This window comes from Nostoc sp., assembly GCF_036917975.1.
In the GTDB taxonomy this organism is placed as follows: domain Bacteria; phylum Cyanobacteriota; class Cyanobacteriia; order Cyanobacteriales; family Nostocaceae; genus Nostoc.
This window is the reverse complement of sequence record NZ_JBALEJ010000089.1, coordinates 1-57,671: the sequence shown is the minus strand read 5'-3', so window position 1 is coordinate 57,671 and position 57,671 is coordinate 1. Positions and strand designations below refer to the sequence as shown.

At 41.7% G+C, this 57,671-nt stretch carries 58 protein-coding genes and 1 pseudogene (1 of these 59 running past the window's edge); 38 read left to right on the top strand and 21 right to left on the bottom strand.

What is annotated here, in order from left to right:
* The 5 genes and pseudogenes from V7K76_RS29140 to V7K76_RS29120 form a co-directional block, all read right to left on the bottom strand.
* A protein-coding gene (locus V7K76_RS29140; protein ID WP_334777637.1) for a hypothetical protein crosses the window boundary here: on the bottom strand, positions 1 to 370 show its 5' portion. It extends 110 nt beyond the left edge of the window; 370 of the gene's 480 nt are visible here — the first part of the coding sequence; it begins with the start codon at positions 368 to 370; its stop codon lies beyond the left edge, outside the window.
* Between the two features lie 45 nt (positions 371 to 415).
* A pseudogene (locus V7K76_RS29135) lies at positions 416 to 733 on the bottom strand (IS4 family transposase); the annotation flags it as partial.
* A 34-nt stretch (positions 734 to 767) separates the two neighbouring features.
* Positions 768 to 2,381, bottom strand: coding sequence for an FAD-dependent monooxygenase (locus V7K76_RS29130; protein ID WP_334954120.1), 1,614 nt, complete (start codon positions 2,379 to 2,381; stop codon positions 768 to 770).
* Positions 2,382 to 2,408: 27 nt separating this feature from the next.
* Entirely contained in the window at positions 2,409 to 2,993 is a 585-nt protein-coding gene (locus V7K76_RS29125; protein WP_334777639.1) for a TetR/AcrR family transcriptional regulator, read from the bottom strand.
* Between the two features lie 99 nt (positions 2,994 to 3,092).
* On the bottom strand, positions 3,093 to 3,593 hold the full coding sequence (locus tag V7K76_RS29120) for a VOC family protein (protein ID WP_334777641.1): 501 nt from the start codon (positions 3,591 to 3,593) through the stop codon (positions 3,093 to 3,095).
* Positions 3,594 to 3,956: 363 nt separating this feature from the next.
* Between V7K76_RS29120 and V7K76_RS29115 the strand changes: the two genes are divergently transcribed.
* Positions 3,957 to 4,946 carry an adenosine kinase gene (locus tag V7K76_RS29115; RefSeq protein WP_334777642.1) on the top strand — a complete coding sequence of 330 codons (990 nt, stop codon included), beginning with the start codon at positions 3,957 to 3,959 and terminating at the stop codon, positions 4,944 to 4,946.
* A gap of 335 nt (positions 4,947 to 5,281) precedes the next feature.
* Positions 5,282 to 5,482 carry a hypothetical protein gene (locus V7K76_RS29110; protein ID WP_334777643.1) on the top strand — a complete coding sequence of 67 codons (201 nt, stop codon included), beginning with the start codon at positions 5,282 to 5,284 and terminating at the stop codon, positions 5,480 to 5,482.
* A 121-nt stretch (positions 5,483 to 5,603) separates the two neighbouring features.
* Here the strand turns inward: V7K76_RS29110 and V7K76_RS29105 are convergent, their stop codons facing one another.
* A complete protein-coding gene (locus V7K76_RS29105) occupies positions 5,604 to 7,916 on the bottom strand; it encodes an MBL fold metallo-hydrolase (RefSeq protein ID WP_335030330.1) in 2,313 nt (770 codons plus the stop codon).
* 322 nt (positions 7,917 to 8,238) lie between these two features.
* Between V7K76_RS29105 and V7K76_RS29100 the strand changes: the two genes are divergently transcribed.
* Positions 8,239 to 8,511, top strand: a complete 273-nt coding sequence (locus tag V7K76_RS29100; protein WP_334777632.1) for a hypothetical protein — start codon at positions 8,239 to 8,241, stop codon at positions 8,509 to 8,511.
* Between the two features lie 242 nt (positions 8,512 to 8,753).
* Here the strand turns inward: V7K76_RS29100 and V7K76_RS29095 are convergent, their stop codons facing one another.
* Complete coding sequence (locus V7K76_RS29095; protein ID WP_334777631.1) at positions 8,754 to 10,562, bottom strand: beta strand repeat-containing protein; 1,809 nt, start codon at positions 10,560 to 10,562, stop codon at positions 8,754 to 8,756.
* Positions 10,563 to 11,047: 485 nt separating this feature from the next.
* Between V7K76_RS29095 and V7K76_RS29090 the strand changes: the two genes are divergently transcribed.
* The 7 genes from V7K76_RS29090 to V7K76_RS29060 all read left to right on the top strand — a co-directional run bounded on the left by V7K76_RS29090 (position 11,048) and on the right by V7K76_RS29060 (position 21,182).
* Entirely contained in the window at positions 11,048 to 11,287 is a 240-nt protein-coding gene (locus V7K76_RS29090; protein ID WP_334777630.1) for a DNA-binding domain-containing protein, read from the top strand.
* A gap of 23 nt (positions 11,288 to 11,310) precedes the next feature.
* Positions 11,311 to 11,700 carry a Pepco domain-containing protein gene (locus tag V7K76_RS29085; protein ID WP_334777629.1) on the top strand — a complete coding sequence of 130 codons (390 nt, stop codon included), beginning with the start codon at positions 11,311 to 11,313 and terminating at the stop codon, positions 11,698 to 11,700.
* An 11-nt stretch (positions 11,701 to 11,711) separates the two neighbouring features.
* A complete protein-coding gene (locus V7K76_RS29080) occupies positions 11,712 to 13,580 on the top strand; it encodes an SUMF1/EgtB/PvdO family nonheme iron enzyme (protein WP_334777628.1) in 1,869 nt (622 codons plus the stop codon).
* A gap of 54 nt (positions 13,581 to 13,634) precedes the next feature.
* Positions 13,635 to 15,710 (top strand): pentapeptide repeat-containing protein, encoded by a 2,076-nt coding sequence (locus V7K76_RS29075; protein WP_334954037.1) that lies wholly within the window; start codon positions 13,635 to 13,637, stop codon positions 15,708 to 15,710.
* 71 nt (positions 15,711 to 15,781) lie between these two features.
* Positions 15,782 to 17,251: a pentapeptide repeat-containing protein gene (locus tag V7K76_RS29070; protein ID WP_334778242.1), complete on the top strand. Its 1,470-nt coding sequence runs from the start codon at positions 15,782 to 15,784 to the stop codon at positions 17,249 to 17,251.
* Between the two features lie 18 nt (positions 17,252 to 17,269).
* Complete coding sequence (locus tag V7K76_RS29065; RefSeq protein ID WP_334778241.1) at positions 17,270 to 18,670, top strand: AAA-like domain-containing protein; 1,401 nt, start codon at positions 17,270 to 17,272, stop codon at positions 18,668 to 18,670.
* A gap of 7 nt (positions 18,671 to 18,677) precedes the next feature.
* Entirely contained in the window at positions 18,678 to 21,182 is a 2,505-nt protein-coding gene (locus V7K76_RS29060) for an AAA-like domain-containing protein (RefSeq protein WP_334778240.1), read from the top strand.
* A gap of 129 nt (positions 21,183 to 21,311) precedes the next feature.
* Here V7K76_RS29060 and V7K76_RS29055 read toward each other — a convergent pair whose 3' ends face one another.
* Positions 21,312 to 22,085, bottom strand: coding sequence for a transposase (locus tag V7K76_RS29055; protein WP_334778239.1), 774 nt, complete (start codon positions 22,083 to 22,085; stop codon positions 21,312 to 21,314).
* Positions 22,086 to 22,233: 148 nt separating this feature from the next.
* Here V7K76_RS29055 and V7K76_RS29050 point away from each other — a divergent pair, with 148 nt between their 5' ends.
* Complete coding sequence (locus tag V7K76_RS29050) at positions 22,234 to 22,461, top strand: hypothetical protein (protein WP_334778238.1); 228 nt, start codon at positions 22,234 to 22,236, stop codon at positions 22,459 to 22,461.
* Here V7K76_RS29050 and V7K76_RS29045 read toward each other — a convergent pair.
* Positions 22,450 to 23,028, bottom strand: a complete 579-nt coding sequence (locus V7K76_RS29045) for a TetR/AcrR family transcriptional regulator (protein WP_334778237.1) — start codon at positions 23,026 to 23,028, stop codon at positions 22,450 to 22,452. The two genes, V7K76_RS29050 and V7K76_RS29045, sit on opposite strands and share 12 nt — an antisense overlap.
* A gap of 133 nt (positions 23,029 to 23,161) precedes the next feature.
* Between V7K76_RS29045 and V7K76_RS29040 the strand changes: the two genes are divergently transcribed.
* The 3 genes from V7K76_RS29040 to V7K76_RS29030 all read left to right on the top strand — a co-directional run bounded on the left by V7K76_RS29040 (position 23,162) and on the right by V7K76_RS29030 (position 26,927).
* The gene (locus V7K76_RS29040) at positions 23,162 to 24,502 is read left to right on the top strand and encodes a cytochrome P450 (RefSeq protein WP_334778236.1); all 1,341 of its coding nucleotides are present in this window, start codon (positions 23,162 to 23,164) and stop codon (positions 24,500 to 24,502) included.
* Between the two features lie 181 nt (positions 24,503 to 24,683).
* Positions 24,684 to 25,523 carry a GNAT family N-acetyltransferase gene (locus V7K76_RS29035; RefSeq protein ID WP_334778235.1) on the top strand — a complete coding sequence of 280 codons (840 nt, stop codon included), beginning with the start codon at positions 24,684 to 24,686 and terminating at the stop codon, positions 25,521 to 25,523.
* Positions 25,524 to 26,585: 1,062 nt separating this feature from the next.
* Positions 26,586 to 26,927: a hypothetical protein gene (locus tag V7K76_RS29030; RefSeq protein ID WP_334778234.1), complete on the top strand. Its 342-nt coding sequence runs from the start codon at positions 26,586 to 26,588 to the stop codon at positions 26,925 to 26,927.
* Positions 26,928 to 26,930: 3 nt separating this feature from the next.
* Here V7K76_RS29030 and V7K76_RS29025 read toward each other — a convergent pair whose 3' ends face one another.
* The 3 genes from V7K76_RS29025 to V7K76_RS29015 form a co-directional block, all read right to left on the bottom strand.
* On the bottom strand, positions 26,931 to 27,368 hold the full coding sequence (locus V7K76_RS29025) for a hypothetical protein (protein WP_335030328.1): 438 nt from the start codon (positions 27,366 to 27,368) through the stop codon (positions 26,931 to 26,933).
* A gap of 77 nt (positions 27,369 to 27,445) precedes the next feature.
* Positions 27,446 to 28,012 (bottom strand): hypothetical protein, encoded by a 567-nt coding sequence (locus tag V7K76_RS29020; RefSeq protein ID WP_335030327.1) that lies wholly within the window; start codon positions 28,010 to 28,012, stop codon positions 27,446 to 27,448.
* Between the two features lie 153 nt (positions 28,013 to 28,165).
* Positions 28,166 to 28,345: a hypothetical protein gene (locus V7K76_RS29015; protein WP_335030326.1), complete on the bottom strand. Its 180-nt coding sequence runs from the start codon at positions 28,343 to 28,345 to the stop codon at positions 28,166 to 28,168.
* A gap of 273 nt (positions 28,346 to 28,618) precedes the next feature.
* On the opposite strand from V7K76_RS29015, the gene V7K76_RS29010 reads away from it, so the two are divergent.
* Genes V7K76_RS29010 through V7K76_RS28995 form a run of 4 tightly spaced genes read left to right on the top strand, consistent with a single transcriptional unit; the run spans position 28,619 to position 36,367 of the window.
* Positions 28,619 to 30,775 (top strand): pentapeptide repeat-containing protein, encoded by a 2,157-nt coding sequence (locus V7K76_RS29010; protein WP_334778232.1) that lies wholly within the window; start codon positions 28,619 to 28,621, stop codon positions 30,773 to 30,775.
* Between the two features lie 35 nt (positions 30,776 to 30,810).
* Positions 30,811 to 32,049, top strand: a complete 1,239-nt coding sequence (locus V7K76_RS29005) for a pentapeptide repeat-containing protein (RefSeq protein WP_334778231.1) — start codon at positions 30,811 to 30,813, stop codon at positions 32,047 to 32,049.
* Complete coding sequence (locus tag V7K76_RS29000) at positions 32,021 to 33,475, top strand: AAA-like domain-containing protein (protein WP_335030325.1); 1,455 nt, start codon at positions 32,021 to 32,023, stop codon at positions 33,473 to 33,475. Before V7K76_RS29005 ends, V7K76_RS29000 begins: the two co-directional genes overlap by 29 nt.
* Positions 33,476 to 33,478: 3 nt before the next feature.
* Complete coding sequence (locus tag V7K76_RS28995; protein WP_335030324.1) at positions 33,479 to 36,367, top strand: AAA-like domain-containing protein; 2,889 nt, start codon at positions 33,479 to 33,481, stop codon at positions 36,365 to 36,367.
* A gap of 162 nt (positions 36,368 to 36,529) precedes the next feature.
* On the opposite strand, the gene V7K76_RS28990 is transcribed toward V7K76_RS28995, so the two are convergent.
* The 6 genes from V7K76_RS28990 to V7K76_RS28965 form a co-directional block, all read right to left on the bottom strand.
* A complete protein-coding gene (locus V7K76_RS28990) occupies positions 36,530 to 36,883 on the bottom strand; it encodes a four helix bundle protein (RefSeq protein WP_335030322.1) in 354 nt (117 codons plus the stop codon).
* Positions 36,876 to 37,274 (bottom strand): transposase, encoded by a 399-nt coding sequence (locus tag V7K76_RS28985; RefSeq protein ID WP_335030321.1) that lies wholly within the window; start codon positions 37,272 to 37,274, stop codon positions 36,876 to 36,878. The genes V7K76_RS28990 and V7K76_RS28985 overlap by 8 nt, the downstream gene beginning before the upstream one ends.
* Before the next feature lie 59 nt (positions 37,275 to 37,333).
* A complete protein-coding gene (locus tag V7K76_RS28980) occupies positions 37,334 to 38,563 on the bottom strand; it encodes a hypothetical protein (RefSeq protein WP_335030320.1) in 1,230 nt (409 codons plus the stop codon).
* 103 nt (positions 38,564 to 38,666) lie between these two features.
* Positions 38,667 to 40,265: a hypothetical protein gene (locus V7K76_RS28975; protein WP_335030319.1), complete on the bottom strand. Its 1,599-nt coding sequence runs from the start codon at positions 40,263 to 40,265 to the stop codon at positions 38,667 to 38,669.
* Between the two features lie 315 nt (positions 40,266 to 40,580).
* Positions 40,581 to 40,835 carry a helix-turn-helix domain-containing protein gene (locus V7K76_RS28970; protein WP_104902052.1) on the bottom strand — a complete coding sequence of 85 codons (255 nt, stop codon included), beginning with the start codon at positions 40,833 to 40,835 and terminating at the stop codon, positions 40,581 to 40,583.
* Positions 40,836 to 40,944: 109 nt separating this feature from the next.
* Positions 40,945 to 41,286: a hypothetical protein gene (locus tag V7K76_RS28965; RefSeq protein ID WP_335030318.1), complete on the bottom strand. Its 342-nt coding sequence runs from the start codon at positions 41,284 to 41,286 to the stop codon at positions 40,945 to 40,947.
* Here V7K76_RS28965 and V7K76_RS28960 point away from each other — a divergent pair.
* The 9 genes from V7K76_RS28960 (at position 41,275) to V7K76_RS28920 (ending at position 45,357) form a co-directional block, all read left to right on the top strand.
* On the top strand, positions 41,275 to 41,940 hold the full coding sequence (locus V7K76_RS28960; RefSeq protein ID WP_335030317.1) for a hypothetical protein: 666 nt from the start codon (positions 41,275 to 41,277) through the stop codon (positions 41,938 to 41,940). The genes V7K76_RS28965 and V7K76_RS28960 overlap by 12 nt on opposite strands.
* A 284-nt stretch (positions 41,941 to 42,224) precedes the next feature.
* Positions 42,225 to 42,644 carry a hypothetical protein gene (locus V7K76_RS28955; protein ID WP_335030316.1) on the top strand — a complete coding sequence of 140 codons (420 nt, stop codon included), beginning with the start codon at positions 42,225 to 42,227 and terminating at the stop codon, positions 42,642 to 42,644.
* Between the two features lie 68 nt (positions 42,645 to 42,712).
* Complete coding sequence (locus V7K76_RS28950; RefSeq protein WP_335030315.1) at positions 42,713 to 42,955, top strand: hypothetical protein; 243 nt, start codon at positions 42,713 to 42,715, stop codon at positions 42,953 to 42,955.
* On the top strand, positions 42,955 to 43,182 hold the full coding sequence (locus tag V7K76_RS28945) for a hypothetical protein (RefSeq protein ID WP_335030314.1): 228 nt from the start codon (positions 42,955 to 42,957) through the stop codon (positions 43,180 to 43,182). The genes V7K76_RS28950 and V7K76_RS28945 overlap by 1 nt, the downstream gene beginning before the upstream one ends.
* Positions 43,183 to 43,210: 28 nt before the next feature.
* Positions 43,211 to 43,471: a hypothetical protein gene (locus tag V7K76_RS28940; protein ID WP_335030312.1), complete on the top strand. Its 261-nt coding sequence runs from the start codon at positions 43,211 to 43,213 to the stop codon at positions 43,469 to 43,471.
* Between the two features lie 15 nt (positions 43,472 to 43,486).
* Positions 43,487 to 44,260 (top strand): ERF family protein, encoded by a 774-nt coding sequence (locus V7K76_RS28935; protein WP_335030311.1) that lies wholly within the window; start codon positions 43,487 to 43,489, stop codon positions 44,258 to 44,260.
* A gap of 240 nt (positions 44,261 to 44,500) precedes the next feature.
* Positions 44,501 to 44,824: a hypothetical protein gene (locus tag V7K76_RS28930; RefSeq protein WP_335030309.1), complete on the top strand. Its 324-nt coding sequence runs from the start codon at positions 44,501 to 44,503 to the stop codon at positions 44,822 to 44,824.
* Positions 44,825 to 44,835: 11 nt separating this feature from the next.
* Positions 44,836 to 45,048: a hypothetical protein gene (locus V7K76_RS28925; RefSeq protein WP_335030308.1), complete on the top strand. Its 213-nt coding sequence runs from the start codon at positions 44,836 to 44,838 to the stop codon at positions 45,046 to 45,048.
* A 33-nt stretch (positions 45,049 to 45,081) separates the two neighbouring features.
* Positions 45,082 to 45,357, top strand: a complete 276-nt coding sequence (locus V7K76_RS28920; RefSeq protein WP_335030307.1) for a hypothetical protein — start codon at positions 45,082 to 45,084, stop codon at positions 45,355 to 45,357.
* Positions 45,358 to 45,436: 79 nt separating this feature from the next.
* On the opposite strand, the gene V7K76_RS28915 is transcribed toward V7K76_RS28920, so the two are convergent.
* A complete protein-coding gene (locus V7K76_RS28915; RefSeq protein ID WP_335030305.1) occupies positions 45,437 to 45,652 on the bottom strand; it encodes a hypothetical protein in 216 nt (71 codons plus the stop codon).
* Between the two features lie 334 nt (positions 45,653 to 45,986).
* Between V7K76_RS28915 and V7K76_RS28910 the strand changes: the two genes are divergently transcribed.
* The 11 genes from V7K76_RS28910 (at position 45,987) to V7K76_RS28860 (ending at position 54,772) form a co-directional block, all read left to right on the top strand.
* The gene (locus V7K76_RS28910; RefSeq protein ID WP_069071863.1) at positions 45,987 to 46,229 is read left to right on the top strand and encodes a hypothetical protein; all 243 of its coding nucleotides are present in this window, start codon (positions 45,987 to 45,989) and stop codon (positions 46,227 to 46,229) included.
* Between the two features lie 165 nt (positions 46,230 to 46,394).
* Positions 46,395 to 46,874, top strand: a complete 480-nt coding sequence (locus V7K76_RS28905; RefSeq protein WP_335030304.1) for a hypothetical protein — start codon at positions 46,395 to 46,397, stop codon at positions 46,872 to 46,874.
* 111 nt (positions 46,875 to 46,985) lie between these two features.
* Positions 46,986 to 47,360 carry a hypothetical protein gene (locus V7K76_RS28900; RefSeq protein ID WP_335030303.1) on the top strand — a complete coding sequence of 125 codons (375 nt, stop codon included), beginning with the start codon at positions 46,986 to 46,988 and terminating at the stop codon, positions 47,358 to 47,360.
* Positions 47,360 to 48,001: a hypothetical protein gene (locus tag V7K76_RS28895; protein ID WP_335030302.1), complete on the top strand. Its 642-nt coding sequence runs from the start codon at positions 47,360 to 47,362 to the stop codon at positions 47,999 to 48,001. The genes V7K76_RS28900 and V7K76_RS28895 overlap by 1 nt, the downstream gene beginning before the upstream one ends.
* Positions 47,998 to 48,486 (top strand): hypothetical protein, encoded by a 489-nt coding sequence (locus V7K76_RS28890; protein ID WP_335030301.1) that lies wholly within the window; start codon positions 47,998 to 48,000, stop codon positions 48,484 to 48,486. Before V7K76_RS28895 ends, V7K76_RS28890 begins: the two co-directional genes overlap by 4 nt.
* Positions 48,486 to 49,157 carry a hypothetical protein gene (locus tag V7K76_RS28885; RefSeq protein WP_335030300.1) on the top strand — a complete coding sequence of 224 codons (672 nt, stop codon included), beginning with the start codon at positions 48,486 to 48,488 and terminating at the stop codon, positions 49,155 to 49,157. The genes V7K76_RS28890 and V7K76_RS28885 overlap by 1 nt, the downstream gene beginning before the upstream one ends.
* Before the next feature lie 111 nt (positions 49,158 to 49,268).
* Positions 49,269 to 50,735, top strand: coding sequence for a hypothetical protein (locus tag V7K76_RS28880; RefSeq protein WP_335030299.1), 1,467 nt, complete (start codon positions 49,269 to 49,271; stop codon positions 50,733 to 50,735).
* 253 nt (positions 50,736 to 50,988) lie between these two features.
* On the top strand, positions 50,989 to 51,390 hold the full coding sequence (locus V7K76_RS28875) for a hypothetical protein (protein WP_334733114.1): 402 nt from the start codon (positions 50,989 to 50,991) through the stop codon (positions 51,388 to 51,390).
* A gap of 23 nt (positions 51,391 to 51,413) precedes the next feature.
* A complete protein-coding gene (locus tag V7K76_RS28870) occupies positions 51,414 to 52,046 on the top strand; it encodes a BRO-N domain-containing protein (RefSeq protein WP_334775317.1) in 633 nt (210 codons plus the stop codon).
* A gap of 164 nt (positions 52,047 to 52,210) precedes the next feature.
* Complete coding sequence (locus V7K76_RS28865) at positions 52,211 to 52,465, top strand: hypothetical protein (RefSeq protein WP_334775316.1); 255 nt, start codon at positions 52,211 to 52,213, stop codon at positions 52,463 to 52,465.
* Between the two features lie 300 nt (positions 52,466 to 52,765).
* A complete protein-coding gene (locus V7K76_RS28860) occupies positions 52,766 to 54,772 on the top strand; it encodes a DEAD/DEAH box helicase (RefSeq protein ID WP_335030296.1) in 2,007 nt (668 codons plus the stop codon).
* Between the two features lie 57 nt (positions 54,773 to 54,829).
* Here V7K76_RS28860 and V7K76_RS28855 read toward each other — a convergent pair whose 3' ends face one another.
* Positions 54,830 to 56,041 (bottom strand): aminotransferase class I/II-fold pyridoxal phosphate-dependent enzyme, encoded by a 1,212-nt coding sequence (locus V7K76_RS28855; RefSeq protein ID WP_335030295.1) that lies wholly within the window; start codon positions 56,039 to 56,041, stop codon positions 54,830 to 54,832.
* Between the two features lie 292 nt (positions 56,042 to 56,333).
* On the bottom strand, positions 56,334 to 57,596 hold the full coding sequence (locus tag V7K76_RS28850; RefSeq protein WP_335030294.1) for an AIPR family protein: 1,263 nt from the start codon (positions 57,594 to 57,596) through the stop codon (positions 56,334 to 56,336).
* Positions 57,597 to 57,671: the final 75 nt, after the last annotated feature.

Sequence of the window (57,671 nt, the reverse complement as noted above, 5' to 3'; positions counted from 1 at the left end):
CAGTACCTTCATGAAAGATTGTCGGCTCAACACCACAATCCTGATTTTCAGCCAATAACGAAGTTGAAAGGCTATGTTGGGTTTGTTCTTCCAAGTCAGTTAAATTCTGTGCGACGGGCGCGGCGGCACAAGCACCTCCATGACAGTCCTTCGGCTCAAAACCACAATTCTGGTTTTCAGCTAACGGAGAAGTAGATTGACTCGATGCAGCATCCACAAGCGCCAGCGTCGTGCAGTCCATTACCGCAGGTAAGTCTTTCTCCAACTCTGACACGCCTTGAACAAACTGAGGCGACGCGACCACCAAGGGAGCGATCGCCGCCTCACAAGAGTGCGAAATAACGGGTTGCGTGTCAGAGTTACACCTCACAAACTCTTTTGTAGAGTTTCTGAGCTTACGGGGGGACAAAAAGGGCTAGGATGCAGATATAATAAGCCTCATAGCCCTCTCTCCTTGTTGGTAGTACTTCCGTTTATTAGGATTTAATCTCAATAATTCAGTCAGTAACTCATCGCAACTTTCTGTGAAATTGACCCAATTGTGTCCATATAGCCCAATATAAAAACTACAATGTCGTCGAACAGTCCTTAAGGATTCTTTAATTCGTCCAACATATTTTTGAACACCCATGCGTTTAATTTTTTGACGAGATATAGTTGCAGCAGTATAGGCAAGCGAGATTAATAATATTAGGGAAATTAGCCGTTGACCTGATACATTAGTATCTTCAATGAGCGATCGCTAAATAGATTGTATTCTCATAGCTCTAAACAGACAGAGTTTTGGGCTTCTTTTCAATTGTGATAAACTCATCCATATAAGCTTTGAGATCCTCCAAGGATAATTCTGTAGAGATCAGTCCGATGTAGTTATCTGGTCTTAGTAAAACTTTGAAAGGCTGATTAGTGCCGAAGATTTCCACGACGCGTGGGTAAAGCGGAACAACGTTGAAATCGATAAAATCGCCGTATTTGTTTGCGAGTTCCGCTTGCAAATCTTCATAGCCGTGTTCCCCATTGGAGAACATAAGTAGATGGAATTTCGGAGCGCTGAGGTGATCGTAAACGTTTGTGCCGTCCGCCAGAAAATAGGGCATTCGGTCTCCAGCTTTGACCTCAAAGGATCGTTGGTGCAGCCTCTCGGCACGAGAATCGCTTTGATGCAGACTTAAAGAACTGTTGCGGTAGTTTATCCCGATTTGAGAAACTAGCTGAAAGATAAACTCTTTTGCTACGCTAAATCGTGTTACAACACTAGCGAGGCTTGGCAAAATGTTGTCACGGAAAAACTGTAGATACCACCGGTTGCCCGCCGCGACATCAAAAAACTTGTCAGTTGTCTGCAAGAGCCGTTTCGCATTGGCAAGACGTTCCTCATTGTAAGTTTCCAGAATTGAATCCTTGGCATAGCCTTTCAAAACAAACCCGATTTTCCATGCCAGGTTATAAGCGTCCTGGATACCCGTATTCATTCCCTGACCCCCCGCAGGTGTGTGAACATGCGCCGCATCGCCAGCCAGAAAACATCTACCTTTGGAAAACTTCTCGGCGTGACGAGTATGTACTTTGTAACTGGAAAACCAGCGCACGTTTGTAATCTCCAATGGTCGCTGCACCAATTGCTTGACCTTGTTTTCTACTTCATTGTAGGTTACTTCGCGATCGCCTTGCTCATCATATTCAGGCAGGTTGCCGATTAATCTCCAGTGCTTCTCGCCTTGCATGGGAACGATCAACACGAAGGAGTTCTCTGCCAGAGTGACGTAAAACGTTGCCTTGTCTGCTGGGAACTCCATATCCACATCCGCGACATAAAACAGGCGTGGGTAAGTCGAACCTTCAAAATGGAAGTCGAGGAGATGGCGCGTTGGACTACCTGCACCGTCACAACCCACTAGATACTGGGCTTCAATGGTTTGTGTTTCGCCGGTTGCATTTTTTAGAACTGCTTTCACGCCGTTTGCATCTTGGGTTAGGCTTTCCATTTCTTTCTGCCATTGAACTTCTTTGCCATTGTGCTGAAGATGCTCGTAAAGCAGACGCTCGTTTTTGTTTTGTTCAAAAACGAGCATAAAAGGAAAAGGGCTGAGTTGTCCGCCGAAGTTGGAAAAATCGATTTGGGCGCTAATTTTGCCGTCATGCATCAGGTTGACTTTCTGCACGATCTCGCCGTCTGCAACAGCTTGTTGAGCTAGACCTACTTGGTCGTAAATCTCCAGGGTACGGGCGTGAACAACCAGAGCCTTTGACAAATCGGTGATACCTTGTTTTTTGTCAAAGATTACAAAGTTGATGCCGTAACGTATCAATTGTACGGCGAGTGAAAGCCCGGTGGGGCCTGCTCCGACGATAATAACGTCCGTTTTCATTGTTGTCTCCATGTGTTTAACCTCCAATGAAAGTTAATCTCAGTCTGGGTGAGAATTAATGCCGTCTAGCAGTTGAGCAACTATTTCCGCCCACGGGCGAGTCGGCAGCCGCGCTAAGTGCGTGGTCAAAACTGTTCCAAGTAGCATTCTGGCGGTCAAAGTTCCATCGTGGGGACGCAGTTCCCCAACCCGAACGCGTGTTTCCAGATAAGCCCCCAACGCCGTGATGCTTTCTTCCATGATCGCGTGCAGACAGTCTGCAACTTCGGGGTTATTCTGGCTTTCACGCACCATGAGACGAAACAACGCCTCTTTGCCATCGAGCATGGACGAAAACCTCTCTACCACCTCTTGCAGAACGTGTGCCGCCACCTCGCCATGTTCAACCAAAAGCAACCCGTGTAACTCTGGCAAAAAACTGTGCCGTTCCCAAACAGCCCTCATCACCTCGCTCTTACTTGGAAAGTAGTGATATAGCAGTCCCACTGCTACACCCGCCCTTACTGCAATCTGCTTGATGCTCGTTGCATCATAACCTTGCTCGGAAAACAGCGCTAATGCTGTATCTACTAGGTGTTCACGTCGCACGACAGCTTGTTGCTGTCGTGAACTTTTTCCTTGCATATCTCGTTGATTGAACGTTCATTCAATAAAACGCTAACATAATATTTTGGGAAGAGCAAGGGCGGTATAAAATAAACTGTTGAAAAATTTCGATTTAGATCATTCCACAATCAGCAAGACTGCGTGTCCGTCAGGGTCTTTAACTAAACAACCCTGCCTGTAAGGAAAAGAGCGATCGCTAAACTGTACAATCCGCAACGATACAAACTGAACTCCGTTACGCCATAGCTTATCCACTAACTGCTCAAGATTATTTACAACTAGCTCAATTTGGATATGTGCAATATCGCAACTTTTCCAGTCACTCGGCATTGGGCGGCCTTTTCCAGGCACAATATACTCTAACAGTTCAATTCCCACACCATCTTGAACAGGTCGCAATGCTGTAATTTTGACTTCGGCTCCTGGTAAATTATCCAAGCGAGATTGGGTTGCACGCCAGTTAAGACTGCGGCTATCAATTTGCATTCCCAGGAGGTCGCGGTAAAAGTGTAGACTCTGCTCGGTATTGGAAATTGCGATTGCACTATGATCGATTCCCAAAAACAAGCTATGGCTATTTTGATGCCATTTATCTTGTCCTTTATCAGGCCCAAACAAAATTAACTCTAAATCATGACCATCAGGGTCTTTAGAGGGTGTTTGAAAAGTCGGTTAGGTTGTAAAAAAGCTCTCTCGGTATACACTGTGAATAGATAATAAACAGCACCGAGAGAGGGACATGAGTAAAGCTTACCCCAGCAACCTAACCCTGGCACAATATGAATTTATCAGAGTCCTGCTTGAAAATAAACAACCCGCTTTCGGAGATAATTTTCTTTGCACAGATCAAACTGCTGTAGCCCAAAGACCATGAAAAAATGCGGGTCTACGAAATTATCGACAAGCAACTCTTAGAGAGTTGTCTATCTGTTATTATCAGTTTTGTTCGAGTCAGACAGAAATTATTCTTGGAGATAAAAAATGGGCAAGAAATATGATGTTTATGGTGTCGGTAATGCTTTAGTAGATATAGAATACGAAGTATCAAGAGAGTTACTACAAGAGTTAAAGATTGATAAAGGTGTAATGACACTCCTAGATGAAGATAGTCAAAATCATATTTTGGAAAATCTCAAAAATCTTCATTGCCATAAGAGTTGTGGAGGGTCAGCCGCTAACACAATGGTGGCAATTAGTCAACTAGGAGGAAAAGCTTTTTATTCCTGTAAAGTGGCTAATGATGAATTTGGAGACTTTTACATCGAAGATTTACTCAAGTCTCAGGTAGATACCAACTTAAAAGATGGCGACCGCCAATCAGGAATTACAGGTAAATGTTTGGTGTTAGTAACTCCCGATGCCGATCGCACCATGAATACATTTTTGGGAATTACTGGAGAATTTTCTACACAAGAATTAGTATCATCAGCGATTGCTGATTCAGAATATGTATATATCGAAGGATATTTAGTGACTTCTACCACAGCAAAAGAAGCAGCTATAAAGGCTAGAGAAATAGCTGAAAAAGCGGGAGTAAAAACCACCATGTCCCTATCTGATTATAACATGGTGAAGTTTTTTAAAGATGGTCTGTTAGACATCATTGGGTCTGGTTTAGACTTGATTTTTGCTAATGAAAGTGAAGCATTAGAACTAGCAGATACACAAGATTTTCAAGTAGCTGTAGACAAACTAAAAACTCTGAGTAAGAAATTTGCCATTACTCGCGGTGCCAAGGGTTCAGTAGTATTTGATGGTCAGAAATTAATCGAAATCGCTGCACCTCAAGTCAAAGCTGTAGATACAGTAGGAGCCGGAGATATGTATGCAGGAGCTTTCCTCTATGGAATTACCCAAGGTATGAGCTATGAAGAAGCCGGAAAATTAGCATCGGCCGCAGCTTCTAAGATTGTTACATCCTATGGTCCAAGATTAAAAACTGAGGAATTAAGGGCATTAGTTACTGCTTAGAGGGTGTTTGAAAAGTTTTTAGGGGTCAAATTTTCTGCCAGCAGTATAAGCCTTCGTAACCAGCTAGAGAGTTGCACTTACTCGATCTAAAACTTGGGTAAGTTTGAGCGGCGTGAATGAATATCCAATGTGCGAAGAGATGCGACAAGCGATTAAAAATGGTAACACTTTCACTTTCAATTATAAAAAACCTCTTGGACGAGTTATAGGCGAGGAAATATTGACATAGTGTTCGTTTATAGGCGATCGCTACTTGTCCCCACATCAACACTTCCCACGCTAAATGCTAAATGCTAAATTTTATTTAGCCACCCAGCAGGAGTTTTCTTTTTCTTATGTGGTTCTGGTCTGCCGATTCAGTAGAACAAGAATTATTTGATTTGTATGCCCCAGCACTGCGAACGGCCGGCGTAAATTTCAGTGACGAGCAACTCCAAGAAACTCTAGAAGCAGCAAGCTTAGGTTTAGAAGATGCTTTCAGGAGCGGGATCGTTGCCATTAGGAGCCGACAGTTGAATCATCAAAGAATTACGTGAATACTTAACTGCATCGGTGGGGGGATAATCCGCCGACACTGCAATTAACGCAATTTTTATATCCTCGAAATAAATCACAGCCCCAATACGTCCTTCAACGTGGAAAGCTCCATGAAATAAATTATATGACTGTATTATTGTTGATTACAAAATTCGGGCATACACCATTTGGATCGACTGACAATTGGTACATTGGGCTATCTTCGTGATTGCAGAAACCTGCCTTTAAAAATTGACACTTAGCACAACAGTCAGTTAATCCGGCTTTCGCTTTTTCAAGTGCGATCGTCTTTGCAGTGACTGGCATCAACATCAGCCCATTATTGTGCCATTTAGCCCGAACAGCCCCCATTTGTCCAAGTGTCTGCCACCGGGGGTCTTCTTCTACTACGTTTTGGGGAACTCGAATCCAAGCGCCATCATGTTCTGAAATAATCTCCAGTTGAATTTCCTTTTCGTGACTGAGTGCGATTTGAGTTGAGTTGGTCAGAAATTTGGGAAAAACACCATATTCTATAATCTCTCCCACACTCGGAATGTGGACAATATAATGTTTTTGCAAATCACTTCGAGCAAGGTCGTGCAGCGCATCTTTGCTCCCGTGAATCAGAACTAAATGCCGTGGTTTCACTTTTGCAATTACCGAACCAATTCCGGCACGATCCGTGTGGGCTGAGAGATTAAATTTCTTGACTGTAGCTTTAACTGTGTAATCTTTCTCGTCAATTGTAACCACCTCACCAGTTTTCATTTCTTGCAGCAAGCGTCCTGGGGATTCTTCATCCGTATAGCCGCTAAAGAAGATCGCCGCGTTCTCTCGCTCTAGAAGCCCTTGGGCATAATAGACTGATGGTCCGCCGGTGAGCATTCCACTTGATGCAATAATTACACTGGGTTTTGCCATCGCCAGGGGTCGTTCTTTAGGATCGCTAATGGGGATCACTTTGATATTGTCAGCAAACGGCTCTGTGCGACTAGCGTTGGCGAGGTTTTGTACTGACCTGGGCAGGAATTGAAGATTATCAGCGAACACATCTGTTACAGCCCGGACTAACCCATCAATGTAAATAGGTATGTTATCGGGAAATGTAGAGCTAGTTTTCAGGGCGAGGATTATCTCTTGGGCGCGACCAAGGGCGAAAGCTGGGATTAAAACACTACCACCACGTTGTACAACTTGAGTTATATTTGCAACAAGTTCTGACTCCTGTTCGTTCCGTTTGGAGTGGACGCTGGCTCCATAGGTAGCCTCTGTGATTAACATATCCACCTGGGGTAAGTCTGTGAGTTTTAATCCTTCAGTTGTGCGGCTGTTGGCTAAGTTGTAATCCCCAGTGTACAGCAAGCTTTTATTACCTAATTGCAGATGGATGCAGGCGGCTCCCACAATATGTCCGGCATTAATAAACCGAACTTTCAGTCCCGGCAATGGTTCAAATTCTGCGCCAATCGGTTGCGTGTCTAACTGGAGTAGGGTTTGTTGGAGTTCAGTTTCATCAAATAACGGTTCATAATCCTCATTATTTTGTTGCACTTTCAAACAATCCGACAACATGACCCGTGCAATTTCCCGTGTGCCAGGAGTGCAGATCATTCCGGCTGTGGGAAACATTGAATGCAGCACTGGCAGTGCGCCGATATGATCTTGGTGAGCGTGAGTAATCAGGATTAGGTTCGGGTTTTCTAGATACTCAAATGCAGGTAATGGATTGCTACCTTTGGGTCTGGTTCCGGCATCCAGAACTATCTCATAATTGCCAATCTCTACTCTCAAACAAGATGCACCAATTGAACGGGCTGCACCAAGGGGAGTTACTCGTAAGATATCTGGATGCGTTTCTACAAGACAATTGATTTTTGGAGTGAACTCATGGAAGGTTAATGCTGTTGAGCCAGATTCTCCCTGTACTCTAATTTTGCGATTATCAACCATCCCTTCCCACTCAACAATTCCCTTTCTCAGAATAGCTGCTTTGAGTTGAATTCCAGGGTAATGTTCATAAATCTGTGGCTCTAATCTTGCTGCCCAATTTTGATCCAGGCTTTTGCGATTATTTGGTTGTTGAAATGCAAGAAGTTCTGGTGCTAGTTCGATTATATTTTCACTCTGTTCAGATATTATATGTAAGCCGCCGTCTCTAAATTCAAGCTCAAACCTATAAATAATTCCAGTCTGCAACCGCCGCGAACTGTGCAATGTCACTTTGCAACGCTCAGAAACTTTTATTAGAGCAGTGCCGTGTTTACTGAATTGGGCTACTCTACCGATGCAAATCGACGCTTGAATTTCCTCTATTCTAAAAACATCGGATGCGCCCATCACGACACCATTTGAGTCTGTAACGGGGATAAATTGCCAGATTCCATCCCCGGATTCCGAATTCCCCTTTACCTTAATCTTTGTATCATTACTGCATAAGTACCCATCTTTCACACTTCCCACAAGACAGCAAAATATTGACGTTTGCATCACTTATTTTTTAGTATTTTTTTGAGCGACTATACTTCCAATTTGCTCTGATTCTCTGTTGCCAAAGAAGATCCCAACTCGATATATCGCCTCATTCAAATAGTCTTTAATTATTTTAAGTCAGGAAAGTAATATTCTGGATTTTTCCCCTTTAACCGAGTATCTCTTGCCTACTTACGCCATACTATTTTACTACTACGGTTTTTTACTTGCCAAAAAATGAACCTTTTGTGAAGGAAAGCAGTCTAAGACTATAGATTTCTGCTTCAATCAAAGGTATATACTTATGAACATGAAAGGAATTCTCTCATCTTGCTTGTTAGGCATTTTGCTAACTTCGAGTGTTTTAGCAGAGCGTGCATCTGCTCAAGTCGAAGTATTTTTTGGAAACAATGACCGACATGAGTGGCGGGAACAAGAACAAGCGAGGTTAGCATTTATACGTAGAGAACGTGAAGAACGTGAGCGTAGTGAATGGCAGCGTCGAGAACATGAGAGACGTGAATGGCGTGAGAGACATGAGAGACATGAGAGACATGACGAGGATCGGGATCGCTAAGTTAGTTCAGAAGGCAGCTCTGCTGGAGGCAGGAGACTCAGTTGCCAGAAGCGACAATCCAAACGGGATTGTCGCAAACTACTGTTCAGACCAAATCATCGCCAAAATCTGAAACAAAAACTGTTAGTCTCAAAGCTATTAGCAAGAGGTTTTGGCGACATTTATGAACGAATTATCACCAAGCTATTGATTGGCTTGGTGATAATTTTTGATCGCTTTGTAAAAAATATTAAAGTAAATATTTAAACTCTCACGACTGAACCAATGTTTATGAATTTACCTACGAGATTATCAAGCTTGATAAACTTATTTGAATCCTCTTCGGGTGTGTCAAAGTTAGAAGCAATAGTGCTGTAGTCTAATGTGTCCGTGGCATAGCCAGAGTTAGAGTTGTAAATCCCGCCACCCTTGCCAGACTCGAATTTACCAGAACTGAGTTCGATCCCGAAAGCTTTATTGAGCCTGATAATGCTGTTGCCCACCGTTAGGGTGCCATCATTGTAGATCCCACCGCCTAAGTGTGCCTGATTGCCAGTTATACTGCTATGGCTCACGGTAACGATGCCTAATTGCTCGTATGTAACAGTGTGAGAATAGTCACCACCATCATCGGCATTATTGTAGATCCCACCGCCGGCTGTGCCTGCTGTATTGCCAGTTATAGTGCTATAACTCACGGTGACAACGCCTAATTTATTGTTGCTGCCATTCCCGTTAGAGCTAGAGTTATAGATGCCGCCGCCATCGTCGCTAGCATAGTTATTACTGATAGTACTGTTAGTAACCGATAGGATACCATTATTGTAGATCCCACCTCCAGTGGTTGCATGATTGTCTTTGATAGTGCTAGTGGTTATCCTTAGGCTGCCATAGTCGGCAGAGTAACCAAAGTTGTAGATCCCACCACCTTCGGTTGCTGTGTTGCCACTGATGGTGCTGTGACTCACCGAAAGGATGTTTTTTAAGTCATTTAAATAACCAATGCCACCACCTTCGGTTGCTGTGTTGCCACTGATAATGCTGTAATTCACCGAGAGGCTGCCTTGGGTGCTGATCCCACCGCCAAAATATGCCTGATTACCACTGATGGTGCTGTGATTCACCGAGAGAGTGCCGGAGTTATCGATCCCACCGCCGAAGCCGAAATCTGTCCGTGCCGAATTGGCACTGATGGTACTGTTATTTACTGAGAGAGTACCGGAGGACTCGATCCCAGCGCCTCCGATTGCCGTGTTAACACTAATAGTGCTGTTATTCACAGTCGCAGTGGCCAAGTTGTAGATCCCACCCCCAAGCTGAGATGCTGTGTTGTTATTGATGCTGCTGTTGCTCACCGTGAGGCTACCAGTATTATAAATGCCACCGCCAAAATCTATCGAGTTGTTGCTGCTAATGTTACTCCCCTTCACTGTGAGGATGCCAGTGTTATAAATGCCGCCTCCTAATGCACCTATATCGCGGTAACTATCACCTGTCGCCGAGTTCCCAGTGATGTTACTGTAGTTGACTGTGAGGGTGCCAGTGTTGTAGATCCCACCGCCGTTACCTTCAAAATTCGACGAATCAAAGCTTTTGTTATCAGTGATGTTACTGTAGTTAACTGTGAGGGTGCCAGTGTTATAAATGCCACCGCCGTTAACTTTGGATGAAAGTCCATTATCCTCTGGATTGACTGTGTTGCCAGTGATGATGCTGTTGCTCAGTGTAAGGACGCCCCCGTTGTAGATCGCACCACCTCCTGCTGCGCCATCGTATGTATTGGTAATAGTCAGCCCGTTGATTGCAGATGTTACACCACTATTGATGTCAAAAACACGAGAAGCACTATCATCCTTAATAGTTAGTTTGCTCGGATTTGTACCTTCAATGGTTAGGTTATCTGTGATACTCAGACCACTACCAGTCAGATTGATGGTATGAGCCACCCCATCTGTAAACAGTCCCCCAAAATTGATAATGTCGTTTCCTGTCAAAGCATTGGCATTTAGAACTGCCTGCCGCAGTGAACCTGCACCACTGTTGTTCGTATTAGTGACGGTAAATGTAGACATTCCGATTACTCCTATTTTTTCGGTGTATAAAAATTGATACTAATAATCATGCGGATACTACTACGAATCTCCAAGCATTTTTTCTACGGGTTTGACACTATTCTCATTCTCAACAAATTAAATTTAATGACAATAAATCACGAGAGAATAGGGATTTTGAATAGAGTGATCCTAAGCCTTCGCTCCGTCAACGAGATCACGGGAAAAGTCAGATTTCTGATTCACTCCACTGTGCTGTACGGACTTCCTGTAAATAGTACCACTGTTCAACTACGTAATGCTATCTGATGGATCAAGCAAACAAGGAAACTTTACCAAAGCTTTTTGCAGCAGAAGTAAATATAAATTTGTTGTGTAGTTGGGGCAGATTAATTTCTCTCACACTTCAAAAATGAGCGAACAACAGTCAATTCGGCGGAATTAAGAGTTTTGCGAGTCACATTGCTATTTTACGTAATCATACTGAATAATAGTAATGCAGAGTCATGCAGTTAATCAAAAAGTTGTCTGCAATGGTCAAACCTCAAATTGTAGTTAGATTGTCCCCAGAACTGCTGGAGAAACTGAATAAGTATGCCGAACAAACAGGTGCATCCAAAACGGATGTAGTAGTTGGTGCGTTGTCTCATTATTTGGGATGCGCTGAAGCATTGCCACTAAAACAAAAGGTAGCAGACCTGGAAGTGAGATTGACAACGGTAAAAGAATTGCTAAAAACCAGTTAAACCGAGAGGAATAGAGAAATCTTATGTCAGCAGAAATCCCCACTCCGAAAATGATGTGGATTATTACAGAAGAAACCGAAGCTGCAACTAGCCATGAAGCAGTTACAAGAGGATCAAGAGGTAGTTTTGATATCGGAGGAAGGCTTGGCGCAGAAATCACAGAAACAACGGAATTAGTAATTACCAGACGAAAAGCGGTAGAAGTAGGGAAGCTCAAACAGGAAATGAAAGGGTTTCTGCAAGCAATGAGAGAAATACTTGAGGAAGCTGAGGAACCGGATTCTAAGATACAGCTTGATGAAGTAGAGTTATCAGTAGAAATAACTGGAGAAGGACAAATCAGCTTGCTTGGCATTGGTGGGGGAAAAGCTGGTGCTAAAGGAGCAATGACTTTCAAATTCAAGCGGAAATAATCAATAGAGACATGGGTAAAAATTGGGCAATTGTAGTCGGAATCAACAATTACGATAATCTTCAGCCACTCAATTATGCCAAGCGAGATGCTGAGGCGATGAAGACTTGGTTTGAAGATGAAGCGAACTTTGACCAAGTTTTTTTGTTTACAGAAGATTCTCCGGCGATAAAAACAAATCCACCAATACAAACTCAGCCGACACAAGGTAGATTCAAACGATTTTTGAATGCACAGTTTGAAGAACCATTATTGAAACCAGAAGATAATTTGTGGTTCTTCTTTGCAGGTCATGGTAACCGCTTTATAGACCAAGACTACCTGATGTTTTTGGATAGTGACCCAATAGATCAGACAACAGCGATCTCTGTGGATTATGTAACCCAAAGGCTACGGCGGTGTGGGGCAGACAATGTAGTTTTGTTAATAGACGCTTGTCGAGATGAAGGCGATCGCTCTGGGTTAGGGGTAGGAACGCAGGAACATAAGGGAGTCATCACCTTTTACTCATGTGCGCCAAACCAAAAGTCTTGGGAGATAGATGAATTACAACACGGTTCGTTTACCTATAGCTTGTTAGAAGGTCTGCGAATCCAGGGGGAGGCTAATTGTGCCACAGTAGAACGTTTAGAACAACATTTACGTTACAGAGTACCCCAATTAAACGCTAATTATAAAAAATCTGAACAAAATCCTTATTTGAAAGCGGAGCCACCCTACAAGATGTACTACATCTTAGTAGAACAAGCAGCCAGAATAAAAGATGCAGAGTCGTTGAAATATCAAGCGTCTATTGCTGAGAATGAGGGAGATTTATTAGTAGCAGAACAACTGTGGATTAGAGTATTGGCAGTATCTCGTGCAGATAGAGACGCAATTCGAGCAATTCAAAGGATAGCTCAACGCCAAGTACAGCCCGTCAATTCTATTTCCGAGATTTTATCAATTACTCAACCCGTTGCTTCACCTGGAGGAGACAGAGCAGTAGCTTTAGAGCCGACCTCTATCCGCAAAGATGAGCGACCAGTTTTTGAATTTGAAGTGGTAACGGTAAATGCCCAAGGAAAAGAAATCAAACGTGAACAGCGTCAAGCCGAGTATATTACCGAAGATTTAGGAAATGGTGTCAGCTTAGAAATGGTGTCCATTCCCGGTGGTAAATTCATGATGGGTTCACCAAAAGATGAAGCCCAACGTTACGACGATGAAAGCCTCCATGAAGTCACAGTTGCACCCTTCTTTATAGGCAAGTACCCCATCACTCAAACACAATGGCGGGCTGTCGCAGCTTTAAAACAAATAAACCGGGAACTTAAACCCGACCCATCGAATTTTAAAGGAGATAATTTACCAGTAGAGCAAATTTCTTGGTATGAAGCAGTAGAGTTTTGTGATAGATTGTCTAAACAGACTAATAGATATTACCGACTGCCCAGTGAAGCTGAATGGGAGTACGCTTGTAGATCAGGCACGACAACTCCGTTCCACTTTGGCGAAACGATTATATCAGATTTAGCAAATTACAGTGCTGAGAATACTTACGGTGATGCTCCTAAAGGTAAGTCTGTAAATCAAACAACACAAGTAGGCAAGTTTAAGGTTGCCAATGCTTTTGGGTTGTGTGATCTGCACGGTAATGTTTGGGAGTGGTGCTATGACCACTGGCACACTGATTACAAAGGCGCTCCCACGGACGGCAGCGCTTGGATAGATATAGACCGCCGCGAGAATAATAATCAATTCCGCATGTTGCGCGGTGGTTCCTGGCACTACAATCCGAGGTATTGCCGTTCTGCGTCTTGTAGCAGGGACATACCGGGCAATAGGTTCTACGACATCGGTTTTCGGGTTGTAACAGAAATCTTGTGTTACAGTTCGTAAAAGCCCATAGTTAAGCTGTATGTAAGATAAACCCTCGCCTTTACAAGCCTAGCCATGCCCCAAGACTTCTCTCACCAGAATCTCAGAGGTCGTTCATTCAAAGGTCAAGACTTGACTGAGACTAACTTTAGCTATGCAGATATTCAAGGGGCTGACTTTAGTGAGGCTAATTTGAGAGGGGCTAATTTTCATCAGGCAAAAGCTGGGCTGAAAAGCTACGGAATATTTATTTTCTCACTATTCTTGTTTCTTATAGCAGGACTATCAGGATTCACAGCAGGTATTGCTATTACTTTTGCAACATATTTTTTCCTTTCTCTCAAACCGCGTATATTTACTATTTTCTTAGCTTCATTTTTCTTTATTTGCTTCATCCGTACAATTCTAAATGTTACTTGTGGGCCGATAGCTGTAAATGTGCAATTAGTCGCAGCCGTCGCCATTGTTTTAGCTGTGGTAGCTGTTGGCGCACCAGCAGCAGCAGTGGATGAACCCGAAGCGAAGATTGGGGCTATGGTTGTATCTGGCGTAATGTCTATGCTTTTCGTTTTAGCAGTGGCCTTGAATTCTTCTGTAACAGGGAATGAAACATTTTCTACGAGATTAATTGGAGATGGAATACTTGGAAGGCTAGTTAGAGGTGGGGCATGGTTTGGAGGGATCGTTGGAGGACTTGTTGGAGCAGTTTTGGGTTCTTATGTTGGTCAGTTGGCTTTAAATGAGGATAAACGTTTTCGCTGGATTTGGAAGATTACCATTGCTTTTGCCAGTACAGAAGGCACAAGTTTTCGTGGTGCTGACTTAACCAATGCTAATTTTACCCTAGCAATACTTAAAAGCAGTGATTTGAGAAATGCTGTTCTGACTCATACCTGTTGGTATCAGGCTAAAAAACTTGACTGTATACGTTCAGGAACAACTTATCTAGGGAATGTACAACTACAGCAATGGTTGATACACAAACAAGGACAGCACAAGAATTTTAATCGTCAAGACTTGCGAGGTGTGAATTTACAAGGAGTTAACTTAGCCGATGCCAGTTTTATTGGTACAGACTTGAGTGAAGCCAACTTACAAAACGCAGATTTATCTAGAGCCAAGCTCATACAAACCCAACTCGACGGCACTGACTTTACAGGCGCAACTCTCACCGGAGCCATCATTGAGGACTGGGGTATTACCAAAGATACGAAATTCGACGTAGTGAGATGTGAGTACGTTTATATGCGCTTGCCCACAAGAGAGAATCCTGACCCACTCCGCAAACCTGATAACAACAAAGAAGTTTTTGCTCCGGGAGAGTTTGGGGATTTCATCAAACCAATCTTTGACACCCTCGACCTTTACCACAGCCAAGGAATTGACCCAAGAGCGATCGCTATTTCCTTTAAGCAGCTAGCCGAAAATCACCCAGAAGCAGATTTGCGGATTGTGGGAATGGAAGTGCGAGGCGAAGATAAGTTCTTGCTTCGTGCAAAAACAGCAGCTATGGCTGATAAGTCTGAACTGAGCGCAGAATATTTTGACACTTATAATCAGATAAAAGGTTTGCCGGAGCGAGAGATTAAATTACTGCTAGCAGAAAAAGATAATCAAATCCGCAGATTAGAAAATATGGTGATGACGGCATTAGAGCGTCCTAGCTTTTATTCAAACGTTGAGCAGGTAGGTTTTATGACTAACAATCCCGGTGGCTTTTCAGTTGGTGGTTCAGTTGATGGCGATATTAATAATGTTCAGGGTGAAAATAACCAACAAAGGGTAAGTAATAAAAGTTCTAGTTTTAACTTACAAGGCGCTCAATTCGCTGGTGGTCTAGTCAACGCAGACACAGTAACCGCAAATCAAATCGGCGGCAACATCACCAACTACTCCACTGAACAAAAGCAGAATCTCACAGAAGCCGCAGCAGAGATTCAGCAGCTTCTCAATCAATTGGGGCAGACATACCCCACTACAACTACTTCTGAGAAAATGATCGCTGTGGCTAAGGCTGTAGACGAGATTGAAAATAACCCAACATTGAAAGCGCGAGTAATTGGTGCATTGAAGGCTGGGGGAACTGAAGCATTTAAAGAACTAATCGACCATCCTTTAGTGAATATACTGCTGGCTTCAATTGAAGGGTAGCAAGATGCCATATAACACTCGTTATTGTTAATAATGACGCATAAAATAATGAAGTTAGAGGAATTGTATGGATGGCAGATAAAAAACATTTTGCAATACTCAAAAAAGGGGTAGAGGTTTGGAATAAGTGGAGAGAAAACAACCCAACTTTAGTTCCTGATCTTAGCGAGATAGTTTTTCGTACCAAAGACCTTACAGGAGCTAACCTTGCTGAAACAAAATTAAGTGGAGCAGACCTCCAATGGACTCGGCTCATGTGGGCAAACCTCGGTGGAGCAGACCTCAGTAATGCAAATCTTGGTAAAGCACATCTTAAAGAAGCTGACCTTAATAAGGCAAATCTTAGCAAAGCAAACTTAAATGAAGCTGACCTTAGTAACGCAATACTCAGTGAAGCAAACCTTAGTGGAGCAAATTTTGGCAAAGCAAATCTCAATGAGGCAGACCTTAGTGAGGCTAACCTAAATAGATCAGCACTTAGTAAAGCAAACCTCACTGGAGCAAGCCTGAGTGGAGCAAGCCTAAGTGGGGCGAAACTTGTTGGAGCTAACCTTACTGGGGCAGACCTTAGCCAGTCAACACCTAAGGAAGCAAACCTCAGTGGAGTGATACTTAGTGGAGCTAACCTTAATGAAGCAATACTCATTCAGGCAGACCTTAGTAGGGCAAACCTCAGTAAGGCTAACTTCAGTAGGACTAACCTCAGTGGGGCTAACCTCAGTGATGTAGACCTTACAGGGGCTAACCTTACTAGAGCTAACCTCAGTGGGGCTAACCTTACTAGAGCTAACCTTAGTGAGGTAGACCTTAATAAGGCAGATTTTAATGAGGCAAACCTTCAAAATACTAATCTTAATAGGGCAGACTTAAGTAGAACTCAAGCATTAGGAACTAATTTTAATGCAGCAGAATTTACGGGAGCTTGTATAGAAGATTGGAATATCAACAGCATTACAAATCTTGATAATATAATTTGTGACTACATCTACTTACGCCAAGGTCAACAAGAACGTCGCCCTAGCAGTGGAAATTTTGCCCCTGGTGAATTCGCCAAGCTGTTCCAAAAATCTCTAGAAACCATAGATCTAATCTTTCGTAACGGTATCGACTGGGACGCTTTCGCCTACTCCTTCAAAAAAGTAGAAGTCGAAAACCAGGGCGCACAATTGGATGTCCAAAGCATTGAGAAGAAAGGCGATGGCATTCTTGTAGTCAGAGTAGCTGTTGCCCCTGATGCAGATAAAGCAAAAATCCACAATCAGTTCATGCAGGGGTATGAATTTGCGGCTAAAGCATTAGAAGCACAGTACCAAGCAAGACTTGAGGATAAAGATACCCTAATTTCCAAACAGGAAGTACAAATTAACCGCCTGTTTGACATAGTAGAACAGCAAGGTTCAGTCCAAAAAGCACTGGCAGAAAATCCACGGAAAGTTTCTAACTACAATATGCAGAATCCGCAGTTCGCAGGTGGCATAGTAGATACCAACACTGTCAACGCAGACCAGATAGGTGGTAACATTCACAACAACGACGCTTAAAAACGCTCAAACCAAACCATGCCGGATTCAGAAGACCCCAAACAAGTCAATAACAACGACTTACGCAATTCCCAGTTTGGCGGCGGGTTAATCAACGCTGACACAGTGAATGCTGGGCGAATTGGCGGTGACATCTACAACATTCACCTTGGGCAGCAGACGGTGGCATCAGGTAATTCAGTCCAGTCACAGAATCAACGACAGCGATCGCTCTCTGAAAGAGATTCACTTGAAAAAGCCTACACTCTCCAAAGCCAGAAAGTTGCAAATCTACGAACAGCGTTGGTTATTGAAACTGATGTAACACGCAAGTTCCAATACGAACACCAGCTTCAGGCAGAGGAACGTACCCTGAAGGAACTTGGTAACAAGTTGGATGCAATTGAACAACAGTTGCAATCTATTGATGATCCTGGAGTAAAAACAGACACAACTATATATATTGAAAGACCACCCATTGAAGATAAATGCTATAAAGCAATTGTGCAACCAGGGGCATTGATTCGTCTCAAAGCCCCGCAGAGAATGGGGAAAACATTACTGCTGGAGAAAACCTTAGATTATGCAAGACACCAGGGTTATCAAACCGCAAAATTGGATTTACAACTGGCTGATATCGATATTCTGGCTAACTTAAAAACATTTCTACAATGGTTGTGTATTGATGTTGCTGACAGTCTGGAGCTAGAACCCCAACTAGATAAACACTGGCAAGAGGTTTTTGGGCTGAATAAAAACTGTACCCGTTATTTTCAAAAATATTTATTATCGATTACTGATACTCCCTTAGTTTTAGCTATAGATAACTTTGAGAGACTGTTTGAATATCCAGAGATTTTCCCCCAATTCTGCTTATTACTGCGGGGATGGTATGAGGCAGCGAAGCAGGGAGACAAGATTGGTAATATCTGGAAGAAGCTGCGGTTAGTTGTAGTTCATTCAACCGAATCTTACCCTTCCTTAGACAGTAATCATTCCCCGTTTAATGTGGGATTGGCGATTGACTTACCTGAATTTAATCTGCAACAAGTAACAACCCTCGCCAAACAGAATGAGTTAAGCCTGGGAGAACAGGACTTAAGCGGGTTGATGGAGTTGCTAGGGGGACATCCTTATTTGGTACAATCTGCGATTGCCCATCTCAAAAGCCAGCAAGTGACCTTAGAAGAATTGTTAAGACTTGCACCAACAGAGCAAGGAATCTTCAGCGACCACTTGCGGCAACAACTGTGGCATTTACAACATAATCCCCAGCTTGAGATAGGGTATAAAAAAGTAGTGATCACGAATGCACCTGTGAGATTAGAGACTGAAGTTGCGTTTAAATTGCATAGCTTGGGGTTAGTAAAACTTGTTAGTAATGATTGCGTTCCTGGTTGTGATTTGTATCGTCAGTATTTCTCAACTCGTTTGGAGTAGGTAAATCGTGGTTGAACAATACATATTCTCTGGAAGTCTACCTGAAAATGCCAGCACCTACGTCATACGAGAAGCTGATGCACAGTTATATGAAGGACTGAAAGCGGGGAAGTTTTGTTACGTACTGAATTCCAGACAAAGTGGAAAGTCCAGCTTGCGTGTGCGAACCATGCAGCGATTGAGAGATGATGGCGTACAGTGTGCCGCCGTAGATTTATCTGCTGGTGGGATTCAGAATGTCCCTCCCGAACAATGGTATGCAGACTTAATTGACACGCTTATTGATAGTTTTGGATTAGATTTAGACTTTGGTGATTGGTGGGAGGCGAATCAGTTAAATTCGCTAGTCACAAGATTTCGCAAGTTTTTGGAAGAAGTATTACTTGTTGAAGTTCAAGAAGATATCGTTATCTTTATTGATGAAATAGATAGCGTACTCAGTTTAAATTTTCCTACAGATGACTTTTTTGCATTGATTCGTGCTTGCTATAACAAACGAGTTGATAACCCTGAATACAATCGCCTTGCTTTCTGTTTGCTAGGAGTCGCATCACCGACCAATTTAATACAAGATAAGAACCGTACCCCGTTTAACATTGGTCAGGCTATCTCCCTCAAGGGCTTTCAATTGTATGAGGCTGAACCATTAGAAAAGGGTTTGCATGGGAAGTTTAATAATCCCCAAGCGATAATGCAGGAGATTTTGAACTGGACTGGGGGGCAACCATTCCTGACTCAAAAGCTGTGTCAATTCATGGTTGAGGAATCAGAACAAGACAACCCTCGTTCAGTAGAGCAAGTTGTCAAGTCACGGATTATTGAAAACTGGGAATCACAGGATGAGCCTGAACATTTACGGACAATTCAAGCCAGGATTTTGCGGGATGAACAACGGGCAGGGTACTTACTAGAACTGTATCAACAAGTCCGACTAATTGAGGAACAATCCGAGGTAACAGCAGATGATACTTTAGAACAAAGTGAGCTACAGCTTTCAGGTTTAGTTGTTAGACAGCAAGGGAAGCTGAGAATCTATAACCAGATTTATCGTGAGATATTTGATTTTAATTGGATTGAAAACCAACTAAACAACCTGCGTCCCTATTCTGAGAATTTTCGCTTTTGGGTGGCTTCTGGAGGTGCTGATGACTCACGCCTGCTGCGAGGCAAGGCTTTACAATCAGCAGAAGAATGGGCAAGAGATAAGAACTTAAGTTATCAGGATAAACAGTATTTAGCAGCTAGTAAAGAAAAGGAAATTCAGGAGGAGATTGCTGTTAAGGAACAAGAAGCTACTTTGGAACGAGAAAGGAAGGACAAGGAAGCACTAGAGGCGAGAAACCAATTGCTCAGTGAGGCGAATAAGAAAGCTCAACGAATAACTAGTATTGGAGCAATTGCTTTAATTGTAACATTAATAGGAGCGGCAATTGTAGGATTGTCCAGTAGAAAACAACTTGATGAAACTCACGATGAAGTTGTAGCTGTTCAAAATTTAAACAAACTAGCTGGAGTATTAGAGAAAAATACTGACTCTAATTCTGAAGGAATTACTTTTGACTCAAATGAAGCTTTGAGACTGTCCGCTTTATCTTTTAACGTTAGTAATCATCAACTTAAACAGGCATTAGTTTTTGCTACTACTTCACAAGCACATCAACAGTTAAAAAATCTGAAAGAGGCAGAATCAGAAATTAAGCAAAGTCAGGAGTTATTACAAAAAGCGGATCATAAAGTTTTAGAATCTAACCAAGGCTTACAAGTTAAGGTATTAGTCCAGAAAAGTCAAGGTGATTTACTAGCCAAAAACAAACAAACCCAGAATGCCATAGCATCCTATACTCAAGCATTTAATATCCTAAAAGCTCATCCCAATGAAACTGATTTTACTAAAAATAATCAGTTGCTTACAGGCGAAAATATTGAATCAGTTCATCGAAGTTTAATTAAACTAAACCCTCAATATAAAGAAGTTGGAGCATCATTGACAAAACATTTATATGCTCAACTTAAATATTTTCTGAAGGCAAGAAATTGGGAGTCGGCTGACAGAGAAACATCTAAGCTCATGCTTAATATTGCTAAAAGAGAAACAGAAGGATATTTAGATTATGAACAAATAAATAGTTTCTCTTGTGACGACCTGCGAAAAATAGACCAGCTTTGGATCAGCAATTCTGACAACCGTTTTGGCTTTAGTGTGCAAAAGAAAATATGGATCAGCACTAAGAATAGGCTGGGTGTAAAACTAGAAGACTGGAATGACTTGGACAATGAAAATTATTTGCGGTTTGCCAAGGCAGTAGGATGGTATGATGAGAAAATAGACGACAGTACGAGCCGCTCAAGAGGTGGTTTTGTGAGCTACGACGAATATGTTAAGCGTATAAAAAATAACTCAGCGTATGGTAGGGGAGGGCTACCCGGGTTAAAGGAGATGGGGTGGAGATGGTACTACATGGTTCTAGGAGTGAGGACTAGGTCTACATTAGATGGTACTACATGGTTCTAGGAGTGAGGACTAGGTCTACATTGGTTGGTTTATTTTCTCGCGTTGCGACTTGTAAAGTGTAACATATAACGCTTTCGCAAGTTTGTAAACATTTCTCACAGCCTACTTTTCCACGCAATAATCAACTTTTCATCGATCCGATACCTGGCACTGTGGGCGGCTGATCGGCTGATAACAATTCGCCTGAATAAACTTTGTTGCTACCTCATGCACCTCCGTACTCTCGGTTACTCGCTGCTTCTCCCAAGGTAAACTCATCTGCCCAGGCGACGACTTTTTCATCTTCCCAACCTTCATCACCGATGGCAAAAAGCGACTACCCCAAAAATTTCGCTTTTCTGGTTTTGCTTTAGGTCTATACTTCTGACAAAACCGCCGATACTTCGCCGCACATTCCTCCAAAGTTCGCCCCAACTGCAAAAACGACGGATGCCACTGAGTAATGCCATCGTTGCTCAAGCGGTCATGAGTGCCATAGTTGCTAAAGTCGTAGAAATAACCCTGCTGCATCCCGGACGCTTTGGGGTTCGCATGAATGTATCGTAAGGTATTCAAAGCCCGTCGCTGGTCGGTATTAGCAAAACCCGTGCTGTGATATCGCTTCTCCCAAAAATGACCTGTGCGGTTCAACATTCGGTTAAAACACATAGCAGTGTACCAGTTGAGCCAGTGCATAATTTTGGGAAGCTCTTCAGGCTGTTGGGGTTCAAGTAGGTAATGTACGTGGTTCGACATTATACATAAAGCATAGAGCTTAAACTTATATTTCTCCTGTGCTTTCTTGATGGCGTAAAGGAAGACTTCACGACATTCCAACCGTGTTAGGCGAAACTCCCGATTGTTGCAACGGGTTGTAATGTGGTAGCAAAATCCAGATTGCAAGTTACGTTTTGGACGAGACATTACAAATACAATTTGACAATATGAATAGTTTAGTTTACAGACTCACTACTCCTCCCAATTAACCAATACCCCATCCACAATCGCAATCCTCCACTGCGGAAACTTCGCCAGCAACTTCTTGATCACGATCTGCTTTCGCCGGGTCATCATGACAGCATTCCTGCAAGAAATCAAACCCCGGATTCTGCCCCGAATTCGCCGCAACCTTGAGTTTTTGCATACGTTCTGGTCGTACATTTGCCCTTGCAGCAATCGCCTCATGCGACCATTTTTCAGCACTGGGGACAGGCGCGGCGAACTTTCACCCTCATCAACGACTTTGACTTCTACACCCGAAACTGAATTGTGGTGGAGTAGCTTTGTTCTACTTGATTAAAAGATGTATTGCACGACGAACATATACTTGCCAAGGCTCAGTCTGAGGTTGAAAAATTTGTGCATAAAGCATAATTCCACTCATAGTATCAAAAACTAAACTAGGATCTAAATCTGCGTTAACTTCATTTCTGACTTTTGCTCGTTCAATTACAATAGCAAAAGCTTGCCGTCGAGGTTGCAGATATTTTGTCCAATAAATTTCAGCAAATTGAGGACTAGTTGAGGCACTACTGATGATCATAGCAACAGTCTGCCGTCCCAAAGGACTAAGCGTAATTTGCGCGGCATTCTCAATCAGAGCATCAATATCATCCCAAAGACAACCAGTATCAGGGATAATAACTTCTTCTCTAAAACTTTCTATTGCCGATGCAATCAGTTCTTCTTTACCTTTGTAGCGTCGGTAAATAGTGGGTTTACTAACTCCTGCACGGACTGCAATTGCATCAATACTTGTACGTTCATATCCAACTTCTGATAGTATTTCCAAACTTGCTTGCAGAATAGCTTGATGAGATTGAAGGTTACGAGGTCGTCCTGGCAGATTTTTCGCGGGTTTATTCATGCAATTATCATCTCAAGGCATCGGTATTTAGACAACTTGCAAACAGTTATTGAGTTATTGAGTTGACTTCTCTTATATTTTACGATACCGTATCGTAAAATATAATCTCTAATCACTCAAAAGTGAGAAAAACATGACTAGCTTTTCAAGCGGACGAACACTGCCATTACCCCCTGGTCGCTTCGGTTTGCCCATCATTGGCGAATCCATTAGTTATTTGCAAGAGCCAGTACGTTTTATTGGGCAGCGACAAAAGCAATATGGAGCAGTCTTCAAAACCCATCTATTTGGTCGCCCAACGATTGTCTTAATTGGGGCAGATGCCACACGTTTTCTATTCAGTAATGAAAGTCAGCGATTTGAGATGACTAATACTACAAGTTTCGAGACGCTACTAGGAGCCAACTCAATTGGAGTCAAGACAGGTACTGCTCACCAAAAACTTCGTAAACAGTTGTTCCAGTCCTTTGAGCCAAGAGCGTTAGCTGACTATGCCAAAACAATGGAACAGTTGACCCATCGTTATCTGCATAAATGGGAAGAGATGAAAACTTTCACTTGGTATCCTGAACTGAAAAAATACACACTTGATATTGCCTGTAGGTTGTTTATAGGTGTTGATAATGCCGCAAATGATAACTTAGAAAAAGTTTACGAGGCTTGGAGTAATGGACTATTATCTATTCCGATTCGATTTCCTCTAAGCAAGTTTGCTCGTGCAGTTCGTGCGCGAGAGCAGCTTCTTGTGCAATTTGATCAGTTAATTGTTCAACGTCAAAAACAGCCTATTGCCCATCGAGATGTTTTAGGAATTCTATTACAAGCACAAGATGAGGAAGGGAATCGTCTGAGTATTGAGGACGTGAAAGATAACGTGTTAGCAATGCTTGTTGCTGGACACGAAACTTTAACCTCAGCATTAACTTCCTTATGTTTATTGTTAGCTCAACATCCACAGGTGTGGCAAACAGCACGTTTGGAACAAGCGAAAATTGGACACGCACAACTGCTGACACCAGAATGTCTTAAGCAAATGACCTATTTAGAGCTTGTGCTAAAAGAAGTTCTACGGATGCTGCCTCCAGTCGTTCGTAGCGGTTCGCGCAAAGTACTTAAAGAAAGTGAGTTTGCTGGATACCGTATCCCCCAAGGCTGGGACGTGTTTTTCCAAATTCAGGAAACTCATCAAGACGAGAATGTTTACGTTCAATCTCAACAATTTGACCCACAACGTTTTGCATCTGAATCCACTCAAGACAAACAAAGGGTTGGAAGCTATATTCCTTTTGGTGGTGGGATTCGAGAATGTTTAGGTAAAGAGTTTGCTCGGTTAGAAATGAAACTGTTTGCCGTATTATTGATCCGTGACTATGAATGGGAAATACTTCCTGGACAAAATCTAGAACGCTTAGTACTACCATTTTCTCGTCCGAGGGATGGTTTGAAAGTCAAGTTTTGGAGGCGCGAAGGCTAACAGTTTGAAATCGTATTGCTAAACTAGATATTCATCATTTATTTTGAGTGACAGGCGCGGCGGAACAAGTGCCAACTCTTAGAAACGCGGAAGGGACAAGACAATCTTTCACTTCCTCACCAAAGACTTGCTTTACTGTAGATAGCACAACTCTTTACTTGATTCGTGAAGAAGGCAAATCATGCAACTACATCAATTCGACAACATTCAGGAATTCTGGCACTGCACTCAGACTTACTTACTCCAGCATCAGGTAGAAAATAATGTTTTGCTCAGTATTTTGCATACCTTGCTGCATAACCCAGAACGTTACCTGGGTAAGCCTTATTTAGCAATCGTCCAAACAAGTGGCGAGATTCTAGCTGTTGCTATCCGCACCCCACCCCAAAAATTGATCCTATCCAAAGCCCAGAATATGGATGCCTTGGGCTTGATTACTCAAGATTTACGTCTTGAGCAACTGCCAGGAAGCATGGGACTGGCAACTGAAGCAGAAATATTCTCGCAGACTTGGCAAAGGCTGACAGGACAATTCTATCAACGGTCGATGGTAATGAAAATTTACCAATTAACAGCAGTGCAAACAGTCCCAACGGCCCGAGGATATCTCAGACTCGCAACCCAAGGCGATCGCTCTCTTTTGATCGAGTGGCTTTCTGCATTTTTATCTGAAATAGATGAGGCGGTGAGCGAAGATGTCGAACACCTTGTAGATAATCGGTTGAAACAGCAGAATACTTATTTTTGGATTGATAGCACTCCAGTTTCAGTTGCGTCTAGTAAACAATTGTTACCTACAATTGGTCGGATCAATTTAGTTTATACACCACCAGAGTATCGTCGCAAAGGATATGCCACTGCCTGTGTCACAGCGTTAAGCCAAAAACTGCTAGCCCAGGGATGCCGCCATTGTTTGCTCATAGCAGATTTAGCCAATCCCACAGCTAATCATATTTATCAAGTGATTGGCTATCGCCCCCTAAGCGATTGGCACGAATACTCATTCACCTCCAAGGAGTAATGTCCAAAGTATATTTAAAATCTCTTTGTTAAAATACTATTATGATCCATACCAATTCACCAACTGCAAAGAAATGCTGGTAGAGACGGCTTGGCGTTGGGAATGGGAACGAGTATTGCAATATGCCAGTAATTGAGAGCGATCGCTACTCACTCCGCTTCACCAAAACCCCATCCACAATCACAATGTACACAATCATTAAAATTAGTTTTTTAGCAGGATTTGTGTATGATACTATGTGCTATTTTTACCTGTTGCTACTGATTTCATAATATTTTGTAATTTCTAATTCGTAATTCGTAATTATTGCACCAAAGGATTTATCCGGGGGCTTGAATAAAGTTGCTACGCGTTTTCTCTTTCTTCATAACTGCTCTTGGGGCTTGTACCCTCAATGATTTAATTATTAATTAACTCCTAATTATTACGAATTACGAATTACGAATTATTCGGTCATCGGCATTTTCTACTTCCATACTCACATTCTCACTAATAAAGTAGGGTAAATGCTCTTATACAGTAAACCTAACAACCATTGATACATAAGGGTTTTCTTGATTTTTACTGGTGGCACATACTTACTGCCACGATTGTGCTTCCATTTTTCTACTTACTGCCATCGACTGCTTCCACTCTTTCATGGATTTTCTGCGAGCGCATTTTCTACATCACGAAGTAATCAACCTTTGAGGTGCATTTACTGCCATCGTCTGCTTCCACTTTACTGCCATCATGTCGGTAAAGTGACAAGAATCTATACGTAGTGATAAATCTAACCTTATTTTCGATGTTTGTACTGGCTACTATAGCTTGAAAATCATAAAAAAGCTTGAAAAAGCCTATAAAGTCAAATTTGATTGATGTTCATAAAAAAGACTGTTATAAAAGCCTTACAGGCATTCTCTTGACATCACTGTAATATTTTCTTTTTGGAAATGCTCTAACCTCAATTATCCACTTCCCTCTAACTATGCCTAAAAAACTTGCATCCCAACACGTGGCTTAGAATTACAGAGAGTAAGTCTTACTAAGGCTTACCGACTAATAGAAAATGGTTGGGGTTTGAATTTAGGTGATATTGAATCTCAAAAATTAGAACTAGAAGGAAATTTAGAGTTCATCAAAGTTGAAGTTCATTTTTTCCCTCCAATGACAGGATTTATTTTGGAAGGAGAACGTCGCCATCCAAAACAAAAAATTACCCCTGGAATTATTGATAAAACTACTGGAAAACCTAGCTATGTCATTTATAGAATTGATTTGCCAAACCGTTCAATAGATGAATTTAGTTTATGGGTTTATCGGCACATGGATAAAGCTCAAATGATTTCACCTTCTGCATTAGTGGATAAGCACCGTCAAGCAGCAATCGCTTTAGCTGCACGCTATTCTGAGACAGTATGATTTTTACTTTTCCCGATCCACCAATACCCCTTCAACACAAGGAATCCCCCACTGTGGAAACTTCGCCAGCACTTTTTTAATCACAATCTGCAAAGCCGGATCATCATGACAGCATTGTTGGAGGAAGTCAAAACCAGGATTTTCCCCAACCAGAGAAGCCATCTTCAGTTTGTCCATTCGCAATAATCTAGCTTTGGATCTCATGGCGATGTCTTCTCTACGAGACGCTCCGCGAACTGCGGTAAACAACGCCTCACTAGATTTTTGCACCTGATAATTGACTACAGATATATTCCACTGCTTCTCAAACTTGCTGATTGTTGCCCTCATACTGGCGTAATACTTGCTGTCTAGCAAATATTGAATTACCCACAATGGGGGGCATTCTCCAAGGTTTGCTCTATCCAACCATTCAAATATCTCACTTTGATTTAATGACACGGGTGCGGTGCAACCTTCGCCTTCATGAACTGTTTTGACTTCTCACCCGAAACCGAATTTTCAAGCAACAATTAAGACTAAATTTCTTGCCAATCACTCCAATTGCATCCTTCAGCATCATGTTGGCATTCTTGAGATGGCTTTTTAACAAGCCAGAGTTTCCAGTCTTTCTGTTTCAGAGAATCAAATAGTTGTGTGACAGTTGATTCATCCTCTGTAAATTTATTCAAAGTGATATGCCAACACTTGCCACCTATCCCTTTGTGGCAGTTTACCTTACTATTAACTTTTACTCGTTTAAAATTTTTATTTTTTAATTGTTTGCCTAACTCATCTAAACATCTACTTTTGAAACAGACTGCATAGGCTTTTCTTCCAAATTTATCTCGTGAGTTCGGCTTAATCCAATAATCCTTACCTTCGATCTTATTGCGAAAGCTGTATGCTTGGGCATTGTTAACTTCTTTCCATATCTCCGTTACAATAGACTTTTTACCTTGGTCTTGCTTGTAAGCATGAAAGTTACTAAACCCAGTGATAGTCACATGATAGCCGCCCCATTGCACATCTTTCTCATATCCTGGTGATAGATAAACAGCATATTCATGCTCTTCGATGACTTCACCAAGCACTCGCGCTCTCATATATTCTTTCTCTCCAAAGGCTCTTATTATATATCAACCTTTTTCTAGATTAAGTTTAATTGCTGGCAGTATTAGTATAGCCATCTTTGTGAAAATACGATTTACATTTGCGGGATAAATCTTCAGTAATCCCACTGCTGATTAATTTGGTTTTTAATCAACCAACACCCCATCCAGACACGCAATCCCCCACTGCGGAAACTTCACCAATAGTTTTTTAATCACAATCTGCAAAGCCGGATCGTCACTCCAGCACGAAAGCAAGTACTCGAAGCCCGGATTCTGCCCCGAATTCGCCGCAACTTTGAGTTTCTGCATCCGCTCCGGTCGCATATTTGACCTCGCAACAATCGCCTCATGTGACCATTTTTCAGGCTATGGCATAGGCGGCGCAGAACTTTGACCCCTCATGATCTGCTTTCATCTCTCCACCTGAAACTGAATTTTCAACTAACAACAGAGTGGAATTACTTTATTCTGCTTGCCCCTATGTTTGATTAGTGGTCGCTGAACACACAAACTTCGACAGAAATCTTGTGTTACAGTCCGTAAAAGTCCATACTGAAGCTGTATGTAACATAAACCCTCGCCTTTACAAGCCTAGCCATGCCCCAAGACTTCTCTCGCCAGAATCTCAGAGGTCGTTCATTTAAAGGTCAAAACCTTGCTGGGGCAAACTTTAGCGGCGCAGATATCCGAGGAGTAGATTTTAGTGGAGCGAATTTGAGAGGTGCAGACTTTAGCCACGCTACAGCTGGATTACAAAAGCGTTGGATAATAATTTTAATCCTATCTGCATTTTTAGTATCAATTTTATCAGCATTTGTGTCTGTATTTGGCAGCGCTCAGACCCCAAATAGCGTATTTACCGTTATCACTGAACCTTATATAAATATTCGTTACTTAACTCTCTTAGCACAAGCTGGAGTTTTGTTTCTACTTACAGTTGGATGGGGTTTCCAAAGAGCTTTAGAAGCTGGAGCCATAATTCCAGTAATTACGTGGAGTATAACTAAGGTTTTAGCTATATCTGGAATTATTAGTTCGACTAAAGTTGTACTTGCAATTCAAAGTGGAATTTTGGGTGGTGCTGTTGTTGGGACATGGGTGTTAGCTATAACTGGAGTGATGACTATAGCTGGCTCTGTTTTAATTGCAATCACTACAATCCATCATAAATTAACAGATATGATTCTAGTGGGGGCAATAACGATAACTAGTGCTGGAGTTGGGATATTAAGTCTTACAGGATTTAACTTTAAGACAATTATTGTAACTGGATCTGGAGTAATTATTGCAGCATGTCTAGCAGTTTATGTAAGTTGGCGTATTTTAGTTTGTGACGATAAATTTAGTTGGATCTGGGCACTCGCAGTTAATCTTGCTAGCACAGGAGGTACAAGTTTTCGATATGCTGATCTTAGTAATGCTAACTTCGCTCGAACAGTTCTCAAGGGCACTGATTTTAGAGATGCAATATTAAAGCAAACTTGGTGGTCAAATGCTCAACGACTTGATTTTGCTCGTGTTGGAAATAGCTATCTTAAGCATTTGCAAATTCAGCAGTTATTAGTTAGTAACAATGGAGAAAATCAGAACTTTGATGGCTTAAATCTTACAGATATTAATTTGAGTAATACTAGGTTGACAGATGCTAGTTTTATTAGAGCTAATCTCAACCATGCTAACCTACAAAATGCAATTTTGTTGAGAGCCAAGCTAGTGCAAACCCAACTAGATGCCACTGACTTTACAGGCGCAACTCTCACCGGAGCTTACATCGAAGATTGGAACATTACTACCGACACCAAGTTTGATAAAGTACGATGTGAGTACGTTTATATGCGACTCCCTACAAAAGAGAAGCCTGATCCACTTCGCAAACCTGATAACAATAAAGAAGTGTTTGCTCAGGGGGAGTTTGGGGATTTCATCAAGCCCATCTTCGACACACTCGACCTCTACCATAATCAAGGTGTTGACCCCAGAGCGATCGCTATTTCCTTTAAGCAGCTAGCTGAAAATCACCCAGAAGCAGATTTGCGAATTGTGGGAATGGAAGTGCGTGGTGAGGACAAGTTTTTGCTCCGTGCAAAAACAGCAGCTATGGCTGATAAGTCTGAACTGAGCGCAGAATATTTTGACACTTATAATCAGATAAAAGGTTTGCCGGAGCGAGAGATTAAATTACTGCTAGCAGAAAAAGATAATCAAATCCGCAGATTAGAAAATATGGTGATGACGGCATTAGAGCGTCCTAGCTTTTATTCAAACGTTGAGCAGGTAGGTTTTATGACTAACAATCCCGGTGGCTTTTCAGTTGGTGGTTCAGTTGATGGCGATATTAATAATGTTCAAGGAGAAAATAACCAACAAAGGGTAAGTAATAAAAGTTCTAGTTTTAACTTACAAGGCGCTCAATTCGGTGGTGGTCTAGTCAATGCCGACACAGTAAATGCAAATCAAATCGGCGGTAACATCACTAACTATTCCACTGAGCAAAAGCAGAATCTCGCAGAAGCCGCAGCAGATATTCAGCAGCTTCTCAATCAGTTAGGGCAGAGTTACCCGACTAGCACTCCACTAGAAAAACAGATAGCAGTCACGGAAGCACTCAAGCAAATCGACAGTAATCCCACTTTAAAAGCGCGGGTAATTGGGGCGTTGAAATCTGGTGGAACTGAGGCATTGAAGGAATTAATTGATCATCCTCTTGTCAATATATTATTGGCGACTTTAGAAGGTTGGCAGGATGCTGAGTAGTTTACTTGAGAGATAAGTAGAGAGGTTAGCTGGTAATGGCGAATGAAGAATATCTGGCAATACTTAAGCAAGGAGTTGAGGTTTGGAATGAATGGAGGAAGAATAACCAAGGAATTACCCCTGTTCTCAATGAGAGCGACTTGAGTAAATTACTTCTCTGTGAAGTTAACCTCACTAACATTAATCTTACTAAAGCTGACCTAAGCGGAGCTAATCTGAGTGAAGCTAACCTCAGTATGGCTAACCTCAGTATGGCTAATCTCTGTGAAGCTAATCTCACTATGGCTAATCTAAATAAGGCTAACCTCAGTGGGGCTAATCTAAGCAAAGCTAACCTCAGTATGGCTAATCTTAGTGAAGCTAACGTTACTGAAGCTAATTTCAGTAATGCTAAAGTCTTTCAAGCTAACCTTAGTGAGACTAATCTTTTTGAAGCTAACCTAGATAAAGTAGACTTGAGTAAAGCCATTTTTAATGGAGCTACTGCACATTATTCTCCTCCAATTTGGGACACTCCTCTAGGAGCTACCGTTTCATTTAAAACTGCAAAAGAATTTTTAGATATATTTTCTTTTTCGGAAAATAAAACTGAGCTTAATAAACTAAACAAGAGATTATTTACATTCAATGAAAATCTTATACCAGGAATTATTCTCTATACAGAAGAAGATAATAAATTATCACACTATATTAAAGATAATTTTGAATCTCTAGATAAATTGACTGGAGATTGGTGTACTATTTTCCTTCTGGAGCGTCCACCATTAGGATGGGAAAAATCTCATTTATATTGGAAAGAGATATTTGAAGATGAGTTGTATGAAAAGTTTAAGTTTTTCAATTTTCTAAAAAACCGGAAATACCAAAAATCAGAAGTTTATGATTTAGCAAGAAAACTCAAAATAGATATTAATAATTTACCATGTCTGGTTTTACTAAATCCTAAAAATATGTTACATAAATCCGATAATGAATATGCTTCAATAGAGAAAATAGTATTTCGCATCAAAGAAGTATCGCCAGAGTATTTCCGTGACTTATTCTTTAACCTTGAAGCTCAAGCTATTAATTCTCAATCGGCTTTTGAGAATATAAAGCTTAATTTTCCAAAAATCACAAAAATTTTAAAAAAGTATTCGGAATTAGAACAAGAAGCAAGAAACAAAACTTCAAATTACTATATTGCTAACTCCCAGTTTGCAGGTGGCATAGTAGATGCTAACAATGTTGATGCAGACCAAATAGGTGGTAACATTCAGAACAACGACGCTTAAAATCGCCCAAGTCAAACCCATGCCCGATTCAGAAGACCCAAAGCAAGTCTCCAGTAGTGACTTACGCAATTCCCAGTTTGGCGGTGGATTGGTTAATGCTGGCACAGTGAATGCTGGGCAAATTGGCGGCGATATCTACAACATTCACCTTGGGCAGCAGACGGCGGTATCAGGTAATTCAGTTCAATCGCAGAATCAACGACAGCGATCGCAGTCCGAAAAAGATTCACTTGAAAAAGCTTACACCCTCCAAAGCCAGAAAGTTGCAAATCTACGAACAGCGTTGGTAATTGAAACCGATGTATCCCGCAAGTTCCAATATGAACACCAGCTTCAGGCAGAGGAACGCACATTAAAAGAGCTTGGCGACAAGTTGGATGCAATTGAACAACAATTGCAAGCGGCTGAGAACTCTGGACTAGAGGCAGACACAAGTATATATATTGAGCGACCACCAATTGAAGATAAATGTTATAAAGCAATCGTGCAGCCCGGAGCATTAATTCGGATAAAAGCCCCGCAGAAAATGGGTAAAACTCTGCTGCTAGAGAAAATCCTAGACCATGCAAGACACCAGGGATATGAGACAGTTAAATTGGATTTAAAACTTGCTGATAATTCTACTCTGACTGACCTTAAAACTTTTTTACATTGGTTATGTGTCAATGTTTCTGATAGCTTGGATGTGAAAGACTTGGTAGATGAATATTGGCAAGATAGTTTGGGTTTAAATACAAGTTGTACTCGTTATTTTCAAAGATATTTATTAGCGAATATAGATAATTCTCTTGTCTTTGCAATAGATAATTTTGAACGTTTATTTGAATATGCCAATATTTTCTCAGAATTTTGTCTCCTGTTGCGGAGTTGGTACGAAACAGCCAAACAAGGAGACAGGATGGGAAAAATTTGGAAGAAACTACGACTGGTGGTAGTTAATTCCACAGAAGCTTACCCCACTCTAGATATCAATCGTTCACCGTTTAACGTTGGACTAGCTATTGAATTACCTGAGTTTAATCAACAACAGGTGCAAGAAATGGCGAAATTGTATGAACTAGGGGGGTATTTTAGGGAAGAGGGATTAAGTCAGTTAATCAAGTTAGTAGGTGGACATCCTTATCTCCTAAACGAGGCAATAGCTAACCTCAAAAACCAGGAAAGTTCTTTAGAAGAATTAATCAGCCTAGCTCCAACAGAACAAGGAATTTTCAGCTATCATTTACGGCAGCAACTAGAATCTTTGCAAAGTGATTCTCAGCTAAAAGAGGGTTACGCAAAAGTGATAACAGTAGATAAACCAGTGCAGCTTAATCCTGAAATCACTTTTAAATTGCACAGTCTGGGTCTAGTTAAAATAGTGCGTAATGACTGTATTGCTAGTTGCGATTTGTACCGTCAGTATTTTTTGGCACGTTTGGAGTAGTTTATGGTTGACCAGTACATTTTCTCTGGAAGTCTACCTGAAAATGCCAGTACTTATGTCAAACGAGAAGCTGATGATGAATTAAATGAAGCCCTATTACAAGGTAGGTTTTGTTATGTACTAAATTCTAGACAGAGTGGAAAGTCCAGCTTGCGTGTAAGAACAATGAGCCGTTTGAGCGAAGCTGGTGTAGAGTGTGCATCTATTGATTTATCCTCCATTAATATTCAGACAGCAACTCAAGAAAACTGGTATGCAGACTTGATTGTTAAGCTCATTGATAGTTTTGCCTTGGATGTAGATTTTAAAAGTTGGTGGGAGCAGAATCAAATAAATTCACCATTGTTAAGATTTAGTAACTTTTTGACAAAAATACTTCTTGCAGAAATTTCAGAAAATATTGTAATTTTTATTGATGAGATTGATAGTGTTCTGAGTTTAAATTTCCCTACAGATGATTTTTTTGCTTTTATTAGGTCTTGTTATAATGAGCGAGTTGACAACCCCCAATACAATCGCCTCACTTTCTGTTTGCTAGGGGTCGCATCACCGAGCAGTTTAATACAAGATAAGAACCGTACTCCATTTAACATTGGTAAAGCTATCTCTCTCAAAGGCTTTCAACTGCATGAGGCTGAACCATTAGAAAAGGGTTTACGTAAAAAATTCAGTCATCCCCAAGCAGTAATGCAAGAAATCTTGCAGTGGACGGGAGGACAACCATTCCTGACTCAAAAGCTCTGTCAGTTTATGGTTGAGGAATCTGAACAAGACAACCCTCGTTCAGTAGAGCAAGTTGTCAGATCGCGGATTATTGAAAACTGGGAATCACTTGATGAACCTGAACACCTGCGAACAATCCAAGCAAGGATTTTGCGGGATGAACAACGGGCAGGGTATTTACTAGAACTGTACCAACAAGTCCGGCTGGCTGAAGAACAATCCGAGGTAACAGCAGATGATACTTTAGAGCAAAGTGAGCTACAGCTTTCAGGATTAGTTGTTAGACAGCAAGGGAAGCTGATAATCTATAACCAAATTTATCGAGAAATATTTGACTTCAATTGGATTGAAAACCAACTAAACAACCTGCGTCCCTATTCGGAGAATTTTCGCTTTTGGGTGGCTTCTGGAGGAACTGATGACTCACGGTTGCTGCGAGGCAAGGCTTTACAATCAGCAGAAGAATGGGCAAGGGATAAGAACTTAAGTTATCAGGATAAACAGTATTTAGCAGCTAGTAAAGAAAAGGAAATTCAGGAGGAGATTGCTGTTAAGGAACAAGAAGCTACTTTGGAACGAGAAAGGAAGGACAAGGAGGCACTAGAGGCGAGAAACCAATTGCTCAGTGAGGCGAATAAGAAAGCTCAAGGACGAATTAGTATCGGAGCTTTTGTTTTGGTTGTAGCAATTCTGGGAGCAATAACTTTAGGGATATGGTCTAGGAAGGAGGTAAAGGTAGCCAAATCTCAGGTTAATGAAGCTCATAAAAATTTGAACCTAGCCCAGCAAAAGGCTAGAGAAGCACAGGAAAATGAACAAAAGGCTAAAGATAGTACTGCACAAGCAAAGAAGTTAGAACGGCAAGCTAAAGAAAGCGAAAAATCAGCAAAACAAAAAGTAAATGAAGCTCACAAAACTGCTATAGAAGCACAGCAACAAGCAAAAAAGGCTGAAGAAAGTACTATAAGGGCAAGACAGAATTTAATAGAGAAAAGTAGGGAGATATCTAAAACTAATGAGCAGCTTATTCAATCTAAAAATAAGGAATCAGCAGTTTTAGAAATACTTAATAATAAAGAAAAAGAACTGAATAAAATCAATGTAAAAAATGAAGATGCTAAAGCAGAAGTTGCAAATGTTCGCAAACTTGTAGAGCTAGCTGGGAAATTACGAAATGAAAGTTCATCAGATTCAGATGAGGCTTTAAGACTAGCTGCACTATCATTTAACATAGATAATCATCAACTGAAACAAGCACTATTATTTTCTGCCAAGTCACAAGCATACCAAAAACTAAAAGATTGGATGAATGCTAGAAATGAGATTCAAGAAAGTCAATTGAGTTTATCCCAAGCTGATAAAAATGAATTAGTTTCTAATCAGGGTTTACAAATTCAAGTATTATTCCAAAAAAGTCAAGGTGATTTATTAGCCCAAGATCAACAATATCCAAAAGCTATAGACTCTTTAAGAGTAGCATTTAATATTTTAAGGGTTTATCCAACCGAAACTGATTTTACTAAAGAGAATCAATTGCTCACAGGCGAAAATATTGAATCAGTTCATCGGGGTTTAATTAAGCTAAACCCTCAAAATAAAGAATTGAAGAAACAAGTTGAAGAGTCCCTAAAAAAACATTTATATACTCAACTTGAATATTTTCTGAAGGCCAAAAATTGGGAGTCGGCTAACAGAGAAACAGATAAGCTCATGCTTAATATTGCTAAAAGAGAAACAGAAGGATATTTAGATTATGAACAAATAAATAGTTTCTCTTGTGACGATCTGCGAAAAATAGACCAGCTTTGGGTCAGCAATTCTGACAACCGTTTTGGCTTTAGTGTGCAAAAGAAAATATGGATCAGCACTAAGAATAGGCTGGGTGTAAAACCAGAAGACTGGAATGACTTGGACAATGAAAATTATTTGCAGTTTGCCAAGGCAGTAGGATGGTATGATGAGAAAATAGAGGACACTACGAGCCGCGGTAGAGGTAGTTTTGTGAGATCCAACGATTATTACAAGCGTATAGAAGAAAACTCACTTTATGGAAGAGGAGGGCTACCCTTAGGGCTACCCTTCGGGGTACTTCTTGGTACTGCTGAAAGGGTCTACAGAGGGGGGAATACTTCTTTTCTCGCGTTGCGACTTGTAAAGTGTAACATATAAGGCTTTCAAAAGTTTGTAACCATTTATTTCTGCCTTATTTTCCACGTAGTAATCAGCATTTCATAAATCCGATACCTGGCACTGTAGGCTGAAAGCAATTTGCCTGAATAAATTTTGTTGCTACCTCATGCACCTCCTTTATCAGTTACCAGTTACCAGTTATCAGTTATCAGAAATTCTAGTTTTCTTGAGGATTGAAAAAAGGATTTTTGATATCTCTTCGGCATTTTCATAGATACTGTTAAATGCTTTGTCATCAATATAACTTGTGTCTTTTAAAAGAGACAACCAATATTTAGTTTCAAGACATTCTTTGTAAGCAATAGAAATTTTCGCAGAAAATTCTGCTGGTGATATAGCTCCATTTGCTTCTGCAATATTAGCTCCAATTGATGTTCCACTTCTAATTAATTGTTTTGATAAAATAAATTCTTTTTTCTCTTGAGTCAAATATTTGTAAGCATTGACAATCCTGATAGCAAACTTATACGCCTTCTCATATACCAAACTATTCATAGCTTATTGATAACTGATAACTGATAACTGATAACTGTTTTAAAGCCCGTCGCTGGTCAGTATTAGCAAAACCCGTGCTGTGATATCGCTTCTCCCAAAAATGACCTGTGCGGTTCAACATTCGGTTGAAGCACATAGCCGTATACCAGTTGAGCCAGTGCATGATTTTGGGAAGGTCTTCAGGCTGTTGGGGTTCAAGTAGGTAGTGAACATGATTGCTCATGATACACAGGGCATAGAGCTTAAATCCATACTTTGACTGTGCTTTCTTAATGGCATAAAGAAAGACTTCACGGCATTCTAGGCGTGTTAGGCGAAACTCCCGGTTGTTGCAACGGGTTGTAATGTGGTAGCAAAATCCAGATTGCAAGTTACGTTTTGGACGAGACATTACAAATACGTAAATGACAATATGTAATAGTTTAGTTTATAGACTGTTGTACAGACTCGCTACTCATTCCACTTCACCAACACCCCATCAACAATCGCAATCCCCCACTGTGGAAACTTCACCAGCAACTTCTTGATCACAATCTGCAAAGCTGGATCATCCCAACACTCCTGCAAAAAGTCAAAGCCCGGATTTTCCCCTGAATTCGCCGCTCGATTCAGTTTTTCCCTTCTTACAGGTCGCAGATTTGACCTCGCAACAATCGCCTCATGCGACCATTTTTCAGTGACAGGTGCGGCGGAAGTTTCTCTACGAGACGCTGCGCGAACACCCTCATCAACGGCTTTGGCTTCTACACGCGAAACTGAAGTTTCAACCAACAACGTAGCAGAAGAACCCTGTTCTACCTGTCCCTGAGTTTGATTAGCGATGGCTACGCCCGCCGCAGGCATCGCAGAATTTAGAGATTTTTCATTTACGGCAACGGGCACGGCGGAACAAGTACCCTCATGACAGTCTTTCGGCTCAACACCACAGTCCTGGTTTTCAGCCAACAATGAAGCAGATTGACTTGGTGCAGCATCCACAAGCGTTAGCGTCGTACAGTCCATTGCCACAGGCAAGTCTTTCTCCAACTCTTCCACGCTTTCAACAGTCTGAGGCGAAGCGCCCCCCAAGGGCGCATGAGCCGTCTCCTCACAGTCCAAAATCTCATTTAGCGTGTCAGAGACACACCTCACAATCTCTTTTGAAGAGATTGTGAGGTGTTCCTGAACAGTTCGTGAGGGTTTTTGAAACCCTTGCTCTGACTGACTTTCACTGAAAATAGATGCTTGATTTAAAGCACCCATTTCTTCAGAGCCAGCATCTTTCTCTGAAATCTCAGCATTTAGTTCTTGTTTTTCAGCAGAGGGTTCTTGTTTTTCAGCATTGGCTTTCTCCCAAAACTCCTTCATCCGACTGCCATGCAAATTTTTCACCATCCAGCTAGCCGTTTCCCGTCCATCTTCTATGGACTTGTCCGGCTTAAAAAGAAACAACCCGCTTTCGGAAAGAACTTTCTTCGCAGAGATAAAAGTACTGTACCCCAAAGCTGAGGTCAAAGGCATCCACCGAGAACCATAAGGGTCAGCCGTCCAGCATTCCTGCCACAGATGTGTAACTGAAGGCTTTTGTTGCGAAGCCCATAACATATCTTCTATGGGAATAATCACATGAAGCCGCTTATACGGTGATTGTGCTTTAGCAGCAGCCTTTTTGAGCTTGGGTCTTGTAATAGTTGCGGTCATTTTACAATCTCCTGTTTATGTTGACGCACAGAATTTTCCCTACAGTGATCGCAGGGTTTAGTTCGATATTGTTTGTCTAAAAAGTTACCGATACACTGAAAACCTATTGAGGTTGCCAGAATCGCAACTCGTCTCGTGAATACCTGTCAGTCTTTTTCGATTGCTCCTTCCAGTGATCCCATGCAACGATTACCTCATCTCCTAAATCCTCTACAACTTCTCCCCTCTCCACATACAAAGTGCGATATGGGTCAGCGTGGGCAACAATAGAACCAACGCCAATAGTGCGCGGTTGAAGGGATGCGTTCTGGAGTGCGGTAATTAATTTTGTTTCCTGGGTAGTCAATTCCGCCCAGTAGTCCTGTTTAATCACCTCATATTCTTGCGCCACTGCCCAATAGTCCTGCCAAGTACATCCAGGTTTAGCTAGCACTGCCCTAATGTCATTAACCGCTTGGGGCAACATTTCCAGTTGCTCGGCTCGATATGCGATCGCAATTGGTGTTGGCTCACTCCCCAGAATTATTGCAGCAGCTTCAAGCGCCTGGGTATTGTTCATAGCGCTGGCGAGATTCTTCAACGCCATACCCATCAACCGGAGACATTCTTGAGCATTCTCTTTTGGGGGTTCAACAGCTAGCGATCGCAGATCAATAGTTTTCTCCAAGGCAAGCTTGACTTGCTTGTTCAAAACTTTGGTCGCTTGCTGGGTCATGGTATTCCCCCATTGTTGGGAAGGGCGCTGTTCAACAGCGTGTTCCAATTCCTGAATGCGCTGCTGGAGTTGTTGATTTTCAATTTCCAGTTTCCGTAACCCCTCCATCTCCGAGAGCCGTTGCTGCAACTGGATATTTTCTTCTTTCTGTTGCTTAAAGAGTTTTTGTAAGGATTCTACCTGCTCTTTAGTTTGTTCTTCGGCTCTGGCCGATACTTCTGCTTGTAGTCCAATCCTCAATTCCTGGGAAAGTTGCTCTAACGCCTGTTTATGACGTTCTTCAATAGCAGCGATCGCTTCGGTATATTCTGGTGAATATTTACGCTCTCTGGTAAAGGGAACGCTGGGGGCATCTAAATCAGCATTGTTGATCAACAATCTCTCGCCATCAGCAAAGGTGACAATCTGCTGCCAGCGATTTGGTGGGTCTGCCTCAATGGTTCCCTCTTCTCCATATCTTGGATGGGACTGTTGTGAAACTGTGACAATGGCTTTTTGAGGAACCACTGGTTCCTGAATTTTGGGAACCATTGGTTCCTGAATAGATTGTTTTTTGCGTGGAAGTTGAGGAACCACTTTTTGGGCGGCAGCAGCAAAATCTGATTCACCAGGGGAGGCGTTATCTTTCAGAGCGATCGCTACAGCTTGTTTTAGTTTCTCTGGTTCCTTGACTAGCCGCAGCAGTGGACGGGCTTGACGCTCGTTTTTGATGTGTCCCCCCAACTCGCCAACTGCGTCTATGACCTTTTTAGCTCCTAGCAGTTGGTTGATTCGTCGGTATCCACCCCAGGCGTATAATTCACGCTGGCAGTATTCTTCAAAGCTTTTATATCCAGCTTGCAGGTAAAGCTGCTGTTCCCGCATCTGAAGGATTTCATCTACCGCTTGCCATTCAAATCGGTCGATGGCGGTGAAGGTTTCCTGGATGCTGGTGTTGAGGTTGCTGTAATCGAGTGCTGAGGTTTTTTCTTTTTCTAGTGTCAGCATATCTCTTGCCCACTATGGTAAATGCTTGAAAATTGGGGTGTTGCAGTTTAACCAAAGTGAACAAGAGCAGCTGATTTGGAGGGTTTTTCCAAAAATGTGTCAGCATTATAGTTAGCTCACTTTGTCGTTAACGGATTGAGCAGGCGATCGCTAACTTTGGACGGTGGGCGATCGCTTCTAGTTGTTGTGCTATTTATCTAAAGATAATTTCAGTAGTTACTCCGTTTATTAGTTGCAGAAAATACAATTACTACATTTGTATACTAATGAGGCAATAACGTTTGCTTTATGCTAACCGCATCATTAGTAGAAAAATTATTCTATCTCTTGCACTAAAGCAGCTTTAACCTCGGCATCAAAATTTACCCCAAGGGCATCAGAAAGCTTACGCAAAGTTTCACGCGGTAAAGACTTTGCATCTTCTGTTTCTATACGATATAGGTTGCCAACACTCATACCAGCTTGAGCTGCTACCCAAGTTGGGGATAGTCCCTTGGACTCTCTAATCTCTCTAATCCGAGTGCCTAGACCAGGCAAATCAACCGACAAAGTAACTTGCATTAAGTTCATAACTTCACTTCTCCATTAATGTAAGCAAATCATAGCGCTTCTTTCCTCCGTTTTCAAGCTTTACTTATTCAGCTTTACTTATTCAGTGAGACTTTACAAGTGCAACTTATCAAGCTATACTATAAAATATGAGGGCAAGGGAAAGCAAACTGCCTGCACCCGGACGCAATAAAGGGTTTGCACTACAGAACTTTGACAGCACAATCCAGAGTGACGGCTTGATGAGTAGTCGAGGCACTGGCACAACCAGAGAAGGCGAGGGGTACACAGCATGGAAATGGATTTGCACTAAATAAGAAATTACCAGCAGGACGGCAGTTGAAGCTTTTGAAGCCGTACACGTCGCCTGATACGTTGTATCTCCTGTTTTGGTATTGCTCAAGTGCCACTGGCTTTGAGCCGCAAATATATGGCTACGCCAAATCTTTTTGAGAGCGTTGTGCGAAACCACAACCTTGTTTGCACACATAACAAAAGCGATCGCTCCGTCTATCAAACAAGTGCGATCGCCTTTTCCCCTATCACGGAGATTTCTATTATGAACTATGCAACATATACACAGCAAGTAATTCCTAGTTCTTCTCGTGATGAACAAGCCCTAGCCCAAGCAGAACTATACACCCACCTCGAATCCCAAGCCGAAGCTGTAGCCCCCACCCAAGACCCTCTCACCAGCAGAGATCGCCGCATCATTGGCGAGATTATTCAAGTCGAACCCGAATCAGTTCGCACCATCTGGATAGAAGGCGGAATCACAGTATGGGTGCAGTTTGTGGAAGGCGGACGGCTCCCCTTTGACCGCAACTGGTTCGCTACAAGAGTTGCAGAGGTGAAAGCGACTCTACCGGAAACACCGAGAGAACGCAACGAGCGATTAAGCGATGAACTAGAAAAAGCCTGCACTGTTTTTGGTTTGTACCACGGCGAAGTTGATTGGTTATCTTTCAGCACCAAACTCTTTCAAGACGGGCACTTTGTCGGCTTCGTCGGGTGCAATCAACAGGGCTGGTACGCTCGACCAAGACAGTACGGAGTCAATCGCGTGGCTGGCAGTGCCAAAGATGTGATTGCGTTGTTGGGAGTCCGAGCGGCAGTAGCGGCGTAAGTTGCTGAAGGTAGAAAAGGCGATTGCTTCCCAAGCAACTGCAATCGCCTCCAAAGCTCAATCGCTGCTTTAGAAATAACAATCATGACATAAAGTACAGCAAGTAACATTTCACTTCAAGTAGGTGACTGTCAAGAGAAAATTCTCCTACCTCCGACAGATGCGAATGCAGAAGTGTAAGAAATTCCTAGCACTGGAAGTGAAAAAGGCGATTGCATACCAAACAACTGCAATCGCCGTTCAAACGAAATGTAGACAATCCAAATCATCATGACACACAGAATATGATTACCACATTTTCTCTTCAACAGACGGAGTTTGAAGAATCTCTTGACAAAATACTGTTGCCTCCAACCGACCCCAATGCAGAGGTCACACAAATCACTGGATACAAGCTGGTTTACGTAGATGGAGCTTGCCCCAGAACTTATCGAGTATACAAAGCTCATTCAATGATTGGGGTAATATTTCAACACCTTACGCACTGGTCAAATGCTGTAGATAAAATTCGATACGCCGAATCGGTGGATGCAGCAGTCGGACTGGATGACTTCATGACGATGACAGGCTACTTTACAACGGCTACAGAACAACCATTCACAGAAGAAGAGTTGCTAGATAAGGAATTTGATTCGCTGACAACTGAGGAGTGGGAGCGTCTGAAAAGATACGTTCCAGAAACTAGAGATTTGGTTGCAGCGTAAGGAAACGGGTGGGTCGGGCAAACCCACCTGTATGGCGAGGAGCAAAACTAAATTATTAGCTTATCCGAATGCAACAACACAATTCATCGAATATACCAATGGAACCGATAGAAATCCTACAAGAATTTAACTCGTGCTACGCAAAGATTCAGGCGATTGCCCAAAACGAAAATTGGCTTTTGTTGATTGCAGATAAAAAGATTGACCCAGAAGCCGCAACTCACTTGGGCGATGTCCTGCACTACTTGGGTGAGGCGATGGGGTGCGTGGAAGAAATTGTTGAGGTCAAGTTTAATCAGGAGGCAGAGTAATGAAACTCTATACAACAAGTATTCCTAACACTTTGCCAGATTGGGCAACAGTTATATCGAATAATGCAGGTTTGATTGAGGTTGAAATCAATGATGAGTCCCCTGGCTTTCATTCAATTATTGAGGAATTATCTACTGAAATTCAACCAGGAATTATTGGTGTAAAAGCTAGCGATTTATGTCAAAGACTCAGCATTGAGATGATTGATACTAGCGAAGAAAATTAACAATCCATATTTCCCAAAAGATAGCCACATGAAATTCACAACTGTCTCTGTTAGCTACTCCAGAAAATTCAATCTTGGCGACTACGAATCACTGGAATTAGGCTGCTCTCTCTGGGCGCAAGTTGAGGATGGGGAAGACGCTGATGGAATAACCCAATTCCTCTATCATCAAGCCAAAGCTTCAGTCAAACTTGCGGCAATGCCTGTCTTGAAAGCTTCAGAGTTTCAGATAAATAAAGCTAAATCTAGCAAAAAAGTGTCTGGTGATATTAACGAAAATGATTGGTAAAAGAGGATCTGGACAATGCAAGAACTAATCAAAGCTTTAATCAAGGCAAAGGCAGAGTTTAATCCAATTCAAAAAGACGGGACTAATCCTCACTACAAGCGCAAATATGCAACACTAGATGCTGTCTTAGATGCTGTCACTCCTGCGCTTGGTAAACATGGATTAGTAATAATTCAAACCACCGAAATCTTTGAAGGTAAAACCGTGCTACGGACTCATATTTTTCATGAATCTGGAGAGAGTATCACCAGCACTTATCCTTTACCTGAGATTGCTGACTCTCAAAAGTTTGGTGCAGCTTTGACCTATGCACGACGGTATGCGGTTTGTGCAATTTTATCAGTCACGGCTGACGAAGATAATGATGCTGAAGGCGTTGATAATCCTAAAAAGACTGAACAAGCACACAATAATATTAGACCTCGCAAAGACAATCAACAGTATAGAGTCCAGCCAACAAAAGAAGCTATAACTCCACCATCAATCAGCCCAAAAGATTTGCGAGTAAAAGAAGTTCGCACACTTTTAAATTATCCACTCGATTTAGTCAAAGAGTGGTTACATTCTCGAAATGTTACTAGTCCGAGTGAGCTTGATTCTACCAAGATTGATGAATTAGTGAAAACTATGTGTTTGGCTTGGGCTGGTAATAAGTTTGGACATCCTGATCATGCTGTTAACTCTTATCAAAAGCACGTAGTTGACGCTGTACTACGAGGTGTTTCTGAGATGGAAGCGATTCAAGCATGGATGGAGGGAGCGCTTGCACAATTACCTGAACTGAATTGAAGCAATCATATCTTCTCATAAAACCAATAGGAAAATATCATGCCGAGAAAATCCACTTATCCCGCCCCTACTGACCAGTCCTCACTATGCCTACAGTATCTTGGTCGTTGTGGAGGTAGCGCACGATTGATTGTGCAGTATCAAGTTTAGTCTTAGCGTGATTCAAACACTGGTCAATCAAAAGTTGGTGAAGATTAATAATACTGGTGCGGGATTTTTTGTTGAATTGGAGGATGCCAAATGACTAGCCACAAACAAGTTGTTTACCAATCTCAATTAGACCACAAGAGTAAATTGCTTCTTCGCCGCCGGACTAGAAAAAGATTCAACCCCAGGATTTTCATCGACCGCACCATAGAAACAACTGCAATTATCTCTCTACTTTTTACCGGATTTGCAGGAGTAGGGGCAACAGGTTGCTCTTGTATGGAGATTGCTACAAGTTCTCAATATTGGCAGCATCAGAAAAAGACCTGCTTGGGGATGATGTTAGTTAGTTTTTCAGGCTTCTTGGGCAGTGCTTTGATTGGAGCGAGTTTCAGTATTCGTCAGGACAAGTTTTAGGAGGAATAACGATGGAAATCAGATTAACTACATCAGAGATTCGGACTATATTGCAGGGTTGTCAATATACATTGCGGCTTGTGGGGAGCAGTAAGGATTATCGCAGGCTTCAATCGTCCGAGTATTTTTCTACATCAAACAATGTAGTACTAAATGATGCGTTCAATGTTTTGGAAGAAATAGTGGAGGCGATTGATGGTGTACAGCAGGCAACTCAACAGTAAACAGAAAGAATTTAAATTTAGAAGGGTAAGAAAATGACGTTAACTCTAGATAATCGCTCTCGAAACAAAGAATCGTCCTTAACTCAAGCATTACGGCAGATACAGCAGTTAAACTCCAAGATTCAGGAATTAGAGGAGCAGCATCAAGATTACGTGCAGAAGCAACAGAATTTGATTGGTGCCATTGCTGAAATCTGTGTTTCTCCGATCCAGGAAGTAGAGGCATTGCGGATTCTCATTTATCGGGGAGAAGCAGCTTGTCGGCAGTACCTGCGATCGGTGTTGGTTAAACAGAGGAAGAATTCTTGAAGAGGCAAGGGAGAAGAAGAATTACTCAAACATAATTCTCTTTTCTCCCTTCCCTTTCCTTTCCTCCCTTGTTCCCTTATCACTCGACTAGATTCTCTTCAGAAGGAATCAAACCCAATTGATGACGGGCAAGAGTTCCCTGAACGTGAAGCGCAAATCCTTTTTCCCAAAACAGTCGATGCATTTCTGACTCATTCCATCCTTCCATTGCTTGAATCCGTTTTGCTGCTTCATACAACGGCTCTGGAATAGAAACTGCGATCTGAACCATTTTTGGTGTAGTTTTCTTAGGCATTTTCTGATCGTAAGGAGATTTCTATATAACTTTACCCCTATAGTTACATTTTTTTTACAAGAAACTTCCAAAACAAATATACTATCTAAAGGGATATAGATAGCATATTTATGCTACTCTAGAATCGCTTGACCAAAACTAAGGGTGTAGGATGCTATTGCACCTTGTATTCTAGTCTCTTTCTCTCCTGCAAGAACTGCACAAAAGCCTCTTCGTTTAGGGATTAGGACAATCTAGTTTGATTCCGAAAAGAGAAAGAAAAAACTGGAAAGTGTGATTGTACCAGTAGCTATTACCTAACCGTAGAAATAGCCTAGAGAAGGATTTTACGATTATGATTCAGCCGCCACTAACATTTGAAGAGTTAGACCCGTTAATTTTTTGTCAGGCTTGGGGGCTGACGTATGAAGAGGCTTCAAAGTATCTAAAGATTGGAGCCAGAACATTAGCAGCCTATGCTTGTCAAGGGAAAGTAACACGTCGCAACCCATCAGCCAGGGTAAGAGCTTTAGCAGCCATACAGCATAACTTGTGGATTCGAGAAGGGAAACAACCTCAAGATTCAAAAATCTTGTAAGAATCGCTTTATTAATCAACAAAGTTGTCAACTCTGTTCATTGCCTGTTACATACAGGTTTTTTAGTATGTATTTAACAGGTGCAACACTGTTGCGGTTTATCCCAAATAAAAAGCGATAAATTCACTTTTTAAAGTCAATAAATCGCTTGGAACACAAATTTATATGTCTGAGATTATGGTAGAAAGCAGCGGATTTGACGTAATTAGAGACGGATTAAGCAACGAGCGCAAGCAATGTCATCAATATGCTTATAAACAAATGTCAGATTATTTATCTGTCAGAGAAAGTCAAGTGATTCGTGGTTGGTTTGGTGGTTATAAAAAATCAGGTAAAATCAGTCTTTTCTTTCTAAAAGAGCGTATTGTTATTGCAAATTACTTAAAATATGCACTGACAACTAAACTATCTAACCAAAATACTACGAACATTGTTGACTCGAATGCTGACAATAAATCACATTGCATCTTATTGCTATGGATGCTGAGATTATGCCAGATATCAGTGCAGATTTATATTTCCATATCGAGCTTTTTTCTAATATTAATTATTTTGACACCTGCAACGTTGCAACATTGTTCATTTATGTTGCAGGTATCAAAACCCAAAAACCTTGCAACAATGTGCGGTGATCAAAAATCATGAATTGCAAAAATCATGTCTCAAACATACCAAAAACAGTAGTTTTTTTAGTTTTTTATCACAGAGTCAAATTCCTGACTAGGGATGTTGCAAAGGGCAGGTGCAACAATGTCGTTGACTGATTTGCTTGATGTTTTAGTTGACATGAAGCAAGATTTTGAAATTAGCGATGCCTTTTTAGATAATTTGCTATCAAGAACAGAATGGGCTAATTTTTTAGGATTTCATCGTTCAACTTTGTGGAGGTGGGAAGAACAAATTATTAGCAAAATCCCACCATTAAAATCTAGCTACTATGAAAACCACCGAGGAGTAAGAAGTAACTACCTAGATGGATACCAAAGATTCCTATTAGCAATTATTTATTTGCTTAAAGGTCAATCAGTAGAGAAAGGTATTAAAAACAACGCTCAAGTTGTCAAATTCCTCAAAAGGAATTTTATGCACTTACGTCGTAAAGAATTTGAAAAATGGAAGGAGAGCCAGTAATGTTTACTAAAGAGCAGTTAATTGAATACTTCAGCGATCGCTACACCGATGTGCAAGTAATAGAAGCACTCCGAATCATGCGTGACCACGGGGCAGAGGTTGACCCCGAAGGCGATGAGTTTAGTCCAGACATCACAGAAGAGTTGGAGAAAGTGTTTGAACTTGTCGGTGCAGCAATTAATAGCCAAAAACACCTGCCAGCATCAGAGCAGGAGTCCGAAGCAATTCAACAAGCAACCAACATGGCAGCTAATATTATCCCGAACGTCAATCATCAGATGATGGCAGGGATGATTCGGGTGGTGATGAGTGGTGCGGTAGCTCAAGCCAATGCAATAGCAACATTAGAAGCAAAGGTATTTCAGAGGGCGTTAGACCATAGCAGAGGTGTAGTTGCTAATTCTTTCCTTGAGCAAACACAGTACAGCACTGAATATTTGCGCGAGCTTTCGGACAATGATGGACAAATCAACAAACTGCTTGCTGGTTATGGTGTCGAGACAGTAGACGTTGATGCGTTTTTGAGTGAGGTTAAAGCTTTAACCCCTCAAGTCAAATCTGATGTACGCAATTTCAAATCGGGAGCAAGTGCTGATACCAGTTTTAGTATTGATGCTTTTTTAGAGGAGATGGGCGAGTGAACAACACCAGGATTTGGAGAAAACACAAAACATCGATTGTGTTTGGCGCGTTAATTGGGGCATCTCTGCTTTATTCCTCTGGTGATATTGCTCAGAATATGGGAGCAATATCAGACATCAAGCAATCCATTGCTGAAAACTCCAAGCAACAAACAATCCTGGAGCAACAACTTGAGTTTGAGAAGGAACAAGCGACTATTGCTGATTCCAGGTATGAATCTGGATGTTTGCCGATTGTAGCTACTGTCTACCCCCATAAATACGTGACGATTGTGCAGGGGAAAGTTATCAAAGACCGGATTACACTGAACCCTTTGCCGAAAGGAACTGTAGTTTGTGATGCCAACGGTAATACTGGTGTGATTGCCTTGAGGGGAGAAGTGGCGGCGATCGCTTTTACCGGAAACAGAGATTTAGTTGCCACTCGACTTAAACGTTTTCGTGGTGGTACATATAGCCAGCCTATCGACGAAGGAAGAAAGTAATGAACTTTACTTGGCCTAAAAAAGAGCATGGACAAAAAACTAACCCGTGGTTGCGGCTTTTGTATTGGGGACTAGTGATAGCTGGTATCTGGTTTGCCTACCTGAATATTCAACCTTATGAAAGAGCCGTGTCATTTTTGGGAGGGAAATCTACCAGTAGCGCATTTATTTCTCTTGTCGCCGCAATCCCAATCATCAATGGTATTGCAGCGATATTTTCTAAAAGTCTTTCTTGGATATTGGGAGCAATTCTTTGGGCTGTGATTCAAATTATCGAAGTTTTACCCTTGATTCTCTATAACAACGAGAAGTTTATAGAGAAAATTGTTACCGAGGCTGATGGGCGAACCCGTTATCAAGAGAAAGATAACGATGACCCGACACTCAGAATGCTCAAACGGACGTACAATCACCTGCCAATCTCTGTTGTCAGCAACTTAGAGGTGTTGAAAATCTTTACCTACACTGTTGATTTTCTGATTTGTCTTACGGTTTATTCGCCTGTCGCCACTGGGAAAATATCAGACTTAATATTTATTTTGGCGACAGGTCAGTGGGGCAAGTTGGACTACGGCAATCTCGCACTGGCGTTAGTCACCTTGTTTGCGATTGAGGTGATTGTCGCACTGATTATTTGGGTAGGTAAGCTTTCTTACGCGATTAAGTCTTAGCGGTCAATAAGAGGCAGGGGAGCAAAGGAGCAGGGGAGCAGGGGGGCGAACGAAATAAGCGCTCTCCTTTCCCCCACAAACACTTTCATTTTATTTTAAAAAAATATGGATATGACACGTTTTGATATTACTAAAAACCAGAAAACCCCCGAACAATGGAGTGCGCTAGCTTTTAAACATACCACTGAAAACAACATTCAGTGGAATATTGCTCTTGGGTTGATTGTGGCGGCAGTTGCAGCAAGTGCCACATCTCCTTTGACTGGGGCGCTCATTGCCGGATGGACATTATATAGTAGTTTTAAAAAAGCCAAAGAAATTCAACGCAATCAAGCTGCGATTAGAGAATATGGCTGTATTGCTCATATTTTGTCCGGTGATGATTTTCGAGGCTATGTTCAACAGGTTGGTCAAGATTCTGTGAACAAAGAGCTACAGTTTGCTAGTAGTCAAGAATATGAATTTTCTAATGCTGCAATTGATTATATTGAATCCACTGCACAAGTCAATGAATCCCCACAAGCACTTATTCCGAATGGCTACACACTGCCGACTCCAACCTCTTCATTGGCTGCAAACACAAATACATTATCTTCAGTTCACAATCCCACACACATTATAGATATAGTTCGAGAAATTGCTTCACCTATTCGTAACTGCATCATTTTTGGAATTGGTGGAAGCGGTAAAGGAATGCTGGTTGCTAATGCCTTACGTCGAATCAAAGCCGAAAAGCCAAACCGCAAAATCTTTTATATTGACCCCAAAAATGAACCCTCTGAATATGGTTATACAGAGGGCGTGGTTGACGTTGTTCGGCGTAAAAAATGCAAAAATGAATCCCCAGAAAACATTTGTAAATGGATGGATGAGGTACTTGATGGAACTGACGAATCAATCGGTTACATCGAATGGGCTAATAATCAAGAAGAATCGTTATTAGTTATTGACGAAGGTTCCACCCTTGGAGATGCTGCTAAAAAATGTCGAAACGAGCGCATTGGCACATTGATTTTACATATTTCTTCACTTGGTGGTTCTAGCAAGGAGAATGTTTGGCTACTTGCCCAATCTCCTTATGTTGGGCCACTAGGTCTAAATTTATCAGCTACTAGCCAAATTACAGCAGTTGCCATCATTTCAGATAAGAATACTAATGTCTTAAAACAATGGAAAAAGTCACCAATTCTCGAAATGATTGATTTAGTGCAAATAAACACTTTAATTAAAGCCTCGCCTTGTAACCGCGCTGTGTTCTTTGGTGGTAATTCCACATGGGGCGCAATGCCAGAACTACCAAATTATTCTGCCCTTGATCGGGACAACGATAAACCAACAGGAGATTCATTATCAACCGAACAACGGCAACAGTTGAGAACATTTACTGCCATACAAAGAAGTCCTTCTCAACAGATGATTGATAAATTGGAGCGTACACGACATCTAACACTTGAAGATTTTATCGTCAAAGAATTGGGACAAAATGACCGTGCCGATGAATTAAAAACAGCAATTGTTACACTTATCCGCCAAACTGACCATCAAGGATTGATTTACAAATTTAACATTGATGTTTGACTGGAGATTTTATCAGGAAAGGCAGAGGGCAGGAGGCTCAGTTGGCAGAAGGAAATTCTGACTACTCTGCCCGTGACCAAACGGGTCTTGGGTCTAAAACCCCGCCGTCTACACGGCGCTTACAATTGGGCAGGGTCTGAATCCCCGTCCAATTGTTCCTTCTGCCCTCTGCCCTCTGCCCTCAGCATAGATGCCTTCTTCAATCACTTCTGCCTCGAATATTACTCATTATTAAACCAATTCAATTTACATAATGCGTAAATCCTTAACTTCATTTGAATACGCTAGTAACTGGTCAATAACTTGCCGTCGTGTAAGAAGGCTGCAACCGCGCTGCACTAATAATCCTTGGCATGGACGCGCTACTGTTGTACATCACATCAAATATAAACGCTCGTTCTTGCGCCGGATTTTGGGAATTTTTTTACTGCATTTTCCTCGTGCAAGCGTATCTGGTTACGAAATTCCCGGCTGGGATTGTGTAGGGCTATGCTCTCATTGCCATCATAATTACTACGGTAGAAGTAGCAGCCCCACCTCAGTTCACTACCATCAAGTCTGGGTACAAAGGGGTGGATTAAATAATCATCAAACTTGGATTAAAGCCACATCTCTACGAATTAAATTTTGCTTACTTGCATTAACCCGTAGTTGATAAATATTGGAGGAATTTTAGTTATGTTGGCTATATCAGTTTTCGTGTTTGAGTCTCAACAAGTCCGATTCATCGGCACACCAGAAAAACTTGAGTGGGTAGCTGCTGATATTGTTGCTATTTTGTATCCCCAAGCAGACTCGCGTAATTACTCCAACTATCTGGGTAAAGTTCCTGCTGCATGGAAGGATCATAAACCAATTATGACCCCTGGCGGAAAGCAGAAAATGGCAACGCTTTATGAACCAGGGCTGTATTATTTGATTGGACGCTCTGACAGTCCAATTGCTGTGCCATTCCAGCAATGGTTATACGAAGATGTTCTTCCCTCTATACGTCGTACCGGGAAGTATGAAATACCACAGCCGGAGCAACAACAAAATACTAAACCCACACTCGATGAACTCGTGAACTTTGGGCAAAAGATTTTGTCTGGTACAAGGCTTAGTGCAGAACTCCAAACCATCACTATCCTTCGAGGTGTACAAGCGCTGTGTCCCGAAATAACCCCAATGGCACAGGAGTTGGTCGGAGCAATCCAGGAAATTGAAGCGACTCCCAACAGACACTTGTCTCCAACTGCAATCGGCGAATTATATGCCGAACGTCTTGGACTACCCAAGCCCATAAAACCGAATGGCACTAAGAAAAGCTGAAACCTCGACGGGGCAGGGTGTAGGGGGTAGGGGGTAGGGTGTAGTTTTTAAGACAATTAAATTTTAGTTGCGTCAAAAAGTTCAACATCTTCTTATTCCCCACACCCCACACCCTACACCCCACACCCAAAAGCCAGCTATATCATGCCTTTGCACTTAACTTAGTGCCATTCCCCATAAAACCTCAGATAGTTAACCAGGTTTTGGAATCTGCTGGCTTGCAAACTAAGGAGGTTCAAATCAAAACAGACACGAATGGTAAACAAAGCCACAAAAATATCTGGCATTTGACTGAAAAAGGTAAACTTTGGGGAACCGTGACACGGGATAAAGCCCGGACTCATGACAAGATTGTGGAACACGTTCGCTGGTTGCCAGATGTTCTTGAAGTAATTGATTTGAGCGTAGAGGAGAATTGAAAGTATTTGATGAGAACGATTGGAGATCGCCTTTATTAAGCAAAGGCGATCGCACAATTTGTATTTTGGACAGCCAGGCAAGACAAAAATACACGAGTTACCGCATTAGTTTTTATGAAAAGTTCAACTTATAGCTTCAGTTCGTTATAATTTGCTCTTGATGAAGTAAAATCGCATCAAATCAATCCAAAACATTTTTACTACTTTTAGAATTGGGATTATCGGTATCTTAACTTGAAGAGCTTGTGGCATAATGAGCAATATTACCACGAGAGAAAAATTCTTGTTGAGGTAGATTGAATGCCTGTTACCTACGAACTCAGAGATTATCAACATCAGTGGATAAAAGATATTTGGAATTCTTGGGAGAAAGGTAATAGGCGGGTGCTTGCACAACTCCCTACAGCCGCCGGGAAAACGGTATGCTTTGCACATATTTCTCATAAATTCTTTGAACAAGGAAAGCAAGTTTTAGTCATTGCCCATCGGATTGAGTTGATATCTCAAGCTGCCGAAAAGCTCTCAGAAATTATCGGTGAACCAGTTGGGATTATCAAAGCAGGTGTTCTGGCTAATCCCGAACGGAGAATCCAAGTTGCTAGCGTTCAAACGTTAAGCAGACGAGAGGTATTGGATTTGCCAATGAACATTGGACTTTTGATATTAGACGAAGCGCATCATGCAACTGCTTTATCTTATCGGCGATTAATTGAACATTATGAAAGCGCTCAAATATTAGGTGTAACTGCCACTCCCCAGAGGATTGACGGTCAAGGTTTTGTTGATTTATTTGATGATTTGGTTATTGGCATTGACACTGCTCAATTAATTCAGGCTGGGTATTTAAGTAACTTTCGATTATTTGCAACGAATCAAACTATTTCTACTCTTGGAGTTGCAAAATCTCGTGGGGATTTCAGAGCCAAAGAGCTAGCGGTTGCCGTCACTAGTCAGATTGGGGTTAGTGAAATCCTTGAGAATTACTTTAAATATGCACGAAATCTTCGTACAGTTATTTTCGCCTGTAGCTTAGAACATTCTCGTGCCCTGGCTGCGGAATTTTCTCGTAATTATATTAGTGCCGAACATTTGGATGGAAAAACTCCCCCACAAGAGAGATTAGAAATATTGCAGCGTTTTCGCAATGGCACTACCCAAGTAATTACTAATTACGAAATCTTAACCGAGGGCTTTGATTGTCCTAATATTGAGTGCGTCTACTGTGTCCGTCCGACTGAAAGCTCTACTATGTGGCTGCAAATGCTGGGGCGGGTTCTAAGAACTTACACTTTAAAACCAACTGCGGTGATCATTGACATTACCGATAATTGGAAAAAACATGGGCTTCCTGATGAAGTCCGCAAATGGAGTTTATTGCCTGAAACTATATCAGAAATACAAAACAAAGGCTTAATTCAATGTGAGCATTGCACCCATATTTTTAAACCGCTAACTGAAGAATTAGCTAAAATTGAAGCCGAAGTTGACGAGGATGGAGTGGTGATTCAACATCACCAAGCTATTTGTCCAAGTTGTGGTCAAACTATTGATTTTACAACTATTGAGAGTCCTGCAAAGCCAACTTTTAGCAGAATCAGACTTAGACAGGGTTTTAGCCTTGAGCTTACAGAAATTGACCTTTCTGTTTCTACTTACAGATTAGACTTAGTTACTGATGAGCTGAGAAGGCAAGGTTTACGGGGTGCGAGTCCCACTAAAATTTATAGCGCCATTTTCATCGCTTTTATTGAAAATATTACTAGATTTACTCTTGGAGATTGGCGCGAAATCGTTAAAATGGTTGAGCCATCCCAATCAGCAATTACCAAAAAAGCATGGGAACTGTATAAGGAAGCTTTTGAACGACATAAGAACCGCATCTTGGCTATGTCTTTTGTTGAACAGAAAAAGCTAAAACAACAAGGCAGTAGCAATGTGGCGACTAATGTAACGACAATAGAAGCTCTTGGGCAGTTGGAGAATAGTATATTCTGGGAACCAAAACCACAGGAAAAGTCATCTAAGTTCAAAAAGAATTTAGGCGATAGTTATTTTAAAATGAAGTACAAATCACAATGGTTTGAATCTTTAACTTACTGTTCAATGCTAACAGGTGATTTTTTAAACATAAATGCTGGACTATTTCATGTGGAAACTAAAGATGTATATGTAAATATCTGTATTGAGGTTAGAGAACTTCCTGGGCTGAAATCAAAATTAACAGAGATTTGTGATCCCGCAGAGATTGAATATGCCTTTACCCAGGGGTTTGGCAAGCTTGCTAAGATCATGTTCCGGTTAAGTTAATTCCCAATGTTGGGTCATGATTAACTTGATAATTTTCTAAATATTCATTTGACTGTTTTATTCAACAGCGTATTTTATCGCTGCTTGAAATTTGGGTAAGGCACGAGAAATCATTTCTTCGCTGGCAGTAAGGCAAATCCGAAAGTAACCGGGTATTTCCTGGGGTGTACCTGGTAAAACAAATACATCGTGACTTGCCAGTAGTTCCGCAAAAGCACAGTCATCTTCCCAAGGAGATCGCACCAACAAAAAGAATGTTCCATCAGGGGTATGCAGTTGATAACCCATGCCTCGCAGCGACGAATCCATCCAATCTCGCTTTTTTTGTAAATGCTCCATATTTATGTTTATTTTTTCCAAGTCGCTTAGAGCATATTGCATTAGTACGCTAGGAAAACACCAACCAAAAGCACCTGCTTGTAACATAGCGATTACTCGCCTTATTTCTTCCCGCCTGGGCATAGTGGAGGGAAGAGCGATATATCCGATACGTTGACCGGGAGCCATTAAGGTTTTACTGTAACCATATACCAAGAACGAAAATGGGTAAAACTGGGTCGGGCTGGGACAAGATTGGTGATCAAAAACAATGCGGCTGAAGGTTTCATCAGAAATCATGTAAATCACCTTGCCGTAGAGTTTAGAAGCCTCAGCTAGTATAGTTGCCAAACCCTCTAAAGTCCTAGCTGAAAAAATCTTACCTGTAGGGTTGTGAGGTGAATTAATAATTATTGCCCGAGTTCGTTCGGTAATTGCTTCAGCGATCGCCTCCAAATTTATATCGAAGGTGCTGGTATCTACAGGCACACCCACTGGAACCGCACCTGTAAAATGCACCATACGCCTATAACCTAACCACGGTGGAGTCAAAATAATTACCTCATCCCCTTCCCCAGCTACTATTTGCAGACAAATCGCCAAACCGACTAGAGTCCCATTAGTCATAAAAATATCTTCAGGCAATATAGAAAGTCCGCGTTTCTCCTGAAGAGATGCAGATACAGTAACCCGCGATTCGGGAATATTTCCCTTGTAGCCATACCAACTGGAGTTTTGTGGTACACTCCAACGTTGCAGGGCTTCTACAAACCCTGGAAGTGGCATTTCATGAGCATCACCCAAGGAAAAATCAAGGCTTTCCGGCTCAGTTCGGCGACTCATATAGGTCGCTGAAGCGTAAAATTTACTTATAGGCGTTTGGTAATCTAATTTCTTCAATAACTGTGGTGATATGAAGTGAATTTTGCCTTCATCTGTCGTATCCGGCATAACCCCAGCCTTTGATTGCTATCTGATGCAGGCAGTATAGTCGTAATTGCATACATTAACAACAAGCGATCGCATCTAGTGGTCTGCCAAGGAAACAATGCAAAAGTGGTTAGCAGAGGGACAGAGGGGAAAGAACTTGGTATAAGCCTCTCCCCTGCTCCCCTGCTCCCCTGCTCCTCTGCACAAGCGCCGACCTCCACAAGCGCAATTTTGGGGAAAGCGAACTACTAGATTATCTTCAAGTGCAATCATATTGGTGTAGAAATCATCTACCTATCCCACTAATAACCAACTATTTGGGAACAGTAGTCGCGTTGAGTTCACCCCTTTTCCCTTTTCCCCTGTTGCTGCTACTTTGTGTCACCTTCGGTTCTTCTTCCTTACTGGAATTGACCATTTTCATCAAGTGCTGATTTAGATAACTCTGCGCCGAGATATACAAACTTTCCCAAATCTCTTGATTGCGGCTGATTTTTGTTCCTACTGTATTTCCTGCTGTTTTCTCCGATACCAAGTATTTGCGGAAATAGTTATTCCACAAGTGTTGCAGGAAATCTTCAGCGAATTCGTTAAACGGCAGAATCCATTTATAGTCCTTGTCCAAAAATACCCGATAGGATGCAATTATTGGTAGTGCCAAGTCGGTTGGCGCACTAAACCCGAATGAATACTTGCTGTCAGGCAACAATGTAGTTTTACGTATATCTATTGATGCTAAATCGTTAGCACCCTTTCTTCTAGGGTTGCTGATATGGTCTTGGATTATTTCATAAAGTCTTTGCTCTATCCACAAAGCATGAGTTAGTAGAGGCAGTAAGGCGGTTAATCTTTCCCTTTCTGTGTCTGTGATTTGAGAGGGGATACTTGTACCTGTTGGGTGTTTGGTTCGTTTATTGCCGTCGGGGTTGTATCTGTTTCTATCTAGGCAGTTTATCAACTTCAGCAAATGGTTCACATTGCATTGGGCATTTCTGGGAGCGCTGCTTTGGTTTTGGTAATAGGCTATTCTAAATTTTCTCTCTTCTTTCTGTTCTAAGGAAGCTAAATACTGCTTGATGAATTTGTAATCACCTCTAGCGTTGACTTTGGAGCGAGAATCTACTGGCGTTGTGGTGTTGGAGGCCAGGGCTATATCTAGCGCTGATTCTTCAGTCAGTCCGATGTGAATCGTAACTTTTACTCTGGCTTGGGTTAGGTCATATTTGTAATTTTTCGCTTGCTCAAAAGCTAAAACTGTATGCCCACCGTTGATAATACCGTCGCTACCCCCCTCGTTTGCTTCTAAGACTTCTAGCTCCAGTTCAGTTTTGTTCTTGACAGGTTTAACTTTATTAGCTGACAGGACGATTCCACTGTGGCGGGAGAAGAATTTTCCAGGTTCGGTGGTCAGTGAGTCGAAGATTTGTCTGTAGGTCGCGCTTTTGCGGTTTGGTTCCCTGATGTTGGGTTCTAGGGGTAGGTCTGTCGGGAACGAGTCTACATGGGCTGTGGCGATGATGCAGTGGGGGTTGGCTTGAATATAGTTATCTATCTTGATGTTCCAAGTCTTGGGCATAGTTTGTTTTAGTTAAATTCCTCTTAGGCTTCTGGAGTCAGGGATGGGGAAATTGGGCGATGCTCAATTTCCTTG

What these genes read in the sequence shown, in the direction of transcription:
- V7K76_RS29130 (WP_334954120.1), bottom strand. Translation starts at nt 2,381, where the DNA reads ATGGAGACAACAATGAAAACGGACGTTATTATCGTCGGAGCAGGCCCC.
- V7K76_RS29125 (WP_334777639.1), bottom strand. Translation starts at nt 2,993, where the DNA reads ATGCAAGGAAAAAGTTCACGACAGCAACAAGCTGTCGTGCGACGTGAA.
- V7K76_RS29115 (WP_334777642.1), top strand. Translation starts at nt 3,957, where the DNA reads ATGGGCAAGAAATATGATGTTTATGGTGTCGGTAATGCTTTAGTAGAT.
- V7K76_RS29110 (WP_334777643.1), top strand. Translation starts at nt 5,282, where the DNA reads ATGTGGTTCTGGTCTGCCGATTCAGTAGAACAAGAATTATTTGATTTG.
- V7K76_RS29100 (WP_334777632.1), top strand. Translation starts at nt 8,239, where the DNA reads ATGAACATGAAAGGAATTCTCTCATCTTGCTTGTTAGGCATTTTGCTA.
- V7K76_RS29095 (WP_334777631.1), bottom strand. Translation starts at nt 10,562, where the DNA reads ATGTCTACATTTACCGTCACTAATACGAACAACAGTGGTGCAGGTTCA.
- V7K76_RS29090 (WP_334777630.1), top strand. Translation starts at nt 11,048, where the DNA reads ATGCAGTTAATCAAAAAGTTGTCTGCAATGGTCAAACCTCAAATTGTA.
- V7K76_RS29085 (WP_334777629.1), top strand. Translation starts at nt 11,311, where the DNA reads ATGTCAGCAGAAATCCCCACTCCGAAAATGATGTGGATTATTACAGAA.
- V7K76_RS29080 (WP_334777628.1), top strand. Translation starts at nt 11,712, where the DNA reads ATGGGTAAAAATTGGGCAATTGTAGTCGGAATCAACAATTACGATAAT.
- V7K76_RS29075 (WP_334954037.1), top strand. Translation starts at nt 13,635, where the DNA reads ATGCCCCAAGACTTCTCTCACCAGAATCTCAGAGGTCGTTCATTCAAA.
- V7K76_RS29070 (WP_334778242.1), top strand. Translation starts at nt 15,782, where the DNA reads ATGGCAGATAAAAAACATTTTGCAATACTCAAAAAAGGGGTAGAGGTT.
- V7K76_RS29065 (WP_334778241.1), top strand. Translation starts at nt 17,270, where the DNA reads ATGCCGGATTCAGAAGACCCCAAACAAGTCAATAACAACGACTTACGC.
- V7K76_RS29055 (WP_334778239.1), bottom strand. Translation starts at nt 22,085, where the DNA reads ATGTCTCGTCCAAAACGTAACTTGCAATCTGGATTTTGCTACCACATT.
- V7K76_RS29050 (WP_334778238.1), top strand. Translation starts at nt 22,234, where the DNA reads ATGACAGCATTCCTGCAAGAAATCAAACCCCGGATTCTGCCCCGAATT.
- V7K76_RS29045 (WP_334778237.1), bottom strand. Translation starts at nt 23,028, where the DNA reads ATGAATAAACCCGCGAAAAATCTGCCAGGACGACCTCGTAACCTTCAA.
- V7K76_RS29040 (WP_334778236.1), top strand. Translation starts at nt 23,162, where the DNA reads ATGACTAGCTTTTCAAGCGGACGAACACTGCCATTACCCCCTGGTCGC.
- V7K76_RS29035 (WP_334778235.1), top strand. Translation starts at nt 24,684, where the DNA reads ATGCAACTACATCAATTCGACAACATTCAGGAATTCTGGCACTGCACT.
- V7K76_RS29020 (WP_335030327.1), bottom strand. Translation starts at nt 28,012, where the DNA reads ATGAGAGCGCGAGTGCTTGGTGAAGTCATCGAAGAGCATGAATATGCT.
- V7K76_RS29015 (WP_335030326.1), bottom strand. Translation starts at nt 28,345, where the DNA reads ATGCGACCGGAGCGGATGCAGAAACTCAAAGTTGCGGCGAATTCGGGG.
- V7K76_RS29010 (WP_334778232.1), top strand. Translation starts at nt 28,619, where the DNA reads ATGCCCCAAGACTTCTCTCGCCAGAATCTCAGAGGTCGTTCATTTAAA.
- V7K76_RS29005 (WP_334778231.1), top strand. Translation starts at nt 30,811, where the DNA reads ATGGCGAATGAAGAATATCTGGCAATACTTAAGCAAGGAGTTGAGGTT.
- V7K76_RS28995 (WP_335030324.1), top strand. Translation starts at nt 33,479, where the DNA reads ATGGTTGACCAGTACATTTTCTCTGGAAGTCTACCTGAAAATGCCAGT.
- V7K76_RS28990 (WP_335030322.1), bottom strand. Translation starts at nt 36,883, where the DNA reads ATGAATAGTTTGGTATATGAGAAGGCGTATAAGTTTGCTATCAGGATT.
- V7K76_RS28985 (WP_335030321.1), bottom strand. Translation starts at nt 37,274, where the DNA reads ATGTCTCGTCCAAAACGTAACTTGCAATCTGGATTTTGCTACCACATT.
- V7K76_RS28980 (WP_335030320.1), bottom strand. Translation starts at nt 38,563, where the DNA reads ATGACCGCAACTATTACAAGACCCAAGCTCAAAAAGGCTGCTGCTAAA.
- V7K76_RS28975 (WP_335030319.1), bottom strand. Translation starts at nt 40,265, where the DNA reads ATGCTGACACTAGAAAAAGAAAAAACCTCAGCACTCGATTACAGCAAC.
- V7K76_RS28970 (WP_104902052.1), bottom strand. Translation starts at nt 40,835, where the DNA reads ATGAACTTAATGCAAGTTACTTTGTCGGTTGATTTGCCTGGTCTAGGC.
- V7K76_RS28955 (WP_335030316.1), top strand. Translation starts at nt 42,225, where the DNA reads ATGATTACCACATTTTCTCTTCAACAGACGGAGTTTGAAGAATCTCTT.
- V7K76_RS28950 (WP_335030315.1), top strand. Translation starts at nt 42,713, where the DNA reads ATGCAACAACACAATTCATCGAATATACCAATGGAACCGATAGAAATC.
- V7K76_RS28945 (WP_335030314.1), top strand. Translation starts at nt 42,955, where the DNA reads ATGAAACTCTATACAACAAGTATTCCTAACACTTTGCCAGATTGGGCA.
- V7K76_RS28940 (WP_335030312.1), top strand. Translation starts at nt 43,211, where the DNA reads ATGAAATTCACAACTGTCTCTGTTAGCTACTCCAGAAAATTCAATCTT.
- V7K76_RS28935 (WP_335030311.1), top strand. Translation starts at nt 43,487, where the DNA reads ATGCAAGAACTAATCAAAGCTTTAATCAAGGCAAAGGCAGAGTTTAAT.
- V7K76_RS28930 (WP_335030309.1), top strand. Translation starts at nt 44,501, where the DNA reads ATGACTAGCCACAAACAAGTTGTTTACCAATCTCAATTAGACCACAAG.
- V7K76_RS28925 (WP_335030308.1), top strand. Translation starts at nt 44,836, where the DNA reads ATGGAAATCAGATTAACTACATCAGAGATTCGGACTATATTGCAGGGT.
- V7K76_RS28920 (WP_335030307.1), top strand. Translation starts at nt 45,082, where the DNA reads ATGACGTTAACTCTAGATAATCGCTCTCGAAACAAAGAATCGTCCTTA.
- V7K76_RS28915 (WP_335030305.1), bottom strand. Translation starts at nt 45,652, where the DNA reads ATGCCTAAGAAAACTACACCAAAAATGGTTCAGATCGCAGTTTCTATT.
- V7K76_RS28910 (WP_069071863.1), top strand. Translation starts at nt 45,987, where the DNA reads ATGATTCAGCCGCCACTAACATTTGAAGAGTTAGACCCGTTAATTTTT.
- V7K76_RS28905 (WP_335030304.1), top strand. Translation starts at nt 46,395, where the DNA reads ATGTCTGAGATTATGGTAGAAAGCAGCGGATTTGACGTAATTAGAGAC.
- V7K76_RS28895 (WP_335030302.1), top strand. Translation starts at nt 47,360, where the DNA reads ATGTTTACTAAAGAGCAGTTAATTGAATACTTCAGCGATCGCTACACC.
- V7K76_RS28885 (WP_335030300.1), top strand. Translation starts at nt 48,486, where the DNA reads ATGAACTTTACTTGGCCTAAAAAAGAGCATGGACAAAAAACTAACCCG.
- V7K76_RS28880 (WP_335030299.1), top strand. Translation starts at nt 49,269, where the DNA reads ATGACACGTTTTGATATTACTAAAAACCAGAAAACCCCCGAACAATGG.
- V7K76_RS28875 (WP_334733114.1), top strand. Translation starts at nt 50,989, where the DNA reads ATGCGTAAATCCTTAACTTCATTTGAATACGCTAGTAACTGGTCAATA.
- V7K76_RS28870 (WP_334775317.1), top strand. Translation starts at nt 51,414, where the DNA reads ATGTTGGCTATATCAGTTTTCGTGTTTGAGTCTCAACAAGTCCGATTC.
- V7K76_RS28860 (WP_335030296.1), top strand. Translation starts at nt 52,766, where the DNA reads ATGCCTGTTACCTACGAACTCAGAGATTATCAACATCAGTGGATAAAA.
- V7K76_RS28855 (WP_335030295.1), bottom strand. Translation starts at nt 56,041, where the DNA reads ATGCCGGATACGACAGATGAAGGCAAAATTCACTTCATATCACCACAG.
- V7K76_RS28850 (WP_335030294.1), bottom strand. Translation starts at nt 57,596, where the DNA reads ATGCCCAAGACTTGGAACATCAAGATAGATAACTATATTCAAGCCAAC.